A 57,671-nucleotide genomic window follows, 5' to 3' on the forward strand; every position below is an offset into this window, starting at 1 on the left:
GTCCGTAGGTTCTGGGGTGGAATCGGAACACCGTTCCACTCAGCCTACGGAGGCCCCTCGTGACCGCCCCTTCGCGTCCGCGGACGCGCACTCCTCATCCGCTCGTCGCGGCCTTCGTACGGTTCGTCGTGTGCGGTGGCGGTGTCGGGCTGGCGTCCAGCGGGGTACTCGTACTGCTCAACGACCGGATACCGATGGCCATTGCCAACGCGCTGGTCACCGTCGTCTCCACGGTCATCGCCACCGAATTGCACGGGCGGGTCTCCTTCCGGAGCAAGCGGAAGGGGTGGGGGGTCCATCTTCAGTCCGGGGTGACCGTCGCCGTGAGCTACGCGTTCACGACGGGGGCGCTGCTCTGCCTGTACGCCGTCCGGTCCGAGCCCTCGGCCCTGGTGGAGCAGACGGTCTATCTGTCGGCGTCCGCGCTGGCGGGGATCGGACGGTTCGCACTACTGCGGATTGTCGTCTTCGCCGACCGGACCCCGGCACCCGACGCCTCGCTCAGCAAGGCCGCGGTGGCGATGGCTGCGTGAGGTCGCCGCCTTTCCGCAAATCGCGGAATGCGTCGTCGCTACGTAATGGGCTCCCGGCCAGGGGCCTTCGCTGCTTCCTCGGCCTCGTTCCCGGCGACGTCAGTGCCGCCGCCTGCCGCCCCTGCCCCTGCCCCTTTCGCCCGGTCGGCGCCGCTGATGGCTGCGGCCGAGATGTGCGGCCGGCCGCCGACGGGCCTGCTCGGCGACCGTCCTCAGATCCGCCAGGCCCGCCTGGTCGGGATGACCGGATGCGAGAGCGGCCTCAAGAGCCTTGTGGGCGGAGAGTTCCTGGCTTCCCAGGATTTCGAGCAAGCCTTCGGGTCCCGCTGTCTCCAGGAGTTGGAGCAGACTCTCGGCGACCATGACGAGGCTCTCGGGCTCGTTGAGGTCCTCGGCACCGAGGACCTCCCGGCGCACCAGGACACTCAGGGCAGTGGGGCCGAGGAGCGGGTCGCCGCGCAGACCGCGCAGCAGGGCCTCGCCGTCCGGGTACGCGTCGACGAGCGCGTCCAGCATGACTTCGGCGCGAGTACGGAACGGGGTCGCGCGCACGGCGTCGGTCAGCTTCTGCAGCGCCTCGGCAGAGCTCTCCCGGGCGGCGACCCAGGCAGCGAGTTCGGTGCGGGCGGCATCCGGGTCGTAGTGCTCTGCGATGACACCCAGGAGCCCGGCGGCGGGGGCGTGGGCGAGTTCACCGACGCGCGGGGCATCACGTCCTTCGGCGAGCAGCCGGCGGCGTACGGAATCGTGGCCGAGGGCGGTGAGACGGATCAACTCGACCGGCCCGTCGGTCAGTTCCGCCCGCCGCGCCTTGCTCCGCTCTTCGGCATCCTCGCTCTCCCCCTGTCCACCGGCGACGACGCCGAAGAGCTCGGCGAGCTCCGGCGGCATCCCGGCGGGCGGCAGCACGGACTCCTCGAGCGGTATGTCGAGGAAGACCGGGTCGGCCATGCCCTCGTGCCGCTTGATCGCGCCCAGGTCCTCCAGCACGTCCAATGCGGTGCGCAGATCACGGTCCGCATGTCCGAGTTCCAACTGCCAGGCGTAGTGCCCGGTCAGGTCGTACTCGGTGCGGTAGCTCAGGTGCAGCGAGTCGCGCAACCGGGGCCAGGGCATGGCGTGCGGCAGGCTGTAGAGGGTGTTGAGAACATCCGGCACGATGTCCTCGAAGCTGTCGAAGAGCATCGACCCGACGTGTCGGCCACTGCGGGTGCCCAGGAGTGCCACGCGCAGCTCGGGGAAGGTCTCGAAGGCGTGCCGCCACAGCGAGAGCGGGTCCTGCAGCAAGGGCTGCGCCTTGGCAACCGCGTACAGCCGCCCCTTGACCACCCGTACCAGCCGGGCCTTCTTCGCCCACTCGACCGCAAGCCCCAGCCGCGGCAGCTGCGTGGAGGAGCGCGCCGTATCCACCGCGTCGCCTGTCCCCAGCTCGGCAACGAGGGCTCGCGCGTCCGCCATTCGCAGGTTGCCCGTCGCGGTGAGCGCGCGCCCCTCAGGGCCCGCCCAGTCGGCGATCCCTCGCAGCCACCGCAGCGCGCGGGACGTCTCGGCGCGTGCACGCAGCTCCTTCTCGGCGGGCAGCAGGACCGGCAGCTGCGGTTCGGCACGTGTCACTTCTGCCGGGCCGCGCGTCAGGTGGTTGCGCAACACCTCGTCCAGTACGTCCTGGTCGTACGGCACCTCGCCTTGCTGAGCCTGCTCCACGAAGCTTTCAAGCGCCGCCGGATCCTGGACATCGACCCCCTGCTCGGCTGCGGTGACCGCCCAGAACTTCGCCAATCCCCAGCGGCCGCGGTCAGCCATGGCGGGGGCGAACTGCGGTGTGAGGGACTCGATCGCAGCAAGGTTGTCGGCCGACGAGGCCCCGCGCGGGTCGCTGAGGCCCATCGCATCGAGGTAGCGCAGCAGAGCCGCAAGTGTGCCGGGCGCATCCGCCGGCTCTTCGCCGGGCAGCACGGTGACTGCGCGCGGCACCCAGTCCAGCAGATACTCCTCGATGTGCCTGGGCTCCCACAGCCCCAGCCGCCCGTCGCAGGTACCTCGGTGGCGATAATCGAGCGCCGTCTCGACGAAGAACGGGTCCACGCTCTCGCCCCGCTCGCGGGCCCACTGACCCATCCGGCGGATCAGCAGCGAACGCGCCGCCTCGAATTCCTCGGTCTCCTCGGGCGCGAAGAACATCCTCATCACACCGGCCCTGCCTGTCCTGTCGTACGGCCGCCGTCCCACAGCATGCCAGCGGCCCCGGGCCCGATGGAGATCGTGGTTCCGCGGGACCAGGCGGTCACTATTGAACCGTAACCGGTCCGCCGGCGGACGCAGATGCTGACGGGGGGACGAGATGATTCTGCACTGTCTGCAGCGGTTCCCCGTTCGGTTCAGGGTGCTGTGAAAAGTGCGGGAAGCGGGAGCGAGGGCTGGGCTCAGGTGAGCAATGCAGCCCCGGACGATGGCGCCCCACGGGTCGCAGCGGCCGGTGGGTCCCGGCGACCGGTCCGGCGTCTGGAGGCGACCGCGTGCTCGCCTTGCCCCTTCCACTCTTCGTCGCCGCCTCCTCGCACTGTGCGACAGCAGCCGGGGCAGTATGCGCCGCGCCGGGGCTGGGGACGCCATGTCTCGGTGCGCGGCCATCTGCGGCCTCGGCCCTCGGCCCGCATGGTGCCCGAGTCGTACGCGGGCCAACTGGCCGGTGAAGGTGCTACCGAAGTCGTCGTGTGGGTCGGCGCGTTGACCGTCTGCTGACCGGAATCGGCTGCGACGCGCGCGCCGGATCCCTCGCCCATTGGTACGCCGATGGAGAGACTCTCGACACCGGGCGTCTACCCATGGGTAACTCCCGCTGATTTGATGTGGGTTGCTCGATCCACCCCCCATCCGCAGAAGCAGGAGACCCCGTGCCGCTCACCGCGCTCCGTCGCACCTCCGGCGTGACTCTGTCCGCCGCGCTCGTCGCCGTCACGCTGGCCGCACATGCTCCTCAGGCATCGGCCGCCGGCACCCCGTCACTGAGGGTTCTCACCTACAACACGTTCCTGATCGGTACTATGGCCTAACTGTACTGACGAGGGGGCGGGATGAACCACGCTGAGGAACGTCCGTATGACGGGTGCGGGAAGTGCTTCGTAGCCGTACGTCGACTGTCACGGAAGTCCGATGCGACGTGGTCACCCGCACGTCAGCGGGACAATGTGCTGTCGGCCGTAGCCAGCGTAGGCGGGCACGTCATTGCGTGGGCGGACGACTGGGAGATCTCCGGAGCCACAAATCCCCTGGACCGCCCTCAGCTTGGTCCATGGCTGCGTAACGAGCGTGGTCCCTACGACGGTGTGGCCGGCGCAGCCGTTGACCGAATCGGGCGGAGCCTCGTCGACTGCCTGAACACCGGATTCAGGATGCGCGATGAAGGCAAGCTACTCGTCACGTACGGCCACGTCGGGCCGTGGGACCTGTCAGACCCCGTCGACGAAGACCGCTTCATCATGGAGGCGTGGGGCGCGCAGCGGGAACTACGCGCAACACAAGGGCGCAACCGGGACGAGACAACGAAGGCCCGGAACCAAGGGCGCAAGCGGGGAAAGCACGCGTACGGATACCGGTACGTGCGACTCCACCCGAAGGCGGGCATCGATCACGTGGCCCTGGACCGGGGCGAAGAGATGCCGCCCGACGTACGCGAGAGAGAGAACGCGTGCGAGATTATCCGCGACGTCGCGCGCCGCATCCTGTCGGACGAGACCGGCGAAACCACGGAGTACAGCGAGGCAGCCAGGCTCACGCGGACGGGTGTCTACTCCCCTGCGGATCACGAGCGGGTCATGAGCGGCAGGGAGCCGCGGGGCGGTCCGTGGGACGGTGCTGCACTGAAGAAGATGCTCGTGTCGGAGGCGGCTCTCGGCTATCTCATGCACCTGGAACGCCCCGTCATCGACGACAAGGGCCTTCCCGTCCGTGTGGCTCCCGGCTTGTGGGGCCGTGCAACCCGTGACGCCCTCGTGGCGAAGCTGGGGCCGAAGGTGCCACGGCAGAAGCGAGCACAGTCCGGCACTCACTTGCTCTCGTCCGTCGCCCTGTGCGGGATCTGCGGATTCCGTCTGTACCGAAGTGGCCTCCCCGTCGCCATGACGTGCAAGTCGCGGGCCAAGGGGCTGTCCAACTGCCAGCCCTCACCGACCATCCAAGTTTCGATCTTGGAGGAGAGCGTCACGGGTTGGTTCCTGGAGACGTTCGGGGATCACGCATTCATGGAAACGGTCTACGACCCGGGCAACGGGGTGGAAGAGGCACTGGACGAGGTACTCACCGCGCGAAACCGACTCCGCGACGACCGTGCGGCAGGGCTGTACGAGGACGAGGACGACGCCGCGTGGTACCGCACTCGGTACAGCGAACTGACGGCGGAAATCAAGCGGTTGCGTGCCGTGCCGATCCGCCCGGCAGGCATGGTTACGCGCCCGACCGGTAAGACGGTGGCGTCGGAGTGGGACGCCGCGCCCGACGATGGCGCCCGGCGTCAACTGCTGAGCGAATTCGGGATCACTGTGAAGGTACGGCCGGAGGGGCACTCGCCTCGTTGGCAACCTCTCGTGAACGGTGAGGATCCCGACGCAGGGGCGGACAAGGCGTTCCGCATCATGGCGTCGCGGTCCGTCGCGTCGGCTTCGTAGCCTCACCAACGCAGGAGAGCCCCCGTCGACAACGGCGGGGGCTCTGTTGTGCGCTTGCTACTCGGAGGGCTTGCTCCACGGGCCGGCCGGCGGGCGCTCCGGAAGCTTCGCGCCTGGCCGTCGCAGGTACCACCTGACGAACTCCCGCAGGACGCGCCCGCGGGGACTACGTCCTTCAGGATGCATGGACTTCGTGGCTGCTAGGAACGGCTCCCACTCGTCGTCAGGCATGCGGAAGCGACGAGGGGTGTCGTACTCGCTGTCAGGCTGCTCGGTCATGGGACCACCGTAGCTAACTCGTGGCTACAAGGCGACGTGGGCGAAGGTTCCGGCTCGTAGCTACAAGATTCCTTCACAAGTGGCTTGCCTTGTGGCTACAAGTGGGTCTAGTTTCGTAGCCACAAGGAACGACACGACAAAGGGCCCGCTGAGTCTTGGCGGACGACGGGCCCTTTGACTCCACGAAGGAGCCTCACCATGCTCGCACAGCTCACGGTCCTCGGGTCTGAGATCCTCCCCGGCGACGTCCTGGCGCTCAAGCCGAACCGCCCCGTGGAGGAGATCGGATCCGTCCAGGGCCTCTCGATCTCCCTCCACCTGGAGGACGCTGGCATCTACATCGTGTGGGCCGCACGCCGCTACCTCGTCACCCGCAAGACCCTCGACGAGACCCCCACGTCGACGGCGCTCGTCGTCGGCCCGATCGACACCGCCGACGCCCGCGACTTCCTCCGTGGCCACGCGATCGACGTCGCGGAACAGACGGGCACTGTCGCGACCTATGCCCTTCACGCGGACTACACCGTGACCGACTTCGACGCGGTGTACGTCCTCGGACGCGCGGCGGAGCTGCGGGACTGCGCGACCCTCGTCCTCGTCGCGGAGGCGCTGGCGGCCGGCATGCCCGTGCACGAGGCGTCGAACCCGCAGGCGGCTGGCTACTGCGTCTGCGGGCTGGCGCAGAGCGTGCACGTCCTGCGGGACCGGCATGGCGTGATCCAGTGCCACGAGTGCCAGGGGCTAACGATGGGCTGCGCGCACTGCGGCGAGTACGGCGACGCGGAGGAGTTGACCCTCGTCGAAGAGGGCGCCACGTTCTCCCCCGTACACGCCGCGTGCCTGGCGGAGGCTCGTCGGGTGCGACCGGGAGCGGCGTACGTGACCGCCTGACGTAACCCGCTGTGACGGAATGCCTCGCCCTCTTCGGAGGAGCGGGGCATCCGCGCGTCCGGGGCGGCTACTCGTCGACGTCCCCCGACGCCTCCCCGGGGGCTGCTGGACAAACTTTTGTCCAATCCGAAGATGGACTTGCAGCGTGACCCACTCCTGAGATTGGGGTCCTAGTTTGGCCTGTGTCTACTGTGTCCCAGTTTGCGCCCTGGATTCGCGGTCAGTCTGGCCAAAAAGACAAACTAACCCCCTACTTTCATTCTCTCTAAGACGCGTTAAGGAGAAAGGAAAAGTAGGGGTTAGTTTGGCTTTTTGTCCTCAGTCTGTCCGCGCCCCGTCGGAGGCCGCTCGTCGACGAGGAGGAGCGGGGGTGGGCGGGTCGACGGAGGCTGCCAGAAACCGGTAACGATTCCATCTCGGAGCGTCACATTTGGCGATTCCCGCCCCATAACGTAGGTAGAGGGATGGCGATGACAGGCACTCTCAATATCCCGATTTGATAACGAGATTGCGGGATAATGCCCGGTTTGGACCTTTATGGGTGTGATGTCGTGACACATCGCCGACATAACTAAGACAGAGGGGAAAACGCGCGGCCGGCGAGTGGCACGGCTCCGAACCCTCGAAAGCTGCGGAAGTGTGGTCACCTTCGGCCGGACACCACGCTTCCGCATTGACTGCGCCCCCTGCTCCTCCTCTCGTGCGGGTGCGGGCGCATCGGTCCCAGCGGTAGAGCCATCGACGTGGAGCGAACTCTCCTCCGCCTCCACGTCGACGTGCTCCCGCTGGGACCGTCAGACCTCTTCAAGGCGCTGCCTCACGGTGGCGCCTTTTTCATTTGCCCGAAGTAGCGAGAACGCTCGAAAGCGAGACGAACAGGAGATCCCCATGTCCGACGTGCCCACCTCGTCGACGCCGTGCCGTACCTGCGGCATCAACTGGCCCCGCACACCGGTCTACTACCACCTTGACCCCCTGTGCATCGGGGGCCTGAAGAAGCAGTGCCGGGAGTGTGCCAACGCGGAGGCGCGTCGACGTTACGCAGCCAACCCGACGCCAGCCCGTGAGCGCGTGCGTGCGCGCCGAGAAGAGCTTGCGGCCTACTGGACCGCCCAGTGGGCGGACGAGGCCCGCTACGAGGCCGCCTAGCGCCTTCTAGACCTACTACAGCCCCTGCCGACCGGTGGGGGCTGCGCTGTATCCGAGAGGGAACCTAATGAACGCTCAGCTCGAAGCCGCCCACGCGGCTGTACCCGCCATCGCGGACTACCACCGACGCAAGGCCCGCGTCGACGAACTCCTTCGCTCTCTCCCCGCAGTTGAGACCCCGGAGGCGGAGGCGGCGCGGGTGGCTGACGAGGTAGCGGAGGAGTACCTCACCTCCGGCACCTGGCCGGCCGACGTGGAGCAGCGCGCGCAGGAGGCGTACACCCGCGCGGTTGGTGCCCACGCCGTGCGGTCCCGGTTTCTCGCGCTGCATCGCGACTACACCGGCGCAGCAACCCTTGTGTCGCTTCGTCAGGCGTACCGGGCGGAGATCCTGGAGGCGCTAGGCGTACAGCTTGCGGACCTCCTTCAGGAGGCGAAGCAGCACGTTCCCGCGCTGGGATCAGTACGCGACGCCGACGCGGCGCTTGCGGCAGGGGGCGCAGCCGCGGAGGCATACACGAAGCTGAAGCCGCTCGTGTCGGTGCTCTCCGGCATTCGCGAGGCTCAGTGGAGCGCCCTCTCACAGGGTGAACTAACGGGCCCCGGGAGCCTGTACTCCCGCGCCAAGGCAAGCGGACATGGTGACGTCCAGGGCGTGAATGACGAGACGCCTGCACGTCAGGTCGACGTCATGCGGGCGCGGGCTTACGACCTGGACCACCTCGTCTTCCTCGTGCAGATCGGCACGGCGTACATCCCTGAGTCCGTGGACGAGGTGATCGCGGCGCAGGACGCGTTCGAGACGCGTCATTCCGTGCCCGACGACCTCCCGCGCGTCGTCGACATCAGCCCGACCGTGACGCCGAACCGTGCGCCGTCGCCGCCGAACCGTGGCGCAGAGACCCGCGGAGAGCGCGAAGCAGTCGCACGCTCCCGCCAGAACCGCTAATCCCGAGAGGACCGACTAACCATGACCGAACAGCAGACCCCAGAGCAGCCCCCGGAGCCCCTGACGGGCCCCGTACTCGAACTCGCGAAGGTGCGCGCCGGCGTTGCGGCGGGGCTCACCATCGAGCAGTCCGCGCGGCTCCAGGGCGTCGACGAGGCAGCGATCACCGCTGACGCCGTTGCCTTCGCCGCGGAGCTGTCCGCAGCGAACCCCGCTCCGCAGGGCCCCCGCGCGGGCGGCGACCGTGGGGGCGACGTCGGAAGCGGCGCCGGAACCGTGAGCGCCGGAGTCGCGGCGTACCGCGCTAAGCACGGCCTGGATGAGAACGGCCAGCGCCCGGAGCGCAAGCCCGTGCCGACCGACAGCCGCCGCAACCCGTTTGCTGAGCCCGCCTACCGCATGGGCTAGACCGTCGCGCGGAACACGAGCATCCACGAAACGTTCGTACCGGCCGCGCTCTGGCCAGTGAAGGTGTCCGGCTCCATCCGGTCCAGACGCCAGCCAACGGCCTCCACGGCTTCGATGGCGTCGGCCACTGACGACATGTCGTTGTCCGACGTCTGCGGGACCTGGAGGCGGTAGGCAAACACCTTGCCGCCCGCCTTCAGCCTCGCTTGCGCGGCAGTGTCGATGCGCGCGGCCGTGATCCTGCCTCGTATCCCCATATACGGCAGCCTAGTTGAGAAGGAGGGGGAGCCATGGTTCAGCCTGGACCCCGTCAGAAACCATGGACGCCGCACTCCCGTGCCAACCGTGGCGGGCCACGAGGCGGCGCCACAGGCCCCGTTGTGCTGCCGCTCGCGGGGTGCAGCGATCCGATCCCGGACCTGCCCGCGGGACGGGCCTGGACGGAGCCTGAGCGCACGATGTGGGCGGAGTTGTGGGAGAGCCCACAGGCGACGCAGTACGACGACTCGTACGTCCCCATCGTCGCTCTGTACGTGCGCGTTGTGTGCGACGCGATCACGGGACGCGTGACAGCGGGCCTTGCGCAGGAGGCGCGTCACCTGGCTGATCACCTTGGCCTCAGCCCTGCCGGCCTGAAGACACTGGGCTGGCAGATGGAACAGGTGGACGCACGCACAGGTGAAGTGCACGACGCACCCGTTGCACACATCGACGCACGTCGCCCACGGCTGACAGCGTGAGTGCCCGACGCGATGCGCTCCTTGCGCGCAGGGAGCAGCGTGGCGGAGGCAGCAGCGCGCCGACATGCCCGCCTGAGCTACGCAGGTGCCTCGTGTGGGACTGGCTGGAGACCACAGAGAGCGCCGACGTGGAAGCGCACGGGATGAACGCACTCGCCGTTCCACGAGCGTGGCGACGATGGCGGGATGCGCGCGAGGCGTACGCCAATGAGCGCGGGCTGACTGTGCTTCAGGCGTGCGGACCGACGAGCCGGCCGACGCTGGGCTGGCGCTCGCACCCCACCCCCGTCACCCCCTCCGGAGGGTCTCAAGACCGAAGAGGTGCTGGTAGGCGCTGTCTGACAACCGGTTAGGGGTCGACCTACAGGCACCGCCGGAGACCGTTTCAGGGCCCTTCTGACGTCCTCCGGGGTGGCTAGGCGCGATGGATCCCATTCGGGAAGCGATCAAGCGGGAGGCGCGAAGTTCGCTGGCAGCGATTAGTCAAGAGATTGTAAAATACGCAGGTCAGGGTAGGTATTACCGTAACGCGCCCGTGCTAGGATGGAGCCATGGAGAAGGAGAACGTGACTTGCGCATGGTGCCCGGAGCCGCTGAAGGCGAGCCGCTCCCACCGTGCGCGTTTCTGTTCCACCCGCTGCCGCATGGCGTCACATCGCGCGGCGAAGAACAACCCGCTCCCCGTGGAGCTGACGACCTGCGACAGGTGGGTTCGCCGCTCCTCCACGAAGGTCCCGATCACGGTTGCCGGCATGGCGGCCTCGTCGACGGACCCGCGGACGTGGAGCAGCTACAAGGAAGCGTCCAAGTCCCGCGCCGGCGTCGGTCTGGGATTCGTCCTGAACGGCGACGGCATTGCCTGCCTGGACCTGGACCACGCATTCGCCCCTGACGGCTCACTGAAGCCGTGGGCCGCGGACATCGTCCGTAAGGCGGGCGCGACGTACACGGAGGTATCACCATCCGGCGACGGCCTCCACATCTTCGGATACGCCGATGTCCGCCACGGACGGCGGATCCGGAGGAGTGACGGCTACGCCGTAGAGATCTACGGAACCGGGCGGTATCTCGCCATGACGGGTGATCGCTTCCGCGACGCTCCGTCGACACTCACAGACCTTTCCGCGCTCGTCGACGAACTGACGTAGCGCGTAGTCCATTCCGCAGGGCCCTCGTCGTTGACGGGGGCCTTTTGCATGCCCTGGAGGAGCCCTTATGCGATCTGAACCCACCTACATGACGTGCCGTCGCAACGGCTGCACCCTGCCGCGCGCCCGGAGGAGCCTCACCGACGGGCGTAGCCGGCTGGGCTCTCACTGTTCTCACGCATGCGTCGTCTGGGACGGACGCGCGAAGCGCGCATTGCGTGACGGCGACGGCGACGAGGCGAACGAACTGCTGAAGCTCGCGGCCAAGTTGGACGCCCGCACCCATCCCGGGCAGACCGTTCCCGGAATCCTCACCGACACCCGCGGAAAGGCCGCCTAACGGCCCGCGGAGGAGCGGGACCAACGACACCCCATAGACCACCTGAGAGGCCCGTAGCGGACGCGCTGCGGGCCTCTCGCATGCCCTGGAGGAACCTTGCAAACCACCACTGACGACATCTGTGCGCGCGACGGATGCCGCTTCCACGTCGAACACGTGCTTATCGACAACCGGCTGTACCCCACCACCATGTGCGGCGACGCATGCCGCGACTTCGCGTGGGCCCTGGAGGCCCTGAGAGCCGCTCCCGACTCCCCGGAGAAGGCGGAGGCGCTGGCGGACATGAGCATGTACGCACGGATCCTGAGCGAGCGCACAGAGCCCATGGACATCGGCGCACTGTTCGGCGGCGACGATGGCTGACCTGGATATCGTCGGCAGCGTAGCCGTCGACGTCGTACCGATCATTCCGCAGTTCCACGCCAAGCTGAAGGGCCTCGTCCTTCCCGTCGCGGACCGCGTAGGCCGCGAAGCCGGCGAGCGGATGGGTCAGGCGATCTCCAACAACATCGTCGTCGCCATCCCCAACGCGATCAACCAGGGTGGCCAGGCCGCCCGCGTCGCAGCGGGCCGCCAGGGCGATAATGCCGGAGGCGCGTTCGCGACGTCGCTGAAGCGCAAGCTCGAAGTGGCCTTCCGTGCAATGCCGAAGCTCCAAGTGGGCTTGGCAGACACGGGAGTTGACGCCGAACTTGCCCGACTCCGATCGAAGTTGGAGCAGCTCTCCAACAAGCGGATCGGCATCGACGTCGACGCCATGGCCGCCCGTGCCGAAGTGGAGCGGATCGAGAAGGAACTTCAGCGCCTCGGAGCGAGTCACCCGAACGTAGCCGTCAGAGCGGACACCGCTACGGCGCGCGCAGCGCTGGCAGCCATCCGCGAAGAGATCGACTCCGTGGACCGCAAGGAGGCGAACGTCCGTGTCGACGTCGACACGGGACGCGCACAGGCAGCCTTGATGGGGCTCGGTATCCAGATGGCTGCCACAGCCGCCATCCCTCTTGGACCGATCATCGCGGCGGGTCTCGGAGCCGTGGTCTCGATGGCTGCCGCAGCCGGCGCCGGAGTCGGCGCGCTGGCACTCGTCGCCATCCCTGCCGTCAAGGGGATCACGTCGGCCCTTCAGCTGAAGTCTGCGGCGGAGGCGGAGGCGGCTAGCACCACCGACCGCAGCACCGCTTCGACGTCGCAGGCTGCCGCGAAGGCGCTGCAGCTTGCGGGCGCGCAGGCGTCGCTAGCCAGCGCGCACCGGAACGCCGCGCAGGCTGTAGCAGCCGCCGGCCGACAGGTGGAGCAGGCAGAGCGCGCCGTAGCCGACGCAGCCCAGCGCGCGGCAGAGCAGCGTCAGGCAGCCGCGGACGGTGTGAAGCGCGCGGAGCAGCAGCTCACCGACGCCAAGCGGACGGCACGGCAAGCAGAGCAGCAGCTCACACAGGCCCGTGCCGATGCCGCACAACAGCTGCGGGAGCTGTCGGACCGACTGATCGATGGGCATCTGAGTCAGCAGGAGGCCGCCCTCCGCGTCAAGCAAGCGGAGCAGGATCTCCAGGCGACGTTGGCGGACACCACGGCCACGGACCTCCAGAAGGAGGCCGCACAGCTGGCGTACGAGCGAGCCGTTCAGAACTCCAAGGAGCAGCAGAAGAGCTTTGCTGACCTCCAGAAGAGCGCGGCCAAGCAGCGTGCGGCCGGCGTGGAGGGCTCCGACGCCGTACGGGCCGCCACGGAGCGCGTGAGCCAAGCCCAGCGAGGCGTAGCCGATCAGACGGACGCACTCCGCAAGGCGCAAGCGGCGGCAGCGAAGGCGGCCGTCGACGGAGCGCGCGCGGTTGCCGACGCTCAGGAGCGTGTATCCGACGCCACCCGCAACGCTGCGAACGCACAGGCGTCAGCAGCGGAGTCGATCGCGTCCGCGGAGCGCGGTCTCCAGTCTGCGCGCCTCTCGTCGACGAAGGCGACCGGCGCCGCCACCACGAAGCAGGATGAGTACCGCGCAGCGCTGGAGAAGATGACTCCCGCGTCCAGGCAGCTCTTCGACGCCATCGCCGGCCCGTCCGGACTCACGAAAGCGTTCAAGGCGTGGTCGACGTCGCTACAGCCGGCCGTCCTCCCGCTGTTCACACGCGGAGTCGACGGGGCGAAGAACTCGTTGCCTGGCCTGACGCCGCTCGTACTGGCCGCAGCATCTGCGGTGGGGATCCTCCAGGACAAGGCGAGTGGCGAACTCAAGTCACCGTTCTGGCAGGGCTTCAAGCAGGACATCGCGGAGAACGCGAAGCCGGCCATCGTCGGTCTCGGTACGGCGTTCGGGAACATCCTTAAGGGGATGGCGGGAATTATCGACGCCTTCCTCCCGCACATGGCCGGTATCTCGAAGACAATGGGCCGCATCACTGAGCGGTTCGCGAACTGGGCGACGGGGCTTAAGGGTTCTCCAGAATTCGAGCGATTCCTCCAGTACGTGAGGGACAACGCGCCCCCGATGGCAGAGTTCATCGGCAAGGTGTTGACGTCGATGCTCGACTTCAGTAAGGCCGTTGCCCCGTTGTCGACGGCGTTGTTCGCCGTTGTCGGCCCGTTGTTCGACGCAATCTCTTGGCTGTCGACGAACATGCCTGGACTCGTCCAGACGTTGTGGGCGTTGTACGCGGTAAACAAGCTCATCACGGTGGGCATGACCGCGTTCGGCATCGCGATGGGTCTGTACAACACCGTTGTGGCACTGGCGGCGTTGGAAACATTCACGTGGGCTGCCGCACTTCAGGCCACGGGAATCGTTCCGCTCATCACGGCTATTGTTGTGGTCGTTGCCGCACTCGTCGCCGGGGTAATTTGGGCGTACAAGAATGTCGGGTGGTTCCATGACGCTGTGGACGCAGCATGGACGGGCATCAAGGCCACCACAACGTTCCTGTGGGACAACGTCCTGAAGCCAGTGTTCTCCGCCATCTGGACGGCGATGAAGGCCATCGGCACCATCGCCATGTGGCTCTGGGACAACGCACTGAAGCCGGCCTTCAAGTTCATCGGCGAAGCCGCTCAGTTCCTCTTCACGCTCGTGGTGACGCTCTTCCTCCTGCCTGCCTACCTGGCGTTCAAGGCGCTGGGGAAGATCGGAATGTGGCTGTGGGACAAGGCGATCGGCCCTGCGTTCCGCGCGATCGGCGAGGCGGCAAAGTGGCTGTGGGACAAGGCACTGAAACCCATCTTCGGGTGGATCGGTGACAAGGCCAAGTGGGTTTGGGAAAAGGGCATCAAGCCAGCCTTCGGCGAAGCCCGGAAGGAATTCGACGCACTCGGGAAGGTCGCCAAGTGGCTGTGGGACAAGGCCATCAAGCCAGTCTTCGGATGGATCGGTGACAAGGCCAAGTGGCTCTGGGACAAGGCGATCAAGCCTCCGTTCGAGAAGATCAAGGAGGGCGTTGACCTCGTTGCAGCCGCGTTTAAGCTGTCCAAGGACAACATCAAAAAGCACTGGGATCAACTCCAGGACATCGCCAAGAAGCCAGTCCGTTTCATCATCGATCACGTCTACAACGGCGGAATCGTTCCGTTGTGGAACCGAGTTGCTGACGTCACTGGCGCCGACAAAATCAAGAAGATGGACCTGAAGGGGTTCGCAACCGGTGGCATCATGCCGGGCTACTCGCCCGGGATAGACAACCACGTGATTGCGGTCTCCGGCGGTGAAGCCATCATGCGACCGGAAGTCACCCGGGCCGTTGGGGCGTCGCGTATCCACGAGCTGAACGCAGCTGCCCGCTCAGGCGGTATCAGCGGTGTTCAGCGTGCGATTGCCAACGGGATGCCAGCGTTCAAGGACGGTGGCATCTTTGGCAGCATCTGGGGCGGGCTGAAGTCCGCGGGTGGGGCCGTCGTCGACGGCGCGAAGAGCACCGCTGACTTCCTCACCAACCCGGACAAGCTGTTCAACGCTGCGACGAGTTGGGCGAAGGAGCAGATGCGGGGCTTCGCGTCCTCCAAGTGGGGTCAGCTGACGACAGAGATCCCTGTCGCGCTGCTGAAGAGCCTGAAAAACTCGATCTTCGGCGACGGAAGCGGCACGGTCGCAACGGGTGGCGTGGGACGAGCCCTGATGTGGGCACGCTCGAAGGCTGGCATGCCCTATCAGTGGGGCGGTGCTGGCTCGCCCTCATTCGACTGCTCCGGGTTCATGAGCAGCATTCAGAAGGTGATCCTTGGCCAGGTGCCGAAGGGTCGCCTGTGGTCGACGTTCTCCTTCCAAGGGGACAACGCCCCCGCGGGATGGGTGCGCAACCTGAATTCGCCGTTCCGGATCGGTGTGACAAATGCGGGCGTGGGCCACACGGCTGGCACCCTGGCCGGCGTCAACGTCGAGTCCAGGGGTGGCGCCGGCGTGGTTGTCGGCAAGGGCGCGCGAGGCTGGAACGACCCACTATTCACGTCGCACTACGGCTTCGCCCCCGCCATCGGCAACCCCAAGCTCTACGACAGTGGCGGCTACCTCCCGCCGGGGCTGAACCTCGTCGCCAACGGCACGGGTAAGCCTGAACCGGTCTTCACGTCCGGCCAGTGGGCTGACGTCCGCGCAGCGAGCAACGGCGGTACGTCGGTGCCGAATATCCAGGTGATCTCGAAGACCTACCTGGACGGCCGCGAAGTGAGCGGCGTGATTGATCACCGCATCGAGCTGCGCGACGCAGCCACCGGACGCGCGATCGAGACCGGCCGCTACGTATGACCTGACGCACACACAGACGCACCCAGAGGCCGCCCTCCCGCCATGGGAGATCGGCCTCCACGCATCACCCCACCTGGCCCTCCACGTAGCCGACATGGCGCCGTGGAGGGCCTCCCCATGACTTGAGAGGACAACACCATGGACTACACCGACGCCGCGAAGAACCAGCCCGTTCAGTGCCCGCAGTGCGGTGCCGACGTCGCGCAGACCCCGGGCCGCGGGAAGATCAAGCGCTTCTGCAACCCATCCCACGGGCGCTCGTGGCGGACTCGGATGCGGTCGGCCGGCTGGCTCTGACGTCAGAGCGGCTCGATGCGCCCTTGACCCGCTCCTCCATTCGCGCCATCGTCGTAGAACATTGCGCAACGGCTGCGACCATGGAGGAGCCATGACGCTACGGTTCATCGCAAAGGACCCCAACACCAACGGGGAAAACTGCCCGACGGTGTGGATCGACGAGGAGAAGCAGGAGTTCGTAATCCAGGGATGGAACCCGGACGAGGACACCCGCACGGAGTGCCTGACCACCGGCCCCATCCCCGACACTGAGGGCGTCGTCCGGCTGCCCGTCCGAATGGCTGGCGTACTGAGGGAGGCGTGCGACGTTGCCGAAGGTACCAACCTTCGCTGAGTTGCTGGCTGACTGCCGGCGCTCCGCCGTTCACCTGGAGATGCGCGACGTCTACGGGGTGGCCAACGAGGACGCCGACTTTCAGGCGTGGCAAGCGGGGCACAGGTACGAACTGGACGACCGCGCGTCGTGGTGGAACGACTTCCATCAGACCGTCGCCGACGGGGTCGCTCGCGGCATCAGCGTGCGACGCGTGCGCGTTGTCTCCGAGCCTGTGTCGGACTACATCCGATTCGAGCACTCATGTACGCCGCAGAACCTGACGGCCGGAGAAGACATTCGGTGGCTGCCCCGTCGGCTGACGTCGGAGCTGCTGCTCCCCGGCAATGACTACTGGCTCTTTGACGACCGAGCCGTGAAGTTTGGTCTGTTCACCGGAGAGGGCGCGATCCTGGGGCATCAGATGTCCTACGCGACGTCAGTCGTCAAGCAGTGCGCCGATGCGTTCGACACGGCGTGGGACCGCGCGGTACCGCATGCGGATTACAGGGTCTGACGTCTACCCATGTTCCCGACGTCCAGTGTCCAGGCTGCCCGTACTGCGCTTGCCGCGCGGCTGCGGGAAATCCGCCTGGACGCTGGGCTGACGGGGCGGGAGGTCGCAGCCCGGACCGGCTGGCAGCCGTCGAAGGTGAGCCGGCTGGAGAACGCCACGACGCCTCCGTCCGATTCCGACATCAGGGCGTGGTGCGAGGCATGCGGCACCGTGGAACGGGCGCCGGATCTGATCGCGGCCTCTCGCACCGCAGAGTCGATGTACGTGCAGTGGCGACGTGTCCAGAGAACGGGCCTGCGACAGCTTCAGGAGTCGCGCGTACCGCTCTTCGAGAAGACTGCTGTGTTCCGCGTGTACTCGTCGTCCGTCGTCCCGGGGCTGCTCCAGACCGCGGAGTACGCGGCAGCCCTCCTGACGTCCATTACGCAGTTCCACGGCACCCCCAACGACGTGGGGGAGGCTGTGGCGGCACGGCTGGCCCGGTCGCAGGTCATTCACGAGGCCGGGCATCAATTTTCGTTGATCCTGGAGGAGTCGGTCCTCCGTCACGTCGTCGGGGATGCGGCGACAACTGCGGGACAGCTGGGGTACCTCCTGGCCGCAATGGCGTTTCCCGCTGTGTCGGTCGGCATCGTTCCTGCGGGCACCCCGCGGAAGATGTGGACGACGGAGACGTTCAACATCTACGACGACACCCGCGTTCACGTGGAGCTGCTGACGGCGGCAGTCACGGTGACGGAGCCGCAGGAAGTAGCGCAGTACGTGGGAGCGTTCGCTGAATTCGCCGCGCTGGCTGTCTACGGGGCGAAGGCGAGAGCGCTCGTAACGGCCGCAATCGACGCGCTCGACTGAATCTGCGTAGAACTCCGTAGAACTTCCTGGAACTCACTTTGCCTGCGTCCGTAGCGTCGTCTTCCAGACGACAAACGTGGAGGAGCGGGCATGGCGACCATCATGAAGCAGCCCCGGGAAGTACACCTGACGGAGCCGATCTCTCCGAATCCGTACCCAGGCTGCGACGTCTGCGCAGCGCTCGTCCGGGAATGGATCGACATCACAGAGCCGGCCTCCCCGCTGTTCGACGTGGAGCGCGCTCACCGTATCGTCGACGAGGTCAGAGATCATCGCAGTCAGGACGAGGTAGCAGCCCCCGCGCTCTGACGTCCCACATACCCGCGCTCCGGCTCGTCACAGTCGGCGCGCGGTGGGCGGCAGGGATCGGCTCCTCACGGTGAGGTCGACAAGCCAGTCCCTGCCCGTCCGCTAGCCCCGCTCCTTCCCCCGTAGGAGCGGGGCTTTTTGGTGCCCTTCGTCAGTACACTTAGCCAGTACTCCTGATGAGCAAGAACTTGTACCCGAACTGGGGTCAGGACCACCGTGCGGCAGAGATCGCGAAGGCATCGTTCTTTCAGGGCAACGACGTCGTGGTACTCCAGGAGGCGTTCGACAACTCCGCCTCCGACGCGCTGGCACAGAACGCGTCCGCCCAATACCCGTATCGGACGCCGGTGGTGGGCCGGAGCAAGAGCGGCTGGGACGCCACGGGCGGCGCCTACTCGGCCACGACTCCGGAGGACGGCGGCGTCACCGTACTGAGCAAGTGGCCGATCATCCGCAAGGAGCAGTTCATCTACAAGGACGCCTGCGGCAGCGACTGGTGGTCCAACAAGGGCTTCGTCTACGCCCAACTGAACGTCAACGGCACGGCGGTGCATGTAGTGGGAACCCACGCGCAGTCGACCGACTCCGGATGCGGGTCGGGTGAGGCGGCGCAAATGCGCAGCCGGCAGTTCAAGCAGATCGACGCCTTCCTCGACGCCAAGAACATCCCCGCGTCCGAACAGGTCATCGTGGCGGGCGACATGAACGTCGACTCCCGCTCCCCCGAGTACGCGTCGATGCTCGCCGATGCCGGACTCGCCGGAGCCGATGCCCGCACCGGGCACCCGTACTCCTTCGACACCCAGGACAACTCGATCGCCTCGTACCGCTATCCCGACGACCCTCGCGAGGATCTCGACTACGTCCTCCACCGCGCCGGGAACGCGAAGCCGTCCGGGTGGACCAACGAGGTGGTCAAGGAGCAGAGCGCGCCCTGGACCGTCTCCAGCTGGGGCACGGACTACACGTACACGAATCTCTCCGACCACTACCCACTGATCGGCTCCGTCGGCTAGCGGGACCGTGTCAACCGGCCGGCCTCGGAATCATCCGCGTCATACGTAGTGCCGACCGGTGCCGCTTCGACCGCAGCCACGGTGCAGGGGTACGCCACGGGGCCGGGGCGTGCCGTCGGTGGCTGCGGGAACGGCTGTCGTCGGCAGGCCGGTCGCGGGGACGCGGCCTGTGGTTCTGCGCCCGGTGGGTCTCGTTGGGGCGCTGGTCGCCCGGGACTTGCTGGGCGACCGGGGTGCTTCGTCGGGCCGGATCAGTAGGCCGAGTTGACGTTGTCGATCGAGCCGTAGCGGTGCGCGGCGTAGTTGGCGGAGGCCGTGATGTTGGCGACCGGGTCGTAGATGTTCGTCGAGGTGCCGGCGACGTGGTACGTCTTGAAGGTGGGGTCGATGACCTGCATCAGGCCCTTGGACGGGATGCCCTTCATGGCGTTGGAGTCCCAGTTGTTGATGGCGTTGGGGTTGCCGGAGGACTCGCGCATCAGGTTCTTGTGGATGCCCTCGTAGGTGGCCGGGATGCCCTGCTTGTGCAGGATCTCCAGCGACTGCTTGATCCAGGTGTCGACGTTGCCGCCGGACTGGGCGGGGGTGGCGGCCGAGGCGGCCGGGGCGCTGACGACGGTGCCGGCCATGACGGCGGCGCCGGCTGCGAACATGCCCAGCGAGATCTTCTTGGTCTTGGTCATGCGGGCGAACTTCTTGGGCATCGCGGTGATCTGCACGTGGTAATTCCTGTTCTGTCGGGGGGTGATGCCAAGAATTGTTAATCGGGAGGGAATCCCGGGTCAATGCCCACTTCTTACTACTGCGATTAGTATCGGGTGCAGAAAATGATGGCAGAAGTGGTCGCGCGCGACCGGGGAGCGGGCCTCGGTGCTCTACTATTCAGCTTCAGAGTGACGCCCGTCATATGGCTCACCCCACACGGCAAATGCCTCAAATCAGCACAAGAGTGACCCAGGTCATGTGGCCTGCGTCATATCGAAGGCGCCCAATTCGCTCACCGTAATGCAGCAAATGCATTACGTATTCATGGCGGAGTAGTGGAATATCGGCGCTCGTAGTCGGGGAACCCTTTCCGGTGATCGAGGGCCGATGTCCGGGGCCTGACGGGTCTGCCGGCGGTATGTAGCGGGGCTGATTCGGCGCCGTACGGCCGTGTGAATGAGCCCCCCATGGGGACAGGGCTCCGGCGCAGCCCTTATACAAGACGTCGACCAGCGAGCCCCCTACCTACAGGCGATCTCCCTGCGAACCGATTCCCTGCCCTCAGGTGAAGACCGCGACGATGCCGTCGTCGCGGCGGCGGCGGCAGCAGCCGAGTTCGCGGGCCTGTAGGCGGCCGGTCGCCGACAGTGTGCCCGGCAGCCAGCCGGTGGCGATCCCCGCCTCGTTGTCTGCCGTGGTGGCGTGGGTCTCGTACACGATCTCGATGGACACGCGCGGACTCCTTCGGGATCAAAGCGCTTCGGCAAAGGGCGTCCGTCGCACCGGGGGACTTCTCCATCTCCAGCAGGCCCCACAACGACCTTGGCAGATAATCGCGTAGCGGGGCGGGAGACTGCACGACTGGCACTCCACCCCGACCATGTCCCGGACCTGCGCCACCCCGAAGGAACATCTCCATGGGCCACGCCCTCCCGCCGTTCCACCTCCTGCCCGGAGCGCCCGCGTCACCGGTCCTGCTGCACGTACCGCACTCGGCACGCGCCATCCCCGATCACATACGCGCCGGGATCGAGCTGGACGACGAGGCTCTGGATCTCGAACTCGACCACATCACGGACTCCCACACGGCCGAGTTGGCCGCCGAGGCGGCCAAGGCCACGCCTCTCACGCCGTGGCGGTTCGTCAACGGTCTGTCGCGACTCGTCATCGATCCCGAACGGTTCCCCGACGAACGCGAGGAGATGCTGGCCGTCGGCATGGGCGCGGTCTACACCCAGACCACGCACCGCGAGCCCCTTCGCTCACCGGACGTGGATCCGCAGCCCTTGATCGACCGCTACTTCCACCCGTACGCGGCAGCAATGACCGCGGCTGTCGACGCACGCTTGGCGGCCACGGGACGCGCGGTCGTCATCGACGTCCACTCCTATCCGTCGGCTCCGCTCCCCTACGAACTCCACGGCACCGGGCCACGCCCACCGATCTGCCTCGGCACCGACGCCTTCCACACACCGCCGGACCTGCTGGCCCAGGCCGAGGAGGCGTTCGCCGGGTTCGGGGGCACGGGCATCAACAGCCCCTTCGCCGGTACGTACGTACCGCTGAAGCATTACGGCGTGGACCCGCGTGTCAGCGCGCTGATGATCGAAATCCGCCGGGACGTGTACATGCCCGAGCCGGGAGGCCCCGCCCACCGCACCGGATCGACCGCGCTGGCGTCGGCACTCGCTGCCCTGGTCGGCGCGCTGTCCGGTGCGAGCGAACAGGATGCACGGGCGTGACACCCGGCCCATGCCTTCCACTGCGACACTGCCGTCTCGCGAGCCCCCGTGCGGGAACAGACAATGGTGACCAGGGCAGCAGCTCCGTGCCGGCCCCTCGAGGAGGTAGCGATGCGTCTGACCAATCTCGTCGGGGAGTCGGCCGAACACGTCAGCGCCCGCGAGGAGCTGCGCCTGGCCGAGATCGATCTGATGCGCCAGCGCGAACGCGTCGCTGACCTGCGCCGCCGGCTGCCGCCGGGGCCCGTCGTCGACGACTACGTGTTCGAGGAAGGCCCCGCGGATCTCCACGCAGAAGATGTGCCCGTGAAGACCGTGCGACTGAGCGAGCTGTTCACCCGGTCCGGGCGCGACCTCGTGGTCTATCACTTCATGTACGGCAAGCAGCAGACCCATCCTTGTTCCATGTGCACGATGTGGATCGACGGGTTCAACGGAATCGCCCACCACGTCGCGCAGAACGTCGACTTCGCGATTGTCGCAGCGGCCGACCTGCCCGCACTCCGCGCGCACGCACGGGACCGGCGGTGGGAGAACCTGCGGCTGCTCAGTGCCGGGGCCGGCACCTTCAAATACGACCTCGGCAGCGAGGACGCCGAGGGTAACCAGGACTCGACGGTGTCGGTGTTCACCCGCGACAGCGGCGGCCCGGTACGCCACTTCTACTCGGCACACCCCCGGATGTCCGACGACATCGACCAACGCGGCATCGACCTGCTCAGCCCGGTGTGGCACATCCTCGACCTCACCCGCCAAGGCCGGGGCAACTGGTTCGCAGAACTCGGCTACTAAAGGCTGTCCCGTAACGATCTCTGTGGTGTGGGCTGGTTGGAAACCGGCCGGTAGGGCTGTGGACGGCCGCGAGCGGGTCCGGGACCATGGCCCGCATGCCAACATGGACTATCAAGGCGGAGCCCGTCATCGGCGCGGGTGTCGACGATGCGATGCGGCAGTACTTCACCGAGATGGGACAGCGGGTGCTGGGGCGCTCGGCCACAGAGGCAGAGCTTCGAGCGGTGCTCGCCCAGGACCCTCACCATGACATCAGCCCGCCCGATGGCGAGTTCCTCGTAGCGCGCGGTGGCGAGGGCGAGTTCCTAGGCTGCGCAGGGTTGCGGCTCCTGAAGGGCGATCCCGAGACTGCGGAGCTCAAGCGGATGTACGTTCGCCCCGCTGGGCGGGGAGCGGGGTTGGGTCGGGGCCTCCTTCTTGCCGTCGAGGAATCGGCCAAGAGGCTCGGTGCCGCCCGGATCGTGTGCGAGACCAACACCCAACTCACCGAAGCACGCGCGTTGTACACGAGGCACGGCTACGAGGAGACCGCGCCGTACGAAGGGCATGGCAAGGCGGATCACTGGTACGCCAAGGTTCTCAGCTGAAGGTCTAGGAGATCGGGGTCGAGTCGATCCCCTGAGCCATGAAGCAGGCGACGCCACCTCGACGGAAGTGAGGCATTCGCGCCCGCACAGCCCTCGGAGGACAAGCGTCGGGCCGGATCCAAACCGGCAGCGCCATGCTCAGGGAAACCGCGCCACCGCCACCTCGTGGCACCCGGACACCCACCTTGCTTACCGCTCCGTAACCTCTGATTTACCTCAGATTTGTTCCTGCGTGACTTTGGGCACTGTCAGAATCGCAGGATTCCCGGATGATGTGGCGTCGGACCGTGTCACGGTGACGACTCCCTGGCCCGCCACGGCCGGGAACGCCCACCTTCCCCTCACAAAGGCGAACCCTCTCCATGAGTGACCGCATCACAGCGGCCGAAACGCTCGTTGCCGCCCCACCGGCGGCGGGCTCCCCCCATGTGGACGCCGGCGATGCCGGGTACAGCAAGGACCTCAAGTCCCGCCACATCAACATGATCGCCATCGGCGGAGCGATCGGCACCGGGCTCTTCCTGGGCGCGGGCGGCCGGCTGGCCGGGGCGGGTCCGTCACTGGCCATCGCCTACGCGGTCTGTGGCATCTTCGCGTTCTTCGTCGTGCGCGCGCTCGGCGAGCTGGTGCTCTACCGGCCGTCCTCCGGCGCCTTCGTCTCGTACGCCCGTGAGTTCATGGGCGAAAAGGGCGCCTTCGCGGCCGGCTGGCTGTACTTCCTGAACTGGGCGACCACGGCCGTGGCGGACATCACCGCGGCTGCCACCTATGCCCACTTCTGGGGCATGTTCAGCGACATCCCGCAGTGGATCCTTGCGCTGATCGCCCTCGCCGTCGTCCTCACGGCCAATCTCATCTCGGTGAAGTACTTCGGCGAGATGGAGTTCTGGTTCGCGATCATCAAGGTCGGCGCACTCGTCGCGTTCATGCTGATCGGCATCTTCCTGGTGGTGACCCAGCACCCGGTGGACGGTCACACGCCCGGTTTCTCCACCATCTCCGACAGTGGTGGCATCTTCCCCGTCGGCATGCTCCCGATGCTGCTGGTGATCCAGGGTGTCGTCTTCGCGTACGCGTCCGTCGAGCTGTGCGGCGTGGCCGCCGGTGAGACGAAGAGCCCCGAGAAGATCATGCCCAAGGCGATCAACTCGATCATGTGGCGTGTCGGTCTCTTCTACGTCGGCTCGGTGGTGCTGCTCGCTCTGCTGCTGCCGTACACCTCGTACTCGGGGGACGAGAGTCCGTTCGTCACCGTCATGGACAAGCTCGGCATCCCGGGCGCGGCCGGTGTGATGAACCTTGTCGTGCTGACCGCGGCGCTCTCCAGCCTGAACTCCGGGCTGTACTCCACCGGCCGCATCCTTCGCTCGATGGCGCTTTCGGGGTCGGCGCCCAAGTTCACCGGGCGGATGAACAAGGGGCAGGTGCCCTACGGCGGCATCCTGCTCACCGCCGGCTTCGGTGTCCTCGGTGTCGGACTCAACTACGTCATGCCGGGCGAGGCGTTCGAGATCGTCCTCAACTTCGCGTCGATCGGCATCCTCGGCACGTGGGGCATGATCATGCTCTGTTCGCTGCTGTTCTGGCATCGCTCGCGCGACGGCCGGGTCACCCGCCCCTCGTACCAGCTGCCCTGGGCCCCGTACACGCAGATCGTCACGCTGGCATTCCTTGCCACGGTCGTCTTCCTGATGTGGTGGGGCGGCGGAGTGGGCCGCACGACCGTGATGTGCCTGCCGCTGATCGCGGCCGCACTGGTCGGCGGCTGGTTCGTCGTCCGGCGACGGGTGAACGACCTGGCGCAGGAACGCGAGGACGCCTGACGGTCCTCGGTACCGGCTACGGCCCTCGCGGAAGGCTTCCTTCCGCGGGGGCCGTTCCTGTGCCACCCGGCCACCGGACCGGGCGGGGCCGCCACCAGGATCGTGCCGTCCGGACCGACTGTGACGTCCCGTGATCCGTCAGTCGAGCAGGGCCTCGGCGACGCGCTCGACGGCGCGTGGCCTTCACCACAATTTACCCATTAAGGACAGATGACCCCATATAAATGGCTTTATAGCTAGCTGCACTCCCTCGGCATCCAGCTCCAGGGATTCAACGACGAGTGACACGGGAGAAGCGTTTGATCACGGCACGTAAAGGACGCACCCGGCTGACGGTTGCAGTCGGTGTACTCGGCGGTGTGGTCTCACTCGCGGCCCTCGGTGGTACCAGCAACGCTGCTACCAGCGGTAACGACGTCGGGAATCATCCGAAACCGCAGGCGCGGGCGGATCAGGCGGCCACCCAGGAGGCTTCCGACGCCCGAATAAAGATCACGCCCAAGCAAGGTGCCTACGACGTCGGGATCAACGACTCCGTCAAGGTCACCGTCAGCGACGGCAAGCTCACCAAGGTGACCATGACCGCCGTCGCGACCGGTGCTGAGGTTCCGGGCACCCTGTCCGCCGACGGCGCCTCCTGGAAGCCGAACGGCCGGCTGGAGCGGGCCACCAGGTATCAGGTCACCGCGGAGGCCAAGGACGCCAAGGGCCGCTCCGTCACCGGGAACGCCACGATCACCACGCTCTCCCCGGCCAACAACTTCATCGGGCACCTCTCCCCCGAGGACGGCTCGACCGTCGGCGTGGGCATGCCGGTGACGGTCGACTTCGACAAGGCGATCAGCGACAAGGCCGCCGTGGAGTCGACGATCCAGGTCAGCTCCAGCAGCGGCCAGCAGGTCGTCGGCCACTGGTTCAAGGACGACCGCCTGGACTTCCGCCCCAAGAACCACTGGAAGCCCGGCTCCACCGTCACCGTCACGCTCAACCTCGACGGCACCCAGAAGACGGTCACGTTCAAGATCGGCCGGAGCCAGATCAGCACGGTCGACGCCAAGACGAAGCAGATGACCGTCGTACGGGACGGCAAGACGATCAAGACCATCCCGATCTCGTCCGGCAGCACCGAGCACCCGACGTACAACGGTCAGATGGTCATCTCCGAGAAGTTCAGGCAGATCCACATGAACGGTGCGACCGTCGGCCTCACGAAGAAGGACGGCACGCCCTCCTACGACATCGAGGCCGTACCGCACGCCATGCGCCTGACCGCCTCGGGCACCTTCATCCACGGCAACTACTGGGGTGCCGACGTCTTCGGCAAGGTCAACACCAGCCACGGCTGCGTGGGCCTGAAGGACGTCAAGGGCGGCGGCGACGGCAAGCAGCCCGCCGCGTGGTTCTTCGACAACTCGATGATCGGTGACGTCGTGATCGTCAAGAACTCCGAAGACAAGACCATGCTGGCCCCCGACAACGGCCTCAGCGACTGGAACATGCCGTGGAGCGAGTGGGTCGCGGGCAGCGCGACCGGCTGACGCCACGTCACTCCCCAGGCATCTGAACCTGAATCCCTTCCGCCAGGCGGCGGGCGACACCGTGTCGCCCGCCGCCTGCGGCGTCAGGGCGCTCGAGCAGCCCTCGCCGCGTGCGGGACGGCGGTTGCGTCACGTCGCCCAACAGACGACCGATGTCGGCGGACCGGGGGCCGTTCGACACCAGTACTGCGCGCCCATCGCCCGCCGGTCCCGCCTGGTACTGCGACGGAAGAAACTGATCGCGAACAGCGCGGTGTTCAAGACCCCCGGGGCCACAGGTCATGCACGGCGTCGTCCATCACGTCCTCCCTCCACGGCGCATCCTGTGGTCCGGCCGACAGGCGGCCAGGGCGTTTCCCGGCTGCCCCCTTCAGGGGCGTGGCGGGGGCCGACGAAGACCCGGCCGACATGACGAACCAGCCCCATCCGCTGGGATGCAGCAGACATTTCCACCGTCGTCTCCCACAACCTCCCCTACAAAAAGCGAACTTGTTCCCGTCACATCAGTAACACGACGGCAACACAGCACCGTTGACGCGTTTCGGTGCTGACCTTAGGCTCGCTCGCCAAAGGTTCCGGCCAGGGTTCACACACGTGGTCCCGTTCCTGACATGTCTACGACAGTCCGTCGTCGCTGCGACGGCGGGCAGGGCGCTGCCGCTCGACCGGAAACGCCGTTCCGCTCCGTACCGACGACTCGGGAGAACATGTGAACAGACGTCGCGCGCCCGGCTGGGCCGCCTCGGCACTCGTCACCACTCTGGCGCTGACCGGTGCACTCGCCGGCCCCGCCGGCGCGTCACCGGCCGCCGCTTCCGCTCGGACCCCGACCACGGCGGTCGCCACCGCGACCGACGACATCACGCACGAGCAGAACGACCGTGTCCCAAAGGGCTCGGTCTGGACCCAGCACTACTTCCCGTCCTCGGACGGCTCGGGTACCGAACTGCACGGCGACCTGCTGATGCCCGAAGGCGTGCCCGCCGGGCAGAAGGTGCCGGTCATCCTCTCCATCGGCCCGTACTTCGGCCACATGGGCCAGACGAACCCCGAGGGCTGGACCCACACCGGTCCCTCGAATCGCTTCCAGGACTTCATCGAGGGCAGCGACCTCTTCGCCCACGGCTACGCGTTCCTCATGGTCGACCTGCGCGGCTTCGGCGGTTCGACCGGCTGCCTCGACTGGGGCGGTCCCGGTGAGCAGGCCGACGTGAAGGCCGCGATCAACTGGGCCGCGAGCCAGCCGTGGTCGACCGGCGCGGTGGGCATGTACGGCAAGTCCTACGATGCCGTCACCGGCCTCATCGGCAACGACCTGAAGCAGTCCGCGCTGAAGGCCGTTGTCGCCGGGGAGCCTCTCTGGGACATGTACCAGTACATCTACTCCAACGGCGTCCCCCGCCCAAATGTGACCGGAACCGCGAATGCCTACAACGGCATTGCCACGATGGCCCCGCTGTCGGACGACGACGTGCGCTATCAGGCCAACGCCCGGTACGAGGACGACCACCCCGGGTGCCTGACGGAGAACTCGGCCGGCTACCGGATATCCGACCGGAACGACCCGTTCTGGACCTCCCGTGACCTGGCCAAGATGGCTCGGGGCACCAAGACGCCGCTCTTCGTCACCCAGGGCTTCATCGAGAACAACACCAAGCCCGAGGAGATGCAGGAGTACCTCACCAACCACACCGGCCCGGAGCGCGGTTGGGTCGGCCAGTGGGACCACGTGCGTGGTGGCGACCGGGTGAGCGACGGTCGCCTGGCCATGGGCCGCGAGGGCTGGTACGACGAGACGCTGTCCTTCTACGACCAGTACCTCAAGGGAGTTCGGCCCTCGGTCGACTACCCGACGTACTCCGTCGAGGACTCCACCGGTCACTGGCGCGCTCAGGAGACTTGGCCGGTGGTGGAGCGCGGAGTCACCCTCCCGCTGGGGAGGGGCAGGTACCTCGACGACGGCGGTGCCTCCGCACGCGCCAACCTTGCCGCAGCCGGCACAACGGCGCCCAAGGCGGTGCAGCCGTCGGGCAACTGGGACATGGAGAACGCGCCGGCGACCGAGCAGCCGGCGCCCAAGGGTCTGGCCAAGGGGATTGCTAAGAGGCAGCAGCCCGGTGAGGTCGGCTCCAGTTTCTTCGTCTGGTCGCAGCCACTCACCCAGGACGTACGGGTGACCGCCACACCGAACATCTCGCTGACCGCGAAGGGCAAGGGCAACGTCATGCTCAAGCTCTACGACGTCGGCCCGGACGGCAAGGCCGTGATGTTCGACGAGCAGGTCTCCCTGCTGAAGGCGGGCCGGATGAGCGTCGACCTCAAGGCGACCGACTGGACGCTGGCGGCCGGGCATGTCCTGGCCGTGGAGATCGGCTCGATCCAGACCGGGTCGTGGCGTGACACCCCATCGGGTCAGACCATCAAAGTCTCGGGCGCCGTGCTGAGGCTGTCCCTGGACGATCCATCCGACGACGTAGCCACCCAGGGAGACCGCTCACCGTACCTGGACACCTACCTGCGCCAGTACACGGTGGACCTGCCGGCCGGACAGGCTTCCTTCACCGTGACACCCGGCGGCCACATCTGATCCCACGCCCACAGGTCGGCGCCGGCCGGCACGGCTCCCGGACCCGCTCCGGAGCACCGTCCGGCGCCGACCCAGGCACCAGCCCAGGCACCGGGGACCTCTCCCCCGATCAGTGCCTCGTTGTCCTGATCATGTGTGGCAGGGGGAGTTGACTGACGACGAGTGGGCGATGCCAGTGCCTCTGCTGAATGACCCGTGACGAGATCGCCCGGCTCGTACGCTTCATCAGCGGCCTGGCCGCCGCCGTCCGCCAAGCGGCAGCCGCGGACAAGGCGGCGATCTACCGCCATCTCGGGCTCGCCCTCGTCCACGACCCCGGAAAACACAAAGTGCTGGCTGAGACGAGTCTCAACCAGCACATGTCGACAACCCCTAGGTTGCCGTTCGGTGTCCGAGGGGGGACTTGAACCCCCACGCCCGATAAAGGGCACTAGCACCTCAAGCTAGCGCGTCTGCCATTCCGCCACCCGGACTAGGTGATCGGCCCCGGTCTCCCGCGGCGACAAAGAAAACAATACCAGGGGTTTGGGGTGCCTCTCACCTGCATATTCGGTGGTCAGTGCGGTGCGATGGGCGCGCCCGAGGGGTCCGGGGAGGGTCACGTACGGTCCGGATTCATGCGTGTACACACAGTGCTCCGGAGGTTCGCCGGGCGGCGTACGGGCCTGGTGGGGGCGGCCGGGCTACCTTCGCGGACATGAGTGATCGCGGCTATCGGCGGCCCCGGGCGCTGTCCCCCTTGCGTGAGCATCTGCGCGATACGTTCTGGTTCGCTCCGACGGTGGGGCTGCTGTGCTCCTTCGCGCTGTGGTGGGGCGTCTCGGCGCTCGACGCGGAGATCGTCACGCACCTGAAGGACGAGCAGGCGTACGAGGAAGTCGGCGAACTGATCAGATTCGCCGACGATGCCAGGACCATCGTCACCACCGTCAGCTCGGCGATGATGACCTTCATCGGTGTCGTCTTCAGCATCTCGCTGGTGGCCGTGCAGATGGCGAGCGGTCAGCTCACGCCCCGGGTGGTGCGGATCTTCGTCAGGAGCCGGATCAGCAAGCTGACGCTGACGGTGTTCCTGGCGACGTTCGCGTTCTCGCTGCTGGTCCTGACCTCGTACGAGAGTGAGAGCGACCCGCGGCGGGTCACGTCCGTACCGCTTCTGCAGAGCATGCTGACGCTGGCCATGGTGGGCCTCAGCCTGTTGCTGTTCATCGCGTACGTCAGCTCGACGCTGCGGCTCATGCAGGTGGGGCCGGTCGTCGATCGCATCACCCATGAGTCGCTGCGGGTGGTCGGGCGGGTGCCCGGTGGGGTGCGGGAGGAGCTGCCGCTCGGGGCGGAGACCGCTCGGATCGGGTACGCGGGGCGGGCGGGAGTGCTGCGTGAGGTGAATGTGGCGCGGCTGGTGCGGGTTGCTCGGCGGCAGGAGGTGGTGTTGCGGCTGATTCCCCGGATCGGGGACTTCGTGGTGCCGGGGACGCCGGTGCTGGCCGTTCATGGTGGGGCCTCGCCACAGCGGATGCCGAGGTACACGATCTCGGTGGGAGTCGAGCGCACACCGCAGCAGGATCTGGCCTTCGGACTGCGTCAGCTTTCTGACATCGCGCTGCGGGCGCTGTCCCCGGCGGTGAACGATCCCACCACCGCCGTGCAGTGCCTGGACCGGATCGTGCAGTTGCTGGCCGCCATGGTGCACCTGCCGCTCGGCGCGGTGCAGCACCGGGACGGGGCGGGTGCGGTGCGGCTTGTGCAGGACGGACCGGAGTGGACCGATCTGGTGGATCTTGCCTTCGAGGAGATCCGGTGGTGCGCGACGAGGAGTCCGCAGGTGTCCCGGCGGATGCTGGCCGGGATCGACGATGTGGTGGCGCTGGCTCCGGAGGACCGGAAGGGCGCGCTGGTCAGGCACCGCGAGCTCCTGGTGAAGGCCGTGGAGCGCACGGTGCCCGACGTCATCGCTCGGGAGTTCGCGCTCTTTCCTGATCGTCAGGGGATCAGGTGAGGCGGGTGTTCCTCCTGGGTGTTCCTCCTGGGTGTCACGGCATCAGGTGGTAGTCCGGGAAGTTGCCGGGCAGGCGCTCCCCTGCCGGGCCGTCCGTCACCGCCCTGACCAGCAGTTCGCCCCCCACGAAGGCGCCGCGCCAGGACGCGCCGAAGCCGCCGAAGAGCTCGTCCCGGTCGCCTCGGGAGCGGGGTTTGCCGTGGCCGGTCTTGAACGCGCGGATCTGTGGGGCCAGGCGCTCGTACGTTGCCGGGTCGTCGGTCGAGAGCGTGGCCACCAGGGCGCCGTTCGAGGCGTTCATGGCGGCGAGGAGTTCCGCCTCCGTGTCGACGAGGACGATCGTGTCGACCGGGCCGAACGGTTCCGCGTGGTGGAGCGGGGAGGACGGGGGCGGGTTGAGGAGCGTGACGGGTTGGAGGTACGCGCTGGTGTCCTGACCCGGGAGGAACTGTGCGTCGGCCGTCGATCCTCGGTGGAGGGGGATCGCGCCCCGGTCGATGGCCTCCGCCACCTGATCGGCCAGTTCCTTGGCCTTCGCCGCGTTGATCAGCGGGCCGAAGTCCAGGGTGGGGAGGGGGGCTGTCGGGTCCGGCACCGCCAGGGGGTGGCCGGTGCGGAGTGAGCGGACGGCGGGGAGGTAGGCCGACAGGAACTCGTCGAACGCGCTGCGCTGGACGACGAAGCGGGGGTACGCGGTGCACCGCTGCTTGCCGTAGTCGAAGAGCTTCGGGATGACGGCCGTCAGGGACGGCCAGTCCGTGAAGTTCCAGATGCCCCAGGTGTTGAGACCCTCCTGTTCGAGGATGTGCCGCTTGCCGAGGTCGGCGACTTCGATGGCGATACGGGCCCCGGTGTCCCGGCCGCCGACGAAGGAGACGCAGCCGATCTCGGGCGAGCGGACGAGAGGCGCGGAGAGTTCGCTTCCGCTGCCGCTGAGGAGGGTGAGCGGGATGCCCTCGCGGGCGGCGAGGGCGCAGGCCAGGGTGAGACAGGCGACGCCGCCGTCGGTCGGGGTCTTGGCGATGACCGCGTTGCCGGCCAGGGCCTGTACGAGCATCGCGTGGACCAGCACGGACATGGGGTAGTTCCAGCTGGCGATGTTCGAGACCGGGCCGGGGAGCGGGGTGCGGTCGGCGAGGAGGCGGTCGATGTTGTCGACGTACCAGCGGACACCGTCGATCGCGCGGTCCACGTCCGCCTGGGCGAGGCGCCAGGGTTTGCCGATCTCCCAGACGAGGAGGAGCGCGAGAAGTTCCCGGTGCTCGGTGAGCGCGTCGAGGGTGGCGGAAACGCGGGCGCTGCGCTCGGGGAGCGGGATGTGACGCCAGGCGCGGTGCTGGTCGAGGGAGGCCCGGACCGCCTGTTGGGCGGTCGGGGCGTCCAGTCGGGGCGGGCCGGCGATGGGGCTGCCGTCGACGGGGCTGGTGGCGGGCAGGGGGTGGCCCTCCTGCTGCCAGGACGCAGCCCAGAGGTTGAGGACACGGTCGGCCTGGAAGGCCTCGGGGGCGGTGGTGAGGCAGCGTTGCCAGGCGTCCGACCAGGCGGTGCCTGGTTTGAGGGTGAGGGTGGGGGCGTCGGCGCTGGTGGGTGGGGTCGGTGCCATGGAAGTCTCCGCTCTCGGTGCACAGTCGGGGCGGGAGGTGGGATGGCTCGCTCATACCGGACGGTAGTGAAGCCGGTGCGGGGAAGGCAGGGGTGTCGCCTCAGTGGTGAGGGACGTCACGCGGTTGAGGGTGAGGGTCGGGACCGGGGTGCGGGGTGGGTGCCGTTGGTCGCGGGGGTGGGCGCCTGCGGCGGGCCTTCCCCTACCCACCCCTTCCCGAAACCGGGGCTCCGCCCCGGGCCCCGGTCCTCAATCGCCGGACGGGCTGAACCTGCCCGCCTGGCTGCGTGTGCCCGATGAGGCGGATGAGTCCGACGGGCTGGGTATCCCCAGCTTCTGCCGTACCAGCCTGGCCGTCTCCGTCGGTGTGGCGCCGACCGGTACGCCTGCCGCTTCCAGCGCCTTCTGTTTTGCCTCCGCCGTGCCCGACGAGCCCGAGACGATGGCACCCGCGTGGCCCATCGTCTTGCCCTCGGGGGCCGTGAAGCCCGCGATGTAACCGATCACCGGCTTGGTGATGTGCTGAGTGACATACGCCGCCGCTCGTTCCTCCGCGTCGCCGCCGATCTCGCCGATGAGGACGATGAGTTCCGTGTCCGGGTCGTTCTCGAAAGCCGTCAGGCAGTCGATGTGCGTGGTGCCGATGACCGGGTCGCCGCCGATGCCCACTGCCGATGTGAAGCCGATGTCGCGCAGTTCGTGCATCAGTTGGTACGTCAGCGTGCCGGACTTCGAGACCAGGCCGATCCGCCCCGGCCCGGGCGCGATGTCGGCCGGGATGATGCCCGCGTTGGACTGGCCGGGGGTGATCACGCCGGGGCAGTTGGGGCCGATGATGCGGGTGCCACGGGTACGGGCGTGGGCGTGGAAGGCCACCGCGTCGTGGACCGGGATCCCTTCGGTGATGACCACTGCCAGGCCGATGCCGGCGTCGGCGGCTTCGATGACGGCCGCCTTGGCGAAGGGTGGCGGGACGAAGACCACCGTGACGTCCGCTCCGGTGGCGTCCATTCCTTCGCGTACGGAGCCGAAGACGGGGATCTCGGTGCCGTCGAGGTCGACCTTCCGGCCCGCCTTGCGCGGGTTGACGCCGCCTACGATCCGGGTGCCCGCCGCGAGCATTCTGCGGGTGTGCTTCATGCCCTCGGCACCGGTCATCCCCTGGACGAGGACCTTGCTCTCCTTGGTGAGAAATATGGCCATGTCCGGTCTCCTTAGGCTGCGTCGGCCAGTTGGGCTGCTCGGCGCGCGGCGCCGTCCATCGTGGTGGCCTGCTCGACCAGGGGGTGCGCGTGTGCGTCGAGGATCGCGCGGCCGCGGACGGCGTTGTTGCCGTCGAGGCGGACGACGAGGGGTTTGGTCAGGAGTACGGACCGCAGTGCCTGGACGATGCCGTCGGCGACCGCGTCGCAGGAGGTGATGCCTCCGAAGACGTTGACGAAGACCGACTTCACCGCCGGGTCGGAGAGGATGACGGAGAGGCCGTCGGCCATGATGCCTGCCGAGGCGCCGCCGCCGATGTCGAGGAAATTGGCCGGTCGGGCACCGCAGCCGGCGACGACGTCGAGGGTGGACATGACCAGTCCGGCGCCGTTGCCGATGATGCCGACCTCGCCGTCGAGTCTGACGTAGTTGAGGCCCTTGGCCGCGGCCGCCGTCTCCAGCGGGTCGCCGTGCGGGTCATCGCTCTCTGTTCCCCAACGAGACTGACGGAAAAGGGCGTTGTCGTCGAGTGTCACCTTGCCGTCGAGCGCGAGGATCCGGCCGTCCACCGTACGGACCAGGGGGTTGACCTCGACCAGCAGGGCGTCCTCCCTGGTGAGCACCTGCCACAGGCGCTGGAGCACGGGGGCGGCCTCGGGCGGTAGGGCTGCCGCTGCGGCGATCTGCGCGGCCCTGCGTTCCGTCACTCCTTCGACAGGGTCGATCGGGATACGGGCCACTGCCTCCGGCCGGGTCGCGGCGACCTCCTCGATCTCCATGCCGCCCTCCGCGGAGGCGATGGCGAGGAAGGTGCCGGTGGTTCGGTCGAGTACGTAACTGACGTAGAACTCGGCCTCGATGTCCACGGGTTGGGCGAGCATCACCGTCCGCACCGTGTGGCCCTTGATGTCCATCCCGAGGATCTGGCGGGCAGTCAGTTCGGCGGCCGCCGGGTCGGCTGCGATTTTGACTCCACCCGCCTTGCCCCGGCCACCCGTCTTCACCTGCGCCTTGACGACGACGCGGCCACCGAGCCGGCCCGCTGCTTCCTTTGCGTCGGCCGCGCGGTCGATGACCTCGGCCTCCGGTACCGCTATGCCGTGTTCTGCGAAGAGTTGCCGTGCCTGGTGCTCGTACAGATCCATAGCCACTCCCGATCGTGCCGATTGTGAAAGTGCCGCTCGCCCCCTGGACACCACCCACCGGATGCGGGATAACAAGCTTCATACAGTATCCGTCGACTGTATGCAATGTACCGCGGGGGCGCAGGCATGGCTCCTGCACTCCCCTACGAAGGGACAGGATCGCCATGGCCGAGGACAGCCAGGAACTCATTTCCGGCGGGCACCTGGTCGCCAAGGCGTTGAAGGCCGAGGGGGTGGAGCGCATCTACACCCTGTGCGGCGGGCACATCATCGACATCTACGACGGTTGCGTCGACGAGGGCATCGAAGTCGTCGACGTACGCCATGAACAGGTCGCCGCGCATGCCGCCGACGGCTACGCACGGATCACCGGCAAGCCGGGATGCGCCGTCGTCACCGCCGGACCGGGGACCACGGACGCGGTGACAGGGGTCGCGAACGCCCTCCGCGCCGAGTCCCCCATGCTGCTGATAGGCGGTCAGGGAGCGCACAGCCAGCACAAGATGGGTTCGCTCCAGGACCTGCCGCATGTCGAGATGATGGCGCCCATCTCCAAGTTCGCCGCCACCGTGCCGGACACCGCCCGCGTCGCCGACATGGTGTCCATGGCCTTCCGAGAGTGCTACCACGGGGCACCCGGGCCTTCCTTCCTGGAGATCCCGCGCGATGTGCTCGACGCCAAGGTGCCGGTGGCGAAGGCCCGGGTGCCGGAGGCCGGGCAGTACCGGGCCTCGACCCGCACGGCCGGTGACCCAGCAGCCGTCGAGAAGCTCGCCGATCTCCTTGTGCACGCCGAGAAGCCGGCGATCCTGCTGGGCAGTCAGGTGTGGACGACCCGGGCGACGGACGACGCCATCGAGCTCGTAAGGACGCTCAATGTCCCCGCCTACATGAACGGGGCCGGCCGCGGCACGCTGCCGCCCGGCGATCCGCATCACTTCCAGCTGTCGCGGCGGTACGCCTTCTCCAACGCCGATCTGATCGTGATCGTGGGTACACCGTTCGACTTCCGGATGGGCTACGGCAAGCGGCTCGCCCCCGACGCCACCGTCGTGCAGATCGACCTCGACTACCGCACCGTCGGCAAGAACCGGGACATCGACCTCGGGATCGTCGGCGATGCGGGGATGGTCCTGAAGGCGGTCACGGAAGCGGCGAGCGGGCGGCTCAACGGGGGTGCGGTCAAGCGCAAGGCGTGGCTGGAGGAGCTGCGTGCCGCCGAACAGACCGCGATCGAGAAGCGGCTGCCCGGTCTGAAGTCGGATGCCTCGCCGATCCACCCGTACCGGCTGGTCAGCGAGATCAATGAATTCCTCACCGAGGACTCGATCTACATCGGGGACGGCGGCGACATCGTCACCTTCTCCGGTCAGGTCGTCCAGCCGAAGTCGCCCGGCCACTGGATGGACCCGGGGCCGCTGGGCACGCTCGGCGTCGGGGTGCCGTTCGTGCTGGCTGCGAAGCAGGCCCGGCCCGACAAGGAGGTCGTGGCGCTCTTCGGCGACGGTGCGTTCTCCCTGACCGGATGGGACTTCGAGACGCTGGTCCGCTACAACCTCCCGTTCGTCGGGATCGTCGGCAACAACTCCTCGATGAACCAGATCCGTTACGGCCAGAAGGCGAAGTACGGCGACGCGCGCGAGCGGGTCGGCAACACCCTGGGCGACGTGCACTACGACAAGTTCGCCCAGATGCTGGGTGGTTACGGCGAGGAGGTCCGCGACCCCGCCGACATCGCGCCGGCACTTCAGCGAGCCCGGGAGTCAGGACTGCCGTCGCTGATCAACGTCTGGGTCGACCCCGACGCGTACGCCCCCGGAACCATGAACCAGACCATGTACAAGTAGCAGAGGAGCCCTTTGCATGACCAAAGCTCTTGAGGGCGTGCGCGTCCTCGACATGACGCACGTTCAGTCCGGCCCCTCCGCCACCCAGCTGCTCGCCTGGCTCGGCGCCGACGTGGTGAAGCTCGAGGCGCCGAGCGGCGACATCACGCGCAAACAGCTGCGCGATCTGCCCGATGTCGACTCCCTGTACTTCACGATGCTCAACTGCAACAAGCGGAGCATCACCCTCAACACGAAGAGCGAGCGCGGCAAGGAGATCCTCACCGAACTGATCCGCCGCTCGGACGTGATGGTGGAGAACTTCGGGCCCGGCGCCGTCGACCGGATGGGATTCACCTGGGAACGGATCCAGGAGATCAATCCACGGATCGTGTACGCCTCCATCAAGGGGTTCGGTGAGGGCCCGTACACCAACTTCAAGGCGTACGAGGTCGTCGCCCAGGCCATGGGCGGCTCGATGTCCACCACCGGCTTCGAGGACGGTCCGCCGCTCGCGACCGGCGCGCAGATCGGCGACTCCGGAACCGGCATCCACGCGGTCGCGGGCATTCTGGCCGCGCTGTTCCAGCGCGAGAACACCGGACGCGGCCAGCGTGTCAACGTCGCCATGCAGCATGCGGTGCTCAACCTGTGCCGGGTGAAGCTCCGCGATCAACAGAGGCTGGCACACGGGCCGCTGGCGGAGTATCCGAACGAGGACTTCGGCGACGAGGTGCCGCGCAGCGGCAACGCGAGCGGCGGCGGGCAGCCCGGATGGGCGGTGAGGTGCGCGCCCGGCGGGCCCAACGACTACGTGTACGTCATCGTGCAGCCCGTCGGCTGGCAGCCCCTCGCCTCGCTCATCGGGCGCCCGGAACTGGTGGACGACCCCGAGTGGGCGACGCCCGAGGCCCGCCTGCCCAAGCTCGACAAGATGTTCCAGCTCATCGAGGAGTGGTCCGCGACGCTCCCCAAGTGGGAGGTGCTGGAGCGGCTGAACGCGCACAACATCCCGTGCGGCCCGATCCTCTCCACCCAGGAGATCATCGAGGACGAGTCCCTGGTCGCCAACGAGATGGTCGTCCAGGTGGAGCACCCGGAGCGCGGCACGTTCACCACCGTGGGCTCCCCGCTGAAGCTCTCCGACTCCCCGGTGGATGTGGTGACTTCGCCGCTGCTCGGCGAGCACAACGAAGAGGTGTACGTCGGTGAGCTGGGCCTCGGCGACGAGGAGCTGCGGCTGCTGAAGACGAACGGAGTCATCTGAGCATGGCCGAATCACAGGACCGCGAGACCGTAAGGGCGTTGCTCGACTCCGTCCGGGCCGCCGGACGCAGTGCGCTCACCGCACCGGAGGGCAAGATCGTCGCCGATGCGTACGGGATCGCCGTGCCGGGCGAGGAGCTGGCGCAGGACGCCGACGAGGCCGTGGCCTTCGCGGACCGGCTCGGCGGGCCGGTCGTGCTGAAGATCGTCTCCCCCGATGTGCTGCACAAGACGGATGCCGGCGGTGTCGTCGTCGGGGTGGAGGGCGGCGCTCAGGTGCGTGCCGCGTTCCAACGCATCATCGAGAACGTGCAGGCGTACGCGCCCCACGCGCGGATCGACGGTGTGCAGGTGCAGCAACTGGTGCCGCCCGGCCAGGAGGTCATCGTCGGCGCGGTCACCGACCCGACGTTCGGGAAGGTCGTGGCCTTCGGGCTCGGCGGTGTGCTCGTGGAGGTGCTCAAGGACATCACCTTCCGCCTGGCCCCGGTCACTGCGGACGAGGCGCTGTCGATGCTCGACTCGATCGGCGCGGCCGAGATCCTGCGCGGGGTGCGGGGTGCGCCGCCGGTGGACCGGTGGGCGCTGGCCGAGCAGATCCGGCGGGTCTCCCAGCTGGTCACGGATTTCCCGGAGATCGCCGAGGTCGACCTCAATCCGGTCATCGCCGCTCCGGACGGTGCGGTCGCGGCGGACATCCGGATCCTGCTGGCGACGGAGACGGTCAAGCAGAGGCGTACCTACCCGCGCGAGGAGATCCTCGCATCGATGCGCCGGCTGATGGAGCCCCGCTCGGTCGCCGTGATCGGCGCCTCCAACGAGCAGGGCAAGATCGGCAATTCGGTGATGCGCAACCTCATCGACGGCGGCTTCTCCGGGGAGATCCATCCGGTGAACCCCCGGGCCGATGACATTCTGGGCCGCAAGGCGTACAGGAGTGTCGCGGACGTTCCCGGTGAGGTGGATGTGGCGGTCTTCGCGATCCCCGCCCAGTTCGTTGCATCGGCGCTGGAAGAGGTGGGGCGCAAGGGGATACCCAATGCGGTCCTCATCCCCTCCGGATTCGCCGAGACCGGTGAACAGGCGCTGCAGGACGAGATCGTGGCGATCGGCGAGCGGTACGGCGTACGGCTGCTCGGGCCGAACATCTACGGCTACTACTCGACGTGGCAGGACCTCTGCGCCACCTTCTGCACCCCGTACGACGTGAAGGGCGGGGTGGCGCTGACCTCGCAGTCCGGTGGTATAGGCATGGCCATTCTCGGCTTCGCCCGTTCGACGAAGACCGGTGTGTCGGCGATCGTCGGGCTCGGCAACAAGTCCGACATCGACGAGGACGACCTGCTGACCTGGTTCGGCGAGGACCCGAACACCACGTGCATCGCGATGCACCTCGAGGATCTCAAGGACGGGCGCGCGTTCGTCGAGGCGGCGCGTGCGACCGTACCGAAGAAGCCGATCGTGGTGCTGAAGGCCGGCCGTACCAGCGCCGGCGCGAAGGCAGCGGGTTCGCACACCGGTGCGCTGGCGGGCGACGACGCCGTGTACGACGACATCCTGCGCCAGGCGGGGGTGATCAGGGCGCCGGGGCTGAACGACATGCTGGAGTACGCGCGGGCGCTGCCCGTGCTGCCGACGCCCAGGGGCGACAACGTGGTCATCATCACGGGAGCGGGCGGCTCGGGCGTGCTGTTGTCGGACGCGATCGTCGACAACGGGCTCTCCCTCATGGAGATTCCGCCGGATCTGGACGCGGCGTTCAAGGCGTTCATTCCGCCGTTCGGTGCGGCCGGCAACCCGATCGACATCACGGGCGGCGAGCCGCCGTCCACGTACGAGGCAACGATCCGTCTCGGTATGGAGGACCCCCGCATCCATGCGCTGGTCCTCGGCTACTGGCACACGATCGTCACTCCCCCGATGGTCTTCGCCGAGCTGACCGCGCGGGTGGTCGCGGAGTTCCGCGAGCGCGGGATCGAGAAGCCCGTGGTGGCGTCGCTGGCCGGCGACACCGAGGTGGAGGAGGCCTCCCAGTACCTCTTCGAGCACGGCGTCGTCGCTTACCCGTACACGACGGAGAAGCCGGTGGCCGTGCTGGGCGCCAAGTACCGATGGGCCCGTGCGGCCGGTCTGTTGGACGGTGACCGATGACCTGACGGCGAGAGCTCGAACCACGGGGTCTGCGGGTGACCGCTCGGCCGCAGACCCCGGGCGACGCGAAGTGGGAACGGACAGGGGGCGCTGGCCAGACTTCTTCCACGCGAGGGGTTCGATCGACCATGACAACGACAGACATCTCCGCACACGTCCCGTTCAGGGAGGTGACGGACCGCAACGGCCGCGTGTACCGGCTCGGTGAGAGTGACCGGGACATCATGCGGAGACCGCGCTGGACCATGGTGTTGTTCCCATGGATCGGCATGATGGGCATCAGCTCGTCGGAGTACGCGTTCACCTCCGCCGAGGAGACCTTGCACGACGCGCACCTGTGGGCCAGCGGCCACATCTTCTGGCTGATGGGGGTCTGGATCTTCTTCCAGGCAGCTGTCGCCTTCCCGGCCGGTCAGCTCCGTGAGAGCGGGCGGCTGCCGGCCAAGAGCGCGATGATGCTCGGAGCGCTGGGCACCCTGCTCGGCTATCTCTCGCTGGCGTACGCGCCGCATGTCATCGTCGCCTACTTCGGCTTCGGCATGTTCAGCGGTATCGGCGCCGGACTCGTCTACGCGACGTGCGTGAACATGGTCGGCAAGTGGTACCCGGAGCGCAAGGGCGGCAAGACCGGCATGGTCAACGGCGGTTTCGCCTATGGCTCGGTGCCGTTCGTGTTCCTCTTCACCTCGTACATGGATCTGTCCAACTACCAGGGTGTACTGGTCTCCGTCGGGGTCATCTGCTGTGCGGCCGTCGCGGTCGCCGGCTGGTTCTTCAAGGACCCGCCGAAGAACTGGTGGCCCGATCACGTCGACCCGCTGAAGGTCTCGGACGACCCGAGGATCGTGCGTTCGCTGGCCAAGAACCCGCCGTCGGCAAAGCAGTACACCCCGCGTGAGGCGGCCCGGACCCCGGTGCTGTGGATGATGTGGTTCTGCCTGCTCTGCACGGCGGGCATCAACATCTTCGGTATCGCCATGCAGGTGCCGTTCGGCAAGGAGATGGGGTTCGCCGGCGGCATCGTGGCCACGGCCATGTCGCTCAAGGCGATCGTGAACGGGACCGGCCGGGGTGTCATCGGCTGGATCTCCGACCGGTACGGACGCCGCAACACACTGATCATCGTCTGTCTGGTCCTGGGATCCGCACAGTTCGGGGTGTTCTTCTCCGGCGACATCGGCTCGATGCCGTTCTTCCTGTTCTGCTCGATGGTCTCCGGCTTCGGTGGCGGCGCCATCTTCCCGCTGTTCGCGGCGATGACCGCGGACTACTTCGGTGAGAACAACAACGCCTCGAACTACGGAATGGTCTACAGCTCGAAGCTGATCTCCGGCCTGGTCGGCTCCGGTGTCGGCGCCCTCGTGGTCGGTGCCTGGGGCTACGGCGGTGCCTTCGCCCTGGCAGGCAGCATCGGTCTCGCCTCCGCCGTGCTGGCGGTGTTCCTACGGGCACCGGGCCGCCCGAGCGCCAAGCGCATCGAACCCAATCCGTACCCGATCAGCCGGGATATCTCCTGATGTGACGGCGGAACCTCATGTAGCGGGGTCCGCGCCGGCCACCACGGCGGGCGCGGGCTTCCGCGAGATCACGGACGCGCGGGGTGACGGCTGCCGCATCGGCCGGACCGACCGGCGGATCCTCGGCCGACCCCGCGGTCGGTCCGGCAGTTCGGGGTGCTGGTCAGGCACCGTACGCTCCTGGTGACGGCCGTGGAGCGTACGGTGCCTGACGTCACCGGGCGGGCGTTCGCGCTGTTCCCCGATGTCAGGAATTCGGGGTGAGGCGCGGACCGCCCCTCCGGTGGCGCCTTGGTCCTACTTGCGCAGCGCCGCCAGGTTGTCGTAGCCGATCCGCGCATGCTTCAGGGACTGCGCCAGGTCGGTCGAGCTCGGTGCGTTGTCCTGCTCGACCATCGGGTTGCGGTAGTTCGCCTCCCCGACGCGACGGAAGAACGTCCGGTAGTCGATGACCCCGGTACCGAAGGGGACCATGTCGTAGCCGTCGCCGCTGGTCGTGTTGACGACGCCGTCCTTGGCGTGGAACAGCGGGTAGCGCTTGTTGTGGGAGCGGACCAGTGCCGCGGGGTCGAAGATGTTCTCCCGCTGCGATCCGTCGTGCGCGGTGTAGGTGTGGAACTTGTACTGGGCGACATGCGCCCAGAAGATGTCCATCTCCAGCCATACGGTCTTCGGGTCGGTGACCTTGAGGAAGTACTCGAGCTTGCGGATGCCGGAGCTGCGGGTGGGTCGGCCCTGTGCGTCCAGCGGACCGCCGTCGAGCAGGAAGCCGTAGGCCGCGTCGTGGTTGTGGGTGTACAGCTTGATGCCCGCACGATGAGCGATCTGTCCCAGCGAGTTCCACTTGTCGGCGGCCACGTCCCAGTCGGCACGGTAGGCGCTGCCGGTGGGGTCGCCACCGGTGCCCATGTGGTCCATACCGAGGATGTTCGCTATTTCGAGGGTCCGCTTGAACTGGTCCAGGTCGCTCTGGCTCAGCGGCCAGGACGACGGGATGAAGCCGTGGTTGCCCTGTGCGCGCAGACCGTAGTCGTCCAGCCACGAGCGCAGCAGCTTCGCGCCTTCCACCGTTTCGAGGTTGCTTCCGCCGGGTGCGTTGGCGTGCTGGCCGTACCCGGCGAACTCGACCTGCTTGTAGCCATAGCGGGCCAGCTCCTTGAAGACCTCGCGGAAGCCCGAGGGAAGGTTGGTGCTGAGCGGATCCCGGCCCGTGGCGTCGCGCACGGTGTACAGGATGATTCCTCTCTTCGCCGCCGGGACCAGAGCCTGGCCGTGACCGTGTCCGTGGTCGTGGCCGTGCCCGTGCCCCTTGTGGGAAGCGGGCTGGGCGAAGGCCGGCGACGCGCCGAAGGCGGGCGCGGCGATCGCCGTTGCCGCGGCGGCGGTGCAGGTGCTGAGAAAGCGGCGGCGACTGACGCCGAGGCTGCGGCGCAGGGCGCTGTCTGTTCCCGATTCGTCGTTGTACGCGGTCACGGTCTCTCTCTTTCTCGAAGATGCTCGCAACGCTCAGCACGGACCGATCTCATGCGAGGCCGGCAAGCGTGAGGAGCAGGGACTTCACTTCGGTGGCCCGGACGGGTCCGGTGAACGCGTGGGGGGTGGAGCAGAGGATGAGCGGACCTTCTTCGTCGCTCATGGGGAGGCGGCCATGGCTGCCACGAATGGGTGACGGGTCGAGGGGCACGACCGCCATGCGGTAGCGCATGCCGAGCTTCTTGCGGGCCACGGCGGTGGCCGCCTTGACCCGGACGTACGGGTCCTGGGGGTCCAGGAAGAGTTCGACCGGGTCGTAGCCGGGTTTGCGGTGGATCTCGACGAGCTGCGCGAAGTCGGGGGCGCGCGTGTCGTCGAGCCAGTAGTAGTACGTGAACCAGGCATCCGGGTCGGCGACGGCGACGAGCTCGCCGGAGCGCGGGTGGTCGAGGCCGTGTGCCTTCTTGCCTTCGTCGTCGAGCAGCTGCTCGATGCCCTGCACGTCCTGGAGAGCTTCACGGGTCGCATCAAGATCCTCGGGGCGGCGTACATAGATGTGGGCGAGCTGGTGGTCGGCAACGGCGAAGGCCCGGGAGGCCATCGGGTCCAGGTACTCCATGCCGTCCTGGGTGTGGACCTCGAGCAGTCCGGCTCGGCGCAGCGCCCGGTTGATGTCGACCGGTCGGTCGACGCGGGTGATGCCGTACTCGGAGAGTGCGACCACTGTGCGGCCCTCACGGCGGGCGTCCTCGAGGAGTGGGGCCACGGCCCGGTCGAGGTCGGCGGCGGCCCTGAAGGCGCGAGGGTCGTCGGGGCCGTAGCGCTGCAGGTCGTAGTCGAGGTGCGGGAGGTAGCACAGGGCCAGATCGGGGTGGCGGGTGTCGAGGATGTGCCGGGTCGCGTCGATGATCCACTGCGAGGAGACCAGGTCGGCGCCGGGGCCCCAGAAGTGGAAGAGGGGGAAGGTGCCGAGCTTCTCGGTGAGTTCGTCGTGGAGGGCGGGCGGCCGGGTGTAGCAGTCGGGTTCCTTGCGGCCGTCGGCGTAGTAGACGGGGCGCGGGGTGACGGTGATGTCGGTGTCGGCGCCCATGGCGTACCACCAGCAGATGTTGGCCACGGTGTAGCCGGGGTGGACGCGGCGGGCGGCGTCCCAGAGTTTGTCGCCGGCGACGAGTCCGTTGTGCTGGCGCCAGAGGAGGACGTCGCCGAGCTCGCGGAAGTACCAGCCGTTGGCGACGATGCCGTGCTCGGCGGGGGTGGTGCCGGTGAGGAAGGTCGACTGGGCGGCGCAGGTGACGGCGGGCAGCACGGTGCCGAGGGGGGCGTGGGTGCCCGACTGCCCCAGGGACTTGAGGTGTGGCATGTGGTCGAGGAGCCGGGGGGTGAGGCCGACGACGTCGAGGACGAGCAGCGGGGTGGGAGTGGCGGAGAGAGGGGAGGACGCACCCGTTTCGGCTGCGGTCATGGGAGCTCCTTGAGGCCGAGGTCGACCAGGAGGTCGCGGGCGAGGGTGAGTTCGGCGGCGATGCCGTCGGCGAGCTGGGGGCGGGTGCGCGGGCGCAGCTCGGCGGGGAGCGCCTGCCAGGTGTACGTCTCCACCTCCAGGTGACGGGTCAGCGGCCGGGCTCCGCCGACCAGGCGGGTCAGCGCGGCCCTGAGCACCGGGAGTGTCGAGGTGAGCGGTGGGGCGGGCGGTGCGTGCAGCGGTACGTGGAAGTGGGCGCGCCAAGGGGTGCCGTCGGGCAGTGCCCGGCCGGTGACCGCCTCGTCGAGGTCGTCGGTGCCGCGCAGTCCGTGCGTGGTCCGGGTGCGGGTCTGGTGGAGGAAGCGGGGTTCGGCGAAAGCGGCGAGCGCGGTACGCACCTCGGGCAGGTGCGGGTGCTCGGCGTGGAGTGCGGCGGAGAGCTGGGTCTTGGCGACCGGGATGCCGGCTGCGGCGAGCGCGTCGAGGGCGGTTCCCGGGTCCTCGAAGGAGGTGGCGAGGTGACAGGTGTCGATGCAGATGCCGATGCGCTGGTGTCCGACGGCGGTGAGCGGTGCGATCGCGTCGGCGGTGGTCTCGACCGTGCAGCCCGGTTCGGGTTCGAGGCCGATCCGGATGGACTTGCCGGTCAGCTCGGCCAGGACGTCGAGACGTTCAGCGAGGGTGGTGAGGGCGGTGTGTGCCGTGCGGGCGGCTTGCGGGTCGCCGGTGTACGGGGTGCGCCAGGCGATCGGGAGGGTGGAGATGGTGCCTTCGGTGACGTCGTCGGGAAGCAGTGTGGCCAGGAGCCGGGCGAGATCGGTGGTGTGGGCGAGCCGTTCGGGGTCCGTCCAGTCCGGCTTGTACACCCGGTACTTGACCTCTTCGGCGCCGAAGCCTTCGTAGGGGAAACCGTTCAGGGTGACGACTTCGAGGCCCCGCCGGTCGAGTTCGGCGCGCAGTGAGCGCAGCTGGGCCGGGTCGTTGATCAGGGTGCGCGCGGCGTCCTTGGCGAGCCAGAGGCCGATGCCGAGGCGGTCTCGGCCGAGGCGTTTGCGGACCGGTTCGCAGTGGTCGCGCAGCTGGGCGCGGACCCCGTCCAGGGACTCGGCGGGATGGACGTTGGTGCAGTACGCGAGATGGACGGTGGATCCGTCGCGGTGGCGGAAGCGCATCAGGTCACTCCCCGCCGCGGAGGATGGAGTTCCCCTCGTGCAGCTGATCGGGGGTGCTGAGGTCGAGCTGGAGGCGGCCGCTCTGGCCGTAGAAGGCGACAGGATTGCGCCAGAGCACCTGATCGACGTCGTCGTCGCTGAACCCGGCGGCGAGCATGGCATCGCCGACCTTGCGGGTCTTGAGGGGGTCGCTCCTGCCCCAGTCGGCGGCCGAGTTGACCAGGATCTTCTCCGTACCGTGGGTCTTGAGGATCGCGATCATGCGGTCCTCGTCCATCTTGGTGTCGGGGTAGATGGAGAAGCCGGCCCAGCAGCCGCTGTCGACGGCGTCCTTCACGGTCGTCTCGTTGAGGTGATCGAGCAGGACCCGCTCCGGGGGGAGGTGGGACTCGCGGACGACGTCGATGGTGCGGTGCAGGCCGGCGAGTTTGTCGCGGTGCGGGGTGTGGACGAGGGCGGGCAGCCCGTGGTCGGCGGCGAGCTGGAGCTGCGCGGCGAGGGCGGTGTCCTCGGCCGGGGTCATGGAGTCGTAGCCGATCTCCCCGACGGCGACGACGGAGTCCTTGACGAGGTACCGGGGCAGGGCGTCCAGGACGGGGGTGCAGCGGGGGTCGTTCGCCTCTTTGGGGTTCAGGGCGAGCGTGCAGTGGTGGGCGATGCCGTACTGGGCGGCTCGGAAGGGCTCCCAGCCGAGCAGGGCGTCGAAGTAGTCGAAGAAGCTGGCGGGTGAGGTGCGGGGCTGGCCCAGCCAGAAGGAGGGTTCGACGAGGGCGCGGACACCCGCGTCATACATCGCCTGGTAGTCGTCCGTGGTGCGGGATGTCATATGGATGTGGGGATCGAAGATGCGCATCAGGACTCCTCCGTGGGGGGATGGGGTCGCCCCTGCTCGGGGAAGGGTGCGGGGGCCGTCAGGGCGAGGACGCGGCTCAGGTCGTGCGGGACGGTGCGGCCGGCCGCGGTGCGTTCGGCGGCGAAGTCGCCGAGCATGCGGGCGAGTTCAGCATCGCCGCGGGCGCGCCGGGCCAGTCCGTCGACGGCGTCGACGGGGACACCGGTGAAGAGGCACTTGAGGATGGCGTGCCGCCATTGGTGCGCGTCGAGATGGGCGGCGGCGTACGGGCCGACGGCGGCGGCGACCAGCCGGGTGTCGTTGGTGCGCAGGGCGTCCTCGACGAGCGGAAGGGCGGTGGGGCCGAGGTCCAGCCGGTGCAGGGTGAGGAGGACGGCGCGCCGTTCGGCGGCGGTGCCCTGTTCGTAGAGTCTGGTCACGGCGGGCAGGCCGGCGCGGGCCTCGAGTAGCAGCAGCGCGCGTACGGAGTCGGCGTACTCGAGTCCGCAGTGCCGGCCGGCGGCGGCGAACCGCAGCTCCCAAGGGGGTACGGCGTAGCGGTTGGCGGGCGCGGTGTCCGCGGTGTCCTCGTGGAAGGCGGTGTGCGCGGCCTCGGCGAGGGCCTCGTCGAGCCAGGCGCGTGCGGCGCCGCCGAGCTGTGCGTCGAGTTGCTTGCGGGTCATCGGCACGGTGTTGCTCCCTTCGAGGACTTCGACGGGACGCGGTCGCGCAGGAACTCGATGGAGTTCCTGGCCAGTTCGGGGCCCGCGTGGGAGTGGCGGGGAAGTTCCACGACGGTGAGGCCGCGGTATCCGGTGTCGCCGAGGGCGTCGAGCGCGTCGAGTACGGGTGGGAAGTCGATCTCGCCGTCGCCGAACGGGAGGTGCTCGTGGACGCCCCGGCGCATGTCCTCGATCTGGACGTGCCGCAGCCAGGGGGCGGCGGCCCGGACACAGTCGACGGGTGCGGCCGGTTCGAGGCACTGGCAGTGGCCGATGTCGAGGGTGAGCCCGAGAGGTTCGGGGTCGCCACTGAGGACGCGGAGGTGGTGGAAGTCCGAGAGGGTGGCCAGGAGATGGCCGGGCTCGGGCTCGATGGCGAGTGGGACGCCGGTACGGGCGGCGGCGTCGAGCACCGGTGCCAGGGCGTCGGTCAGCCGCTGCCAGGCCGTGTCCGGTGGGGTCTCGGGTGGGGTGATGCCGCTGAAGCAGTGCACGGCGTGGGCGCCGAGGTCGGCGGCGACGTCGACGGCCCGCAGCAGCAGCCGGGTGCGGGCGGCGCGGGCCTCCGGGTCCGGGTCGAGGAGGGACGGGCCGTGCTTGCGGCGCGGGTCGAGGACATAGCGGGCCCCCGTCTCGATGGTCACGCCGAGCCCCAGTCGGCCGAGCCTGTCCGCCACGTGCCGGGTGCGGGCGGCGAGATCCTGGGCCAAGGGGTCGAGGTGCATGTGGTCGAGGGTGAGGCCGACGCCGTCGTAGCCGAGGTCCGCGAGGAGTCCCAGGGCGTCGTCCAGGCGGAGGTCGGTGAGCCCGTTGGTGCCGTAGCCGAGACGGATCGTCATGTGAGGCTCACCTTCCGGGCGAGTGTGCGGGCAAGGGGGACGAGCCCCATGACGGCGAGCCCGGTGCCGGCCGCCCCGGCGCGGGCGGCGAGCACGGCCTGGAGCGGGATCATCGCCCGGATGCCGCCGCCGACGGCGCGCTGGGTGAGGGGCGGGGACGGGTTGAGGGTGGCGTGGAGGAGGGGTTCGGCGGCGGTACGGAGGTACGCGGCGGTGAGTGCGGTGAGGAGGAGGCGGGGGGCGGAAGCTCCGGGTCGGTGGCGGTCACCGGGGCCGTCCTTCCCCGGAACCGGGGGCAGGTCCCGGGACCCGTGCTGCTCGCGCACCGCGGCGGCGCCGAGCGCGACGATCGCCGCGAGTGCCCCGAGGGGTGCGACGGTGGAACCGCCCTGCGCCTCGTGGCGGGAGACGGCGGTGACGGCGTAGGTGTGCGCCCCGAGCAGGGCGGCGGCAGGTACGGCGGCACGGACGTCGGGGTGGGTGGTACGAGCAGGGCGCACGGGCCGGGCAGGGCCCATGACGCGGGCGGTGCGCGTGGGAAGGACCGTGCCGGCGTTGCGGGCGGCGCGCGACGTGCCGGTCGCGCCGACCGGGCGCTTGACGCCCACGGAACCCGTGCCCGTCCCCACCGTCGCCGTCGCACCCAGCAGCAGGTCCAGTGCGCGTGCCCCCGCCATCGCCGCCGGACCGGCCGGGGTGTGCTTCAGATGGAGGTCGTAGGCCCAGACCGTCGCCGCCAGGCCGGTGGCCACCGTCAGGGCCGGGCGACCCGCGCGGGCGGCCAGGGTCAGGCCGGCAGCCGTCAGGGCGCCGGCCGCCGCGAGGGCCGCGCCGGGGGTGACCCGGCCCGAGGGGATCGGGCGGTGCGGGCGGTCGATGGCGTCCTCGTCGCGGTCGGCCCAGTCGTTGAGGGCCATGCCCGCCTCGTACAGGCACAGGGAGGCCCCGACCGCCAGCGCGGTGCCTCGGCCGGGCCGACGGCCGATGGCCGCCGCCCCGGCGAGCGCGTCCCCGGGGACGGTGAACAGCGCCGAGACCCTGAGCAGTTCGGCCCAGGCCCGTACTGCGGCTTTCACTTCTGCCCCCGCAGTCGTTCGGCGAAGGCCAGGAGCTGCAGGTACTGCTCGGAGAGTGCGGCGGGGCCGCCGTCCGGGTCCTTGAAGTAGAAGCCGAGTTCGGGCCGCGGGCCCGTCAGACCCGCTTCGTGGGCGCGGGCCAGAAGTCGCGCCAGGTCCAGTACCAGCGGGGCGGCCAATGCCGAGTCGCAGCCCTGCCAGGTCGTCTGGAGGACCATCCGTGCTCCGAGGAAGCCGTCGAACGCGATGTGGTCCCAGGCCGTCTTCCAGTCGCCGAGGGCGGGCACGTCGTCGATGTGGACCTCGCCCTCGGGCGTGACGCCCAGTGTGTCGGCGAGGACGCGTTCCTTTCCCGCGTTCTTGGCGGCCGCCGCGCCCGGGTCGGCCAGCGCCGCCCCGTCCCCGCCGCCCAGCAGATTCGTGCCGGACCAGGCCCGTACGGGCAGGGCGCGTTGCACGAACATCGGGGCGAGTACGGAGCGGAGCAGCGTCTGTCCCGTCTTGCCGTCGCGGCCTGCGTGAGGAAGTCCGCAGTCCGCGACGGCGTCCTGGAGCGCGGGGGTGCGCAGCCCGGTGGAGGGGGTGAAGTTGATGTAGGGGCAGCCGGCGCGGAGCGCCGCGGCGGCGTAGAGCGAGCTGGCGGGCAGCCGGCGCTGTCCGGGTGCCGGGGCCGGCTCCGTCGACGCGACGTTGACCACGACGGTGCGGGCGAGTTCGTTGCGGCGGCCGAAGTCGGTGAGGTCGGCGGTGAACGCCGCGATGAGTTCCTCGTCCGTACGGGTGTCGCCGGGCAGCGGCCCACCGGGGCGTATCTCCGCGTCGGCGGCGGCGAGTTCGGACCGTACCGCCGAGGGCAGCCCGTGCGGCAGCACTCCCCCGGCGGCCAGTGCCTCGGCTCGTTTGGGCAGCGGACAGCCGACGGTGTCGTGTCCGCCGAAGACCAGGGAGTGCAGCGCCGGCAGCCCGCTGTCGGCGAAGGGCGCGGTCTCGGTGACCATGCCCGCTGCCGGGTGGAGCCCCGCCGTGACGGCTGCGCAGCCCGCCGTGGCGGTGGTGGCGACGGAGCCGCGTGCTCCGATGAACCAGACTCCGGTACGAACGGCATGTGCTGACACGGGCTGCCTCCCTGGCTGGGGGTCCTGGCTGGGCAGTGCGAAGAGAGTGGCGCTGATCAGATCGGGGCGGGCAGGGAAGAGGTGGTGACGGCGGGCGGGGTAGGGCCTTTGCCCCGCCCGCCGTCGGACTGCGGCTGTCGCCCTACGCGGCCGGCAGCTCCTTCAACTGAATGTTGCGGAAGGACACCTGGTCGTCGGCTCCGTGGTTCTGGAGGCCGATGTAGCCGTCCTTCAGGCTGCGTACGGGATCGGTGTTGGTGAAGTCGTTGATCTTGACCCCGTTCAGGAAGACCTGGAGCCGTTCACCCTGGACCTTGATCTCGTAGCTGTTCCACTGGCCGGGCGGCCGCAGGACCTGGTCACGGGCCTTGATGTTCGCCGCCTTGAAGGTGTAGACGGAGCCCGTGGTGCGGTCGGGCGCGTCGGTGGCGTCGATCTGGACCTCGTAGCCGTTGTTCACCGCGGACCAGGGGTCGTCGGACTCCGGGAAGCCGACGAAGACACCGGAGTTGTCGTCGCCCGACAGCTTCCAGTCGAGCTTCAGGGAGTACGACCCGAGCTCCTTGGGCTGGTAGGTGAGGAGACCCATGCCGCCCTGGGAGCGGAGTTCACCGTCGACGACGTCGAACTTTCCGGGGCCGGCCTGCTTCCACCCTTCGAGCGTCTTGCCGTTGAAGATCGACCGGTAGCCGGTGTCCGGCTTGCAGTCGCCCTTGACCTGTCCGGCCGCGTAGCGGACGCCACCGAGGAGGAGCTGGCGGAAGTCCGGTTCGGCGTACGACTCCTTGGTGTGGCCGAGGCCGGTGTAGAAGGAGCGGCCGCCCCCGTAGGACTGGCACCAGGTGATCGGGTGATCGCCCTTCATGGTGCCGCCGGTGTAGGTCGTCTCGTCGAGCGTGGCGAGGACCTTCACCTTGTCACGCGGGTTGGTGCGGTAGTTGTACAGCTCGTCGGTGCGCTCCCAGGCATCGTCCAGGTGGGCGGTGGCCGGGTGCTTGTGATCCTCGACGCGCACGGTGACGGGCTGGATCGCGGGGTGCCCGGCGAAGTAGGCCCCGACGAGCCCCCCGTAGAACGCCCAGTCGTACTCGGTGTCCGCGGCGGCGTGCACGCCCATGTAGCCGCCACCGGTGGCGATGTAGTTCTCGAACGCCTTCTGCTGGTCGGCGTTGAGCACGTCACCGGTCGTGGAGAGGAACACGACGGCGTCGTAGCGGGCCAGGTTGCTGGTGGTGAACTGGCCTGCTTCCTCGGTGGCGTCGACGGTGATGTTGCTGCTCGCGCCGAGTTCCTTCAGTGCGGCGACACCCTCGGGAATGGCGTCGTGGCGGAAGCCGGCCGTCTTCGAGAAGACCAGGACCCGCTTGGCGGTCCGGTCGGGGGCGCTGTTGGAGAGCTCGAAGTCGTCGATGTCGTACAGCGCGCCCTCGCCGCCCTTGAAGACCAGGAAGAGTTCCGTGGCCTGCTTCGGGACGCCGCGCAGCGGTACGTCGATGTCCTGGAAGTTCTCCCAGCCGCCGGTCACCGGAACCGGTGCGGAGCCGAGGATCTTGCCGGTCGCGGAGCCGGCCCGTACTTCGAGGAAGCCGCCCGCGCCGCCGGACGAGATCCGGGCGGTGAGCTTGGTGGAGTCTCCGAGGATGTACGGCTTGAAGGCGATCCAGTCGTCGTTGTTGATGTCGCCGACCGTCTTGCCGCCCTCCGCGTTCGCCTTGTCGTACGTCTGGATGCCGGACGACTCGGTGAAGTGCTCGGCCTGCCGGTGGCGGGGCTGGAGCTGCGACTGGTCGTGGCCGCTGAGCGCGGCCTGGCCGCCGCCTCCACCGTCGGTGTACGAGGCGTCGATGACTCCGAAGATGTTGGCGTTCGGGTCGTGACCGCCGTCCATCTCGGTCTTGATGGTGCCGGAGCAGCCGTGTTCCGTGGTGATCGGGTGGCCGTGGCTGTCGTGGCCGAGTACGAAGCTGACCTGGACCTTGGAGCAGTCGATCGCGCCGTCCTCGGGGTCGGTGACGGTCACCTTGAACGGGATGTCGTCGCCGAAGCTGAACAGCTGTCCGTCACCGGGGAGTTCCAGGTTCACCGTGGGTGCGGTGTTGCCGACGGTCACATGGACGCTCGCCGAACCGGTGCGGCCGGTGGGGTCCTTGGCGGTGACGGTCGCGGTGTAGGTGCCGTTCTTCTTGTACGTGTACGTGGGGTTCGCGGCGGTCGACTTACCGCCGTCGCCGAAGTCCCAGGCATAGGTGAGTGCGTCGTTGTCGGAGTCCGAGGTGCCCGCGGAGGAGAACTGCACCTTCAGCGGCGCGGTGCCGGACGTCTTGTTGGAGGAGGCTTCGGCAATCGGCGAGTGGCCGCCGGTGGCGTTCTCGATGCGGTAGAGCGCCGAGTGCTCGTCGCCGCCGAACCAGGAGACGCCGTAGTCCAGGACGTACAGCGCGCCGTCCGGGCCGAAGGCCATGTCCATCACCTGGGTCCCGGACCACGGGATGTCGTTGATGGACTGGACGTTGCCGTCGCCGTCCTGCTCGATGCGCTTGATCCACTGCCGGCCGAACTCACCGGCGAAGAAGTCTCCGTCGTACGCCTCGGGGAACTTCACGGGCGAGTCGAGGTCGGCGTCGTAGTGGTAGACGGGGCCGCCCATCGGCGACTCGGAGCCGGTACCGAACTCGGGCACGGATCCGCCGTCGTACGGGATCCAGGCGGGCTGCGCCGGGGGCAGGTCGACCAGACCGGTGTTGTGCGGCGAGGTGTTCTTCGGGGCGGCGCAGTCGAAGGCCGCACCTGACGTCTTCGTCGCGAAGTCGTAGTCGACGAAGGGGTCGTTCTTCCCGGTGCAGAACGGCCAGCCGAAGTTGCCCGCCTTCGTCACCCGGGCGAACTCGACCTGTCCGCCGGGTCCGCGCTTCGGGTCGGCCGCGCCGGCGTCGGGACCGTAGTCACCGACGTAGGCGATGCCGGTGGCCTTGTCGACGCTGAAGCGGAACGGGTTGCGGAAGCCCATGGCGTAGATCTCGGGCCGGGTCTTGTCCGTGCCCGGGGCGAAGAGGTTGCCCTCGGGGATGGTGTACGAGCCGTCGTCGGAGACCTTGATCCGGAGGATCTTGCCGCGCAGGTCGTTGGTGTTGCCCGAGGTGCGCCGGGCATCGAACGCCGGGTTGCGGTCGGGGCGTTCGTCGATCGGCGTGTAACCGTCGGAGGCGAAGGGGTTGGAGTCGTCACCGGTCGACAGGTACAGGTTCCCCTGTGCGTCGAAGTCGATGTCGCCGCCGACGTGGCAGCAGATGCCGCGCGACGTCTTGACGTCGAGGACCTTCCTCTCGCTGCTCAGGTCGAGGGTGCCGTCCTCCTTGAGGACGAAGCGGGAGAGCCGGTTGACGCCGTCGAACTTGGCGAAGTCGGCGGCGGTGCCGGTCTCCGGGGCGTCGCCGGACGGGGTGTCCAGCGGCGGCGCGTAATAGAGGTAGATCGCCCGGTTCTTGTCGAAGTCCGGGTCGATGCCGACGCCCTGGAGGCCTTCCTCGTCGTGCGAGTAGACCGGGAGCACGCCGGAGACCTTGGTGTTGCCGGCGCTGTCGGTGATCCGCAGCTCGCCGCTGCGCGAGGTGTGCAGGACGCTGCGGTCCGGGAGCACGGCCAGCGACATGGGTTCGCCGGTTTCGGCCGCGCCCTTGGCGAGGGTGACCTGCTGGAAGTCCTCACCCGCGGCCGCCGCGGCGTCGGTGGCCGCCGGCGAGGCCGGGCCCGACGCGGAGGCGCCGGGGGCGCCCAGGGCGAGGGTGGCTGCGGTGAGCAGGCCGCCGGTGAGCAGGGCGAGGGACTTGCGGAGTCGGGGCCGGATTCTGGTTCTGCTTCTGTGCACGAGTGTCCTCCGGAGAGTGCCGGTTGTACGGGCGGGTGGAGCCGAGCCGTTCCGCGCGGGGACTGCCGCGCAGGTCACCTGGGGCCTGATGGGGCTCCAGCGACGCGAGTCATTTCGTGTACACCACAGGGACGGTAGACCTGTTCGTCCGAGGCGGAAAGCCCTTGCACAGCAGTTGAGTTGAACTTTTTCCTGCTGCAGGACAAAGAGGGATGAGGGCAGCCGGGACCGCCCCGACGGCGGGCTTGCTGCCGTCGGGCCTTTCCCCTGCCCGAACCGGGGCTCTGCCCCGGGCCCTGCGGTCCTCAATCGCCGGACGGGCTGGCCAAGATGCCCTGAGACGCCGGGCAGGCTTGGGTTCTGCCGCCTGAGCGGGCCACCGGAGCCGAGGCCGGAAAGCCGGCCCTCCGGCGATCGAGGAGCTTGGATGCGGGGGCGGAGCCCCCGGGAACTGTCAGTCGCCGCCCCCGAACGCCGCGTCGAACGACGCCGCCGGCGGGTCGAAGTCGTACCTCTTCAGCGTGGCAAGCGCTTCCGGCGCACCCACCAGCCGGTCCATTCCGGCGTCCTCCCACTCCACCGAGATCGGCCCTTCGTAGCCGATCGACCGGAGCATCCGGAACACGTCCTCCCACGGCACATCACCGTGCCCGCCGGAGACGAAGTCCCAGCCGCGCCGTGGATCGCCCCACGGGAGGTGCGAGCCGAGGCGGCCGTTGCGCCCGTCGAGGCGTTTGCGCGCCTCCTTGCAGTCCACGTGGTAGATCCGGTCCCGGAAGTCGTAGAGGAAGCCGACCGGGTCGAGGTCCTGCCAGACGAAGTGGCTCGGGTCGAAGTTCAGCCCGAACGCGGCCCGGTGGTCGACGGCCTCCAGGGCGCGGTGCGTGGTCCAGTAGTCGTACGCGATCTCGCTGGGGTGCACCTCGTGGGCGAACCGGACGCCCTCCGCGTCGAACACGTCGAGGATCGGGTTCCAGCGTTCGGCGAAGTCCTCGTAGCCACGCTCGATCATCCGCGGTGGCACCGGCGGGAACATCGCCACCAGGTGCCAGATCGACGAGCCGGTGAAGCCGATGACGGTGCGGACCCCGAATGCCGCGGCCGCGCGGGCGGTGTTCTTGATCTCCTCGGCGGCCCTGCGCCGTACCCCTTCGGGCTCACCGTCGCCCCAGATCCTGGCGGGCAGGATGCCCTGGTGGCGTTCGTCGATCGGGTTGTCGCAGACGGCCTGGCCGACGAGGTGGTTGGAGATCGCCCAGCACTTCAGCCCGTACTTGTCGAGCAGCTGGTGCCGCCCGGCCAGATAGCCGGGGTCGTTGAGGGCCTTGTCGACCTCGAAGTGGTCGCCCCAGCAGGCGAGTTCGAGCCCGTCGTAGCCGAAGTCACGGGCGAGCCGGCAGACCTCCTCCAGCGGCAGGTCGGCCCACTGGCCGGTGAAGAGAGTGAAGGGACGGGGCATGCGCGGGACCTCCTAGAGCTGTACGGGGGTGTGGACGGAGTTCTTCTCGGCGCTCTCCTCCACGGCCGCGAGCACCCGCTGCACCTGGAGCCCGTCGGCGAACGACGGCACCGGGTCCGCCCCTTCGGCGATCGTCCGGACGAGGTCGCGGGCCTGATGGATGAAGGTGTGCTCGTAGCCGAGGGCATGGCCCGGCGGCCACCATGCCTCCAGGTACGGGTGTTCGGGCTCGGTGACGAGGATGCGGCGGAACCCGGCCGTGGCGGCCGGTTCGGTGTGATCGTGGAAGGACAGTTCGTTGAGCCGCTCCAGATCGAAGGCGAGCGAGCCGCGCTCCCCGTTGAGCTCCAGCCGCAGCGCGTTCTTGCGGCCCGCCGCCATCCGGGTCGCCTCGAACGACGCCAGCGCTCCGGAGGCGAGCCTGCCGGTGAACACGGCCGCGTCGTCGACGGTGACCGCCCCTCGGGCCTCGCTGCTCGCGACGCCCGAGAGTCCCGCCGACGCTCCGGCGAGCAGGGGGCGCTCCCGTACGAACGTCTCGGACACCGCCGACACCCCCACCAGGAGCTCCCCCGCCAGATACTGGGCGAGGTCGATGATGTGCGCCCCCAGGTCGCCGAGCGCACCGGATCCGGCGTGTTCGCGCTCGAGCCGCCAGGTGAGGGGCGAGTCGGGGTCGACCAGCCAGTCCTGGAGATAGGTGGCGCGTACGTGCCGCAGGGCGCCGAGCCTGCCGTCGGCGATCAGCCTCCGTGCGTACGCGATCGCCGGCACCTTGCGGTAGTTGAAACCGACCATTGCCACCTGGCCGCGGGCCCTGGCCCGTTCCGCGGCCTCGGTCATGGCCTCCGCCTCGGCGACCGTGTTGGCGAGCGGCTTCTCGCACAGCACGTGTTTGCCGGCCTCCAGGGCGGCGATGGCGATCTCCGCATGGCTGTCGCCGGGCGTGCAGATGTCGACGAGCTGGACGTCGTCCCGGGCGATCAGGGCGCGCCAGTCGGTCTCCGCAGCCGCCCAGCCGTGACGTTCGGCGGCGGCGGTGACCGCCGTACGGTCGCGTCCGCAGATCGCGGCGAGAGCCGGCCTCATCGGCAGGTCGAAGACGTGTCCCGCGGTGCGCCACCCCTGGGAGTGGGCGGCGCCCATGAACGCGTATCCGACCATGCCGACCCCGAGCGTCGCCGCCGGCTCTGTCGACGGCGGCGCTTCGGCTTCCTGCTCCGTCTCTTCCCTACGGGCCATACGGGCTTCCTCCTCGTCGGTCGTTCGGTGGGGGCGGCAGGAGGGTCAGCACCCTCCTGGACTGCGGATCAGCTGAAGCCCGTCGGCAGGTACTGGTCGATGTTGTCCTTGGTGACGACGGCGGAGTAGAGCGTGAGGCTGGTCGGGATCTCCAGTTCGGAGAGGCCGCCGATGCCCTTGCCCTGACCGAGTGCGCGCGCCAGGTCGATGGCGGACGCGGCCATCGTCGGCGGGTAGAGGACGGTGGCCTTCAGGACGCTGTTGTCGGCCTTGATGGCGTCCATGGCGGACTTGGCGCCCGCGCCGCCGACCATCAGGAACTCGTCCCGGCCGGCCTGCTGGATGGCACGCAGCGCGCCGACACCCTGGTCGTCGTCGTGGTTCCACAGGGCGTCGAACTGCTTCTGTGCCTGCAGGAGTTGGGCCATCTTCGCCTGGCCTGTCTCGACGGTGAACTCGGCGGCCTGCCGGGCGACCAGCTTGACGTTGGGGTAGTTCTTGAGAGCGTCGGCGAAGCCCTGGCTGCGCTGCTTGGTGAGCTCCAGGTTGTCGATGCCCGCGAGCTCGACGACCTTGGCGTTCTGCTTGTCCTTGAGCTGTTCGCCGATGTACGTACCGGCGTTGAGGCCCATGCCGTAGTTGTCGCCGCCGACCCAGCAGCGGTAGGCCTGCGGCGAGGCGAAGATGCGGTCCAGGTTGATGACGGGGATGCCCGCCTTCATCGCTTCCAGGCCGACCTGGGTGAGCGCCTTGCCGTCGGCCGGGAGGATGACGAGGACGTCGACCTTCTTGTTGATGA

General features: G+C 68.3%; 48 protein-coding genes, 1 tRNA gene and 2 pseudogenes (1 of these 51 only partly in view). 30 read left to right on the top strand and 21 right to left on the bottom strand.

Annotated elements, in window-relative coordinates; translation table 11 throughout:
• Positions 1–59 precede the first annotated feature (59 nt).
• A complete protein-coding gene (locus OHB49_RS08100) occupies positions 60–533 on the top strand; it encodes a hypothetical protein (RefSeq protein ID WP_329159079.1) in 474 nt (157 codons plus the stop codon).
• A gap of 99 nt (positions 534–632) precedes the next feature.
• On the opposite strand, the gene OHB49_RS08105 is transcribed toward OHB49_RS08100, so the two are convergent.
• A complete protein-coding gene (locus tag OHB49_RS08105; RefSeq protein ID WP_329159080.1) occupies positions 633–2,720 on the bottom strand; it encodes a hypothetical protein in 2,088 nt (695 codons plus the stop codon).
• A 707-nt stretch (positions 2,721–3,427) separates the two neighbouring features.
• Here OHB49_RS08105 and OHB49_RS08110 point away from each other — a divergent pair.
• Both OHB49_RS08110 and OHB49_RS08115 read left to right on the top strand, forming a co-directional pair.
• Positions 3,428–3,568 (top strand): annotated as a pseudogene (locus OHB49_RS08110) (sphingomyelin phosphodiesterase); the annotation flags it as partial.
• Between the two features lie 39 nt (positions 3,569–3,607).
• On the top strand, positions 3,608–5,197 hold the full coding sequence (locus OHB49_RS08115) for a recombinase family protein (RefSeq protein ID WP_329159081.1): 1,590 nt from the start codon (positions 3,608–3,610) through the stop codon (positions 5,195–5,197).
• Between the two features lie 57 nt (positions 5,198–5,254).
• Here OHB49_RS08115 and OHB49_RS08120 read toward each other — a convergent pair whose 3' ends face one another.
• Positions 5,255–5,476, bottom strand: a complete 222-nt coding sequence (locus tag OHB49_RS08120; RefSeq protein ID WP_329159082.1) for a hypothetical protein — start codon at positions 5,474–5,476, stop codon at positions 5,255–5,257.
• Positions 5,477–5,674: 198 nt separating this feature from the next.
• Here OHB49_RS08120 and OHB49_RS08125 point away from each other — a divergent pair, with 198 nt between their 5' ends.
• From OHB49_RS08125 to OHB49_RS08140, 4 genes are all read left to right on the top strand, one after another.
• Positions 5,675–6,367: a hypothetical protein gene (locus tag OHB49_RS08125; protein ID WP_329159083.1), complete on the top strand. Its 693-nt coding sequence runs from the start codon at positions 5,675–5,677 to the stop codon at positions 6,365–6,367.
• Between the two features lie 888 nt (positions 6,368–7,255).
• On the top strand, positions 7,256–7,516 hold the full coding sequence (locus tag OHB49_RS08130; RefSeq protein ID WP_329159085.1) for a hypothetical protein: 261 nt from the start codon (positions 7,256–7,258) through the stop codon (positions 7,514–7,516).
• A gap of 67 nt (positions 7,517–7,583) precedes the next feature.
• On the top strand, positions 7,584–8,465 hold the full coding sequence (locus OHB49_RS08135; RefSeq protein ID WP_329159087.1) for a hypothetical protein: 882 nt from the start codon (positions 7,584–7,586) through the stop codon (positions 8,463–8,465).
• A gap of 21 nt (positions 8,466–8,486) precedes the next feature.
• Positions 8,487–8,873: a hypothetical protein gene (locus OHB49_RS08140; protein ID WP_329159088.1), complete on the top strand. Its 387-nt coding sequence runs from the start codon at positions 8,487–8,489 to the stop codon at positions 8,871–8,873.
• Here the strand turns inward: OHB49_RS08140 and OHB49_RS08145 are convergent.
• Positions 8,870–9,130 carry a hypothetical protein gene (locus OHB49_RS08145; protein WP_329159089.1) on the bottom strand — a complete coding sequence of 87 codons (261 nt, stop codon included), beginning with the start codon at positions 9,128–9,130 and terminating at the stop codon, positions 8,870–8,872. The two genes, OHB49_RS08140 and OHB49_RS08145, sit on opposite strands and share 4 nt — an antisense overlap.
• Before the next feature lie 33 nt (positions 9,131–9,163).
• Between OHB49_RS08145 and OHB49_RS08150 the strand changes: the two genes are divergently transcribed.
• From OHB49_RS08150 to sph, 11 genes and pseudogenes are all read left to right on the top strand, one after another.
• Positions 9,164–9,613, top strand: coding sequence for a phage terminase small subunit (locus OHB49_RS08150; protein WP_329159091.1), 450 nt, complete (start codon positions 9,164–9,166; stop codon positions 9,611–9,613).
• Positions 9,614–10,257: 644 nt separating this feature from the next.
• The gene (locus OHB49_RS08155; protein WP_329159092.1) at positions 10,258–10,761 is read left to right on the top strand and encodes a DNA primase; all 504 of its coding nucleotides are present in this window, start codon (positions 10,258–10,260) and stop codon (positions 10,759–10,761) included.
• A gap of 67 nt (positions 10,762–10,828) precedes the next feature.
• Positions 10,829–11,101, top strand: coding sequence for a hypothetical protein (locus OHB49_RS08160; protein ID WP_329159094.1), 273 nt, complete (start codon positions 10,829–10,831; stop codon positions 11,099–11,101).
• A gap of 96 nt (positions 11,102–11,197) precedes the next feature.
• Positions 11,198–11,464, top strand: coding sequence for a hypothetical protein (locus OHB49_RS08165; RefSeq protein WP_329159095.1), 267 nt, complete (start codon positions 11,198–11,200; stop codon positions 11,462–11,464).
• The gene (locus tag OHB49_RS08170; protein ID WP_329159096.1) at positions 11,457–15,824 is read left to right on the top strand and encodes a hypothetical protein; all 4,368 of its coding nucleotides are present in this window, start codon (positions 11,457–11,459) and stop codon (positions 15,822–15,824) included. The genes OHB49_RS08165 and OHB49_RS08170 overlap by 8 nt, the downstream gene beginning before the upstream one ends.
• A 138-nt stretch (positions 15,825–15,962) precedes the next feature.
• Positions 15,963–16,121 (top strand): hypothetical protein, encoded by a 159-nt coding sequence (locus tag OHB49_RS08175; RefSeq protein WP_329159097.1) that lies wholly within the window; start codon positions 15,963–15,965, stop codon positions 16,119–16,121.
• A gap of 91 nt (positions 16,122–16,212) precedes the next feature.
• A complete protein-coding gene (locus OHB49_RS08180; protein WP_329159098.1) occupies positions 16,213–16,455 on the top strand; it encodes a hypothetical protein in 243 nt (80 codons plus the stop codon).
• A gap of 40 nt (positions 16,456–16,495) precedes the next feature.
• The gene (locus OHB49_RS08185; protein WP_329159100.1) at positions 16,496–16,951 is read left to right on the top strand and encodes a DUF6879 family protein; all 456 of its coding nucleotides are present in this window, start codon (positions 16,496–16,498) and stop codon (positions 16,949–16,951) included.
• Between the two features lie 9 nt (positions 16,952–16,960).
• Complete coding sequence (locus tag OHB49_RS08190) at positions 16,961–17,803, top strand: helix-turn-helix domain-containing protein (RefSeq protein WP_329159102.1); 843 nt, start codon at positions 16,961–16,963, stop codon at positions 17,801–17,803.
• A gap of 90 nt (positions 17,804–17,893) precedes the next feature.
• The gene (locus OHB49_RS08195; RefSeq protein WP_329159104.1) at positions 17,894–18,112 is read left to right on the top strand and encodes a hypothetical protein; all 219 of its coding nucleotides are present in this window, start codon (positions 17,894–17,896) and stop codon (positions 18,110–18,112) included.
• A gap of 173 nt (positions 18,113–18,285) precedes the next feature.
• Positions 18,286–19,128: pseudogene (gene sph, locus OHB49_RS08200) on the top strand (sphingomyelin phosphodiesterase); the annotation flags it as partial.
• A gap of 251 nt (positions 19,129–19,379) precedes the next feature.
• Here sph and OHB49_RS08205 read toward each other — a convergent pair.
• Both OHB49_RS08205 and OHB49_RS08210 read right to left on the bottom strand, forming a co-directional pair.
• Positions 19,380–19,832, bottom strand: coding sequence for a transglycosylase SLT domain-containing protein (locus OHB49_RS08205; RefSeq protein WP_030981007.1), 453 nt, complete (start codon positions 19,830–19,832; stop codon positions 19,380–19,382).
• 562 nt (positions 19,833–20,394) lie between these two features.
• A complete protein-coding gene (locus OHB49_RS08210) occupies positions 20,395–20,565 on the bottom strand; it encodes a histidine phosphatase family protein (protein WP_329159105.1) in 171 nt (56 codons plus the stop codon).
• 185 nt (positions 20,566–20,750) lie between these two features.
• Here OHB49_RS08210 and OHB49_RS08215 point away from each other — a divergent pair, with 185 nt between their 5' ends.
• The 7 genes from OHB49_RS08215 (at position 20,751) to OHB49_RS08245 (ending at position 29,309) form a co-directional block, all read left to right on the top strand.
• Positions 20,751–21,575 (top strand): N-formylglutamate amidohydrolase, encoded by an 825-nt coding sequence (locus OHB49_RS08215; RefSeq protein WP_329159106.1) that lies wholly within the window; start codon positions 20,751–20,753, stop codon positions 21,573–21,575.
• Positions 21,576–21,686: 111 nt separating this feature from the next.
• Positions 21,687–22,367 carry a DUF899 family protein gene (locus OHB49_RS08220; protein ID WP_329159107.1) on the top strand — a complete coding sequence of 227 codons (681 nt, stop codon included), beginning with the start codon at positions 21,687–21,689 and terminating at the stop codon, positions 22,365–22,367.
• Between the two features lie 95 nt (positions 22,368–22,462).
• Positions 22,463–22,954 carry a GNAT family N-acetyltransferase gene (locus OHB49_RS08225; RefSeq protein WP_329159108.1) on the top strand — a complete coding sequence of 164 codons (492 nt, stop codon included), beginning with the start codon at positions 22,463–22,465 and terminating at the stop codon, positions 22,952–22,954.
• A gap of 362 nt (positions 22,955–23,316) precedes the next feature.
• Complete coding sequence (locus OHB49_RS08230; RefSeq protein ID WP_329159109.1) at positions 23,317–24,777, top strand: amino acid permease; 1,461 nt, start codon at positions 23,317–23,319, stop codon at positions 24,775–24,777.
• 302 nt (positions 24,778–25,079) lie between these two features.
• The gene (locus OHB49_RS08235) at positions 25,080–26,315 is read left to right on the top strand and encodes a L,D-transpeptidase (protein ID WP_443079649.1); all 1,236 of its coding nucleotides are present in this window, start codon (positions 25,080–25,082) and stop codon (positions 26,313–26,315) included.
• A gap of 709 nt (positions 26,316–27,024) precedes the next feature.
• Positions 27,025–28,902, top strand: a complete 1,878-nt coding sequence (locus tag OHB49_RS08240; RefSeq protein WP_329159112.1) for a CocE/NonD family hydrolase — start codon at positions 27,025–27,027, stop codon at positions 28,900–28,902.
• Between the two features lie 188 nt (positions 28,903–29,090).
• Positions 29,091–29,309, top strand: coding sequence for a hypothetical protein (locus OHB49_RS08245; protein WP_329159114.1), 219 nt, complete (start codon positions 29,091–29,093; stop codon positions 29,307–29,309).
• Here OHB49_RS08245 and OHB49_RS08250 read toward each other — a convergent pair.
• A tRNA-Leu gene (locus OHB49_RS08250) sits at positions 29,291–29,375 on the bottom strand. The genes OHB49_RS08245 and OHB49_RS08250 overlap by 19 nt on opposite strands.
• Positions 29,376–29,599: 224 nt before the next feature.
• Here OHB49_RS08250 and OHB49_RS08255 point away from each other — a divergent pair.
• Positions 29,600–30,901 (top strand): DUF2254 domain-containing protein, encoded by a 1,302-nt coding sequence (locus tag OHB49_RS08255; RefSeq protein WP_329159116.1) that lies wholly within the window; start codon positions 29,600–29,602, stop codon positions 30,899–30,901.
• A 34-nt stretch (positions 30,902–30,935) separates the two neighbouring features.
• Here the strand turns inward: OHB49_RS08255 and OHB49_RS08260 are convergent, their stop codons facing one another.
• The 3 genes from OHB49_RS08260 to sucC all read right to left on the bottom strand — a co-directional run bounded on the left by OHB49_RS08260 (position 30,936) and on the right by sucC (position 34,852).
• A complete protein-coding gene (locus tag OHB49_RS08260; protein ID WP_329159118.1) occupies positions 30,936–32,504 on the bottom strand; it encodes an aldehyde dehydrogenase family protein in 1,569 nt (522 codons plus the stop codon).
• Between the two features lie 249 nt (positions 32,505–32,753).
• Positions 32,754–33,707 (bottom strand): succinate--CoA ligase subunit alpha, encoded by a 954-nt coding sequence (gene sucD / locus OHB49_RS08265; protein ID WP_329159120.1) that lies wholly within the window; start codon positions 33,705–33,707, stop codon positions 32,754–32,756.
• An 11-nt stretch (positions 33,708–33,718) separates the two neighbouring features.
• Positions 33,719–34,852: an ADP-forming succinate--CoA ligase subunit beta gene (gene sucC, locus OHB49_RS08270; RefSeq protein ID WP_329159121.1), complete on the bottom strand. Its 1,134-nt coding sequence runs from the start codon at positions 34,850–34,852 to the stop codon at positions 33,719–33,721.
• A gap of 164 nt (positions 34,853–35,016) precedes the next feature.
• On the opposite strand from sucC, the gene OHB49_RS08275 reads away from it, so the two are divergent.
• The 4 genes from OHB49_RS08275 to OHB49_RS08290 all read left to right on the top strand — a co-directional run bounded on the left by OHB49_RS08275 (position 35,017) and on the right by OHB49_RS08290 (position 41,612).
• Complete coding sequence (locus OHB49_RS08275; RefSeq protein ID WP_329159122.1) at positions 35,017–36,699, top strand: thiamine pyrophosphate-binding protein; 1,683 nt, start codon at positions 35,017–35,019, stop codon at positions 36,697–36,699.
• A gap of 16 nt (positions 36,700–36,715) precedes the next feature.
• Positions 36,716–37,945, top strand: coding sequence for a formyl-CoA transferase (frc, locus tag OHB49_RS08280; RefSeq protein WP_329159123.1), 1,230 nt, complete (start codon positions 36,716–36,718; stop codon positions 37,943–37,945).
• Between the two features lie 2 nt (positions 37,946–37,947).
• The gene (locus tag OHB49_RS08285; protein ID WP_329159124.1) at positions 37,948–40,095 is read left to right on the top strand and encodes an acetate--CoA ligase family protein; all 2,148 of its coding nucleotides are present in this window, start codon (positions 37,948–37,950) and stop codon (positions 40,093–40,095) included.
• Between the two features lie 128 nt (positions 40,096–40,223).
• Entirely contained in the window at positions 40,224–41,612 is a 1,389-nt protein-coding gene (locus OHB49_RS08290; RefSeq protein WP_329159126.1) for an OFA family MFS transporter, read from the top strand.
• A gap of 297 nt (positions 41,613–41,909) precedes the next feature.
• Here OHB49_RS08290 and OHB49_RS08295 read toward each other — a convergent pair whose 3' ends face one another.
• The 12 genes from OHB49_RS08295 to OHB49_RS08350 form a co-directional block, all read right to left on the bottom strand.
• Positions 41,910–43,085 (bottom strand): sugar phosphate isomerase/epimerase family protein, encoded by a 1,176-nt coding sequence (locus OHB49_RS08295; RefSeq protein WP_329159128.1) that lies wholly within the window; start codon positions 43,083–43,085, stop codon positions 41,910–41,912.
• Positions 43,086–43,134: 49 nt separating this feature from the next.
• Positions 43,135–44,550 (bottom strand): nucleotide pyrophosphatase/phosphodiesterase family protein, encoded by a 1,416-nt coding sequence (locus OHB49_RS08300; protein ID WP_329159130.1) that lies wholly within the window; start codon positions 44,548–44,550, stop codon positions 43,135–43,137.
• Complete coding sequence (eboE, locus tag OHB49_RS08305; protein WP_030971999.1) at positions 44,547–45,722, bottom strand: metabolite traffic protein EboE; 1,176 nt, start codon at positions 45,720–45,722, stop codon at positions 44,547–44,549. Before eboE ends, OHB49_RS08300 begins: the two co-directional genes overlap by 4 nt.
• 4 nt (positions 45,723–45,726) lie before the next feature.
• Entirely contained in the window at positions 45,727–46,575 is an 849-nt protein-coding gene (locus OHB49_RS08310) for a TatD family hydrolase (protein ID WP_030971997.1), read from the bottom strand.
• A complete protein-coding gene (locus OHB49_RS08315) occupies positions 46,575–47,237 on the bottom strand; it encodes an EboA domain-containing protein (protein ID WP_443079503.1) in 663 nt (220 codons plus the stop codon). Before OHB49_RS08315 ends, OHB49_RS08310 begins: the two co-directional genes overlap by 1 nt.
• Positions 47,234–48,115: a sugar phosphate isomerase/epimerase family protein gene (locus OHB49_RS08320; protein WP_329159135.1), complete on the bottom strand. Its 882-nt coding sequence runs from the start codon at positions 48,113–48,115 to the stop codon at positions 47,234–47,236. The genes OHB49_RS08315 and OHB49_RS08320 overlap by 4 nt, the downstream gene beginning before the upstream one ends.
• Positions 48,112–49,191, bottom strand: coding sequence for an SCO3242 family prenyltransferase (locus OHB49_RS08325; protein ID WP_329159137.1), 1,080 nt, complete (start codon positions 49,189–49,191; stop codon positions 48,112–48,114). Before OHB49_RS08325 ends, OHB49_RS08320 begins: the two co-directional genes overlap by 4 nt.
• Positions 49,188–50,306 carry an inositol-3-phosphate synthase gene (locus tag OHB49_RS08330; RefSeq protein WP_329159139.1) on the bottom strand — a complete coding sequence of 373 codons (1,119 nt, stop codon included), beginning with the start codon at positions 50,304–50,306 and terminating at the stop codon, positions 49,188–49,190. Before OHB49_RS08330 ends, OHB49_RS08325 begins: the two co-directional genes overlap by 4 nt.
• A 142-nt stretch (positions 50,307–50,448) precedes the next feature.
• Positions 50,449–54,171 (bottom strand): ThuA domain-containing protein, encoded by a 3,723-nt coding sequence (locus OHB49_RS08335; protein ID WP_329159142.1) that lies wholly within the window; start codon positions 54,169–54,171, stop codon positions 50,449–50,451.
• A gap of 454 nt (positions 54,172–54,625) precedes the next feature.
• Positions 54,626–55,630 (bottom strand): sugar phosphate isomerase/epimerase family protein, encoded by a 1,005-nt coding sequence (locus tag OHB49_RS08340; protein ID WP_030971985.1) that lies wholly within the window; start codon positions 55,628–55,630, stop codon positions 54,626–54,628.
• Between the two features lie 12 nt (positions 55,631–55,642).
• The gene (locus OHB49_RS08345; protein WP_030971984.1) at positions 55,643–56,872 is read right to left on the bottom strand and encodes a Gfo/Idh/MocA family protein; all 1,230 of its coding nucleotides are present in this window, start codon (positions 56,870–56,872) and stop codon (positions 55,643–55,645) included.
• A gap of 68 nt (positions 56,873–56,940) precedes the next feature.
• Positions 56,941–57,671, bottom strand: the 3' portion of a protein-coding gene (locus OHB49_RS08350) for a substrate-binding domain-containing protein (RefSeq protein ID WP_030971982.1). 307 nt of this gene lie beyond the right edge of the window; 731 of the gene's 1,038 nt are visible here — the last part of the coding sequence; its start codon lies off the right edge, out of view; it ends in the stop codon at positions 56,941–56,943.

The organism is Streptomyces sp. NBC_01717 (assembly GCF_036248255.1).
GTDB lineage: Bacteria > Actinomycetota > Actinomycetes > Streptomycetales > Streptomycetaceae > Streptomyces.

Excerpts from the sequence above, each read along its gene's own strand:
- OHB49_RS08105 (WP_329159080.1), bottom strand. The coding sequence starts at position 2,720 with ATGAGGATGTTCTTCGCGCCCGAGGAGACCGAGGAATTCGAGGCGGCG.
- OHB49_RS08115 (WP_329159081.1), top strand. The coding sequence starts at position 3,608 with ATGAACCACGCTGAGGAACGTCCGTATGACGGGTGCGGGAAGTGCTTC.
- OHB49_RS08120 (WP_329159082.1), bottom strand. The coding sequence starts at position 5,476 with ATGACCGAGCAGCCTGACAGCGAGTACGACACCCCTCGTCGCTTCCGC.
- OHB49_RS08125 (WP_329159083.1), top strand. The coding sequence starts at position 5,675 with ATGCTCGCACAGCTCACGGTCCTCGGGTCTGAGATCCTCCCCGGCGAC.
- OHB49_RS08130 (WP_329159085.1), top strand. The coding sequence starts at position 7,256 with ATGTCCGACGTGCCCACCTCGTCGACGCCGTGCCGTACCTGCGGCATC.
- OHB49_RS08135 (WP_329159087.1), top strand. The coding sequence starts at position 7,584 with ATGAACGCTCAGCTCGAAGCCGCCCACGCGGCTGTACCCGCCATCGCG.
- OHB49_RS08140 (WP_329159088.1), top strand. The coding sequence starts at position 8,487 with ATGACCGAACAGCAGACCCCAGAGCAGCCCCCGGAGCCCCTGACGGGC.
- OHB49_RS08145 (WP_329159089.1), bottom strand. The coding sequence starts at position 9,130 with ATGGGGATACGAGGCAGGATCACGGCCGCGCGCATCGACACTGCCGCG.
- OHB49_RS08150 (WP_329159091.1), top strand. The coding sequence starts at position 9,164 with ATGGTTCAGCCTGGACCCCGTCAGAAACCATGGACGCCGCACTCCCGT.
- OHB49_RS08155 (WP_329159092.1), top strand. The coding sequence starts at position 10,258 with ATGGCGTCACATCGCGCGGCGAAGAACAACCCGCTCCCCGTGGAGCTG.
- OHB49_RS08160 (WP_329159094.1), top strand. The coding sequence starts at position 10,829 with ATGCGATCTGAACCCACCTACATGACGTGCCGTCGCAACGGCTGCACC.
- OHB49_RS08170 (WP_329159096.1), top strand. The coding sequence starts at position 11,457 with ATGGCTGACCTGGATATCGTCGGCAGCGTAGCCGTCGACGTCGTACCG.
- OHB49_RS08175 (WP_329159097.1), top strand. The coding sequence starts at position 15,963 with ATGGACTACACCGACGCCGCGAAGAACCAGCCCGTTCAGTGCCCGCAG.
- OHB49_RS08180 (WP_329159098.1), top strand. The coding sequence starts at position 16,213 with ATGACGCTACGGTTCATCGCAAAGGACCCCAACACCAACGGGGAAAAC.
- OHB49_RS08185 (WP_329159100.1), top strand. The coding sequence starts at position 16,496 with ATGCGCGACGTCTACGGGGTGGCCAACGAGGACGCCGACTTTCAGGCG.
- OHB49_RS08190 (WP_329159102.1), top strand. The coding sequence starts at position 16,961 with ATGTTCCCGACGTCCAGTGTCCAGGCTGCCCGTACTGCGCTTGCCGCG.
- OHB49_RS08195 (WP_329159104.1), top strand. The coding sequence starts at position 17,894 with ATGGCGACCATCATGAAGCAGCCCCGGGAAGTACACCTGACGGAGCCG.
- OHB49_RS08205 (WP_030981007.1), bottom strand. The coding sequence starts at position 19,832 with ATGCCCAAGAAGTTCGCCCGCATGACCAAGACCAAGAAGATCTCGCTG.
- OHB49_RS08215 (WP_329159106.1), top strand. The coding sequence starts at position 20,751 with ATGGGCCACGCCCTCCCGCCGTTCCACCTCCTGCCCGGAGCGCCCGCG.
- OHB49_RS08220 (WP_329159107.1), top strand. The coding sequence starts at position 21,687 with ATGCGTCTGACCAATCTCGTCGGGGAGTCGGCCGAACACGTCAGCGCC.
- OHB49_RS08225 (WP_329159108.1), top strand. The coding sequence starts at position 22,463 with ATGCCAACATGGACTATCAAGGCGGAGCCCGTCATCGGCGCGGGTGTC.
- OHB49_RS08230 (WP_329159109.1), top strand. The coding sequence starts at position 23,317 with ATGAGTGACCGCATCACAGCGGCCGAAACGCTCGTTGCCGCCCCACCG.
- OHB49_RS08245 (WP_329159114.1), top strand. The coding sequence starts at position 29,091 with ATGACCCGTGACGAGATCGCCCGGCTCGTACGCTTCATCAGCGGCCTG.
- OHB49_RS08255 (WP_329159116.1), top strand. The coding sequence starts at position 29,600 with ATGAGTGATCGCGGCTATCGGCGGCCCCGGGCGCTGTCCCCCTTGCGT.
- OHB49_RS08260 (WP_329159118.1), bottom strand. The coding sequence starts at position 32,504 with ATGGCACCGACCCCACCCACCAGCGCCGACGCCCCCACCCTCACCCTC.
- sucD (WP_329159120.1), bottom strand. The coding sequence starts at position 33,707 with ATGGCCATATTTCTCACCAAGGAGAGCAAGGTCCTCGTCCAGGGGATG.
- sucC (WP_329159121.1), bottom strand. The coding sequence starts at position 34,852 with ATGGATCTGTACGAGCACCAGGCACGGCAACTCTTCGCAGAACACGGC.
- OHB49_RS08275 (WP_329159122.1), top strand. The coding sequence starts at position 35,017 with ATGGCCGAGGACAGCCAGGAACTCATTTCCGGCGGGCACCTGGTCGCC.
- frc (WP_329159123.1), top strand. The coding sequence starts at position 36,716 with ATGACCAAAGCTCTTGAGGGCGTGCGCGTCCTCGACATGACGCACGTT.
- OHB49_RS08285 (WP_329159124.1), top strand. The coding sequence starts at position 37,948 with ATGGCCGAATCACAGGACCGCGAGACCGTAAGGGCGTTGCTCGACTCC.
- OHB49_RS08290 (WP_329159126.1), top strand. The coding sequence starts at position 40,224 with ATGACAACGACAGACATCTCCGCACACGTCCCGTTCAGGGAGGTGACG.
- OHB49_RS08300 (WP_329159130.1), bottom strand. The coding sequence starts at position 44,550 with ATGACCGCAGCCGAAACGGGTGCGTCCTCCCCTCTCTCCGCCACTCCC.
- eboE (WP_030971999.1), bottom strand. The coding sequence starts at position 45,722 with ATGCGCTTCCGCCACCGCGACGGATCCACCGTCCATCTCGCGTACTGC.
- OHB49_RS08310 (WP_030971997.1), bottom strand. The coding sequence starts at position 46,575 with ATGCGCATCTTCGATCCCCACATCCATATGACATCCCGCACCACGGAC.
- OHB49_RS08315 (WP_443079503.1), bottom strand. The coding sequence starts at position 47,237 with ATGACCCGCAAGCAACTCGACGCACAGCTCGGCGGCGCCGCACGCGCC.
- OHB49_RS08320 (WP_329159135.1), bottom strand. The coding sequence starts at position 48,115 with ATGACGATCCGTCTCGGCTACGGCACCAACGGGCTCACCGACCTCCGC.
- OHB49_RS08340 (WP_030971985.1), bottom strand. The coding sequence starts at position 55,630 with ATGCCCCGTCCCTTCACTCTCTTCACCGGCCAGTGGGCCGACCTGCCG.
- OHB49_RS08345 (WP_030971984.1), bottom strand. The coding sequence starts at position 56,872 with ATGGCCCGTAGGGAAGAGACGGAGCAGGAAGCCGAAGCGCCGCCGTCG.